This window comes from Zoogloea sp. JDB1 (assembly GCF_056724025.1).
Genome location: NZ_CM161496.1, coordinates 3,011,226 through 3,066,680 on the forward strand (window position 1 = coordinate 3,011,226; position 55,455 = coordinate 3,066,680).

The window sequence follows — 55,455 nt, forward strand, 5'->3', positions numbered from 1 at the left end:
TCGACGATGCCGACCCCGGGATAGAGCAGTGTGGCGGTGAGGTTCGTCAGGTTCGGCGACGGCGGCAGCCAGGGCAGGCCGGTGTCGTCGTACCACATGTCGCGGCGGTAGCCCTGCATGGGGACGACTTGCAGTTGCACATCGACCTTGGCCTCGGCCTGGAACAGGCGGGCGAATTCGCCGAGGGTCAGGCCGTGGCGGACTGGTAGTGGCCAGTAGCCGGTGAAGCCCCGTCGATCCGCGTCGAGCAGCGGGCCCTGCACCCGGTCGGCGCGCAGCGGGTTGGGGCGGTCCAGCAGGATGACACGCAGGCCTTGGGTGGCCGCCGCTTCCATCAGGTAGGCGAGGGTGCTGGCGTAGGTGTAGAAGCGGGTGCCGGCGTCCTGCAGGTCCACCACGACGGCGTCGAGCCCGTCGAGCATGGCTGCTGTCGGCCGTCGGTCCTTGCCGTACAGGCTGCGTACCGGCAGGCCGCTGAGGCTGTCGCTGTCGTCGCCGATACGTCCCTCCTGGTTGGCAGCGAGCCCGTGCTCGGGGCTGAACAGGGTGACGAGCGTGACGCCCGGCGCATGGGCCAGCACGTCGATATCACGCCGGCCGGCTGCATCCACACCGCTGCGGTTGGTGAGCAGGCCGATGCGCAGGCCGCGCAGGGGGGCGAAGGCGTCCGCTTCCAGCACATCGATGCCTGTTTTTACCGTTTGTGGGACGGCTTTCGGTATGTAGGGCGCCACGCGTTCGGACAGCTCGGGGTAGGTCGCCGCGATGCGTTCGGCCGGCAGCGCCGGCAGGGCCGACGCGACGGCGTCGACGATGCGGGCCCGCAAGGGTGCGGCATCGCCACCGCCGTTGGGATGCAGGCGATTGCTGAGGATCACGATATAGACGCCGGACAGGGGATCGATCCACAGCCCGGTGCCGGTGTAGCCCAGGTGGTTGATGGCACCGAAAGGCGGCAGTGCCGCCCGATTGGCGGCGAGCGGCGCCTGTGGCTGCCAGCCCAGGCTGCGTGGCGGGGCGGCCGGATAGGTCTGGGGCAGGAAGATCTGGCGGATCGAGGCTGGCTTCAGCAGGGCGGGGTTGTTGTGGAGCACGGCGCGGGCAAAGCGCGCCAGATCGTCGGTGTTGCCGAACAGCCCGGCATTGCCGGCCACGCCACCGAGGCGGGCTGCGAGGGGGTCGTGTACGACGCCGCGGCGCGGGCCGCCGCCGTTCCAGGTGGTCGGTGCGATGCGCGGCAGCTGTGCGGCCGGTGGCAGGAAGCCGGTGTCCTGCATGTCCAGCGGTTGGAACAGCCGGCGCCGGCTGTATTCGTCGAGGGGCAGGCCGGACACCCGCCGGACGAGTTCGCCGAGCACGATGAAATTGAGGTCGCTGTACAGCGGGTCGCCGCCGGCGCGCCGCTGAGGCTTGATAGACGCGATGCGGCGCAGCACTTCGCCGGGTGGGGTGCCCGGGCGCACGTCCATGCCGGCCGGCAGCCCTGAGGTGTGGGCCAGTAGCTGGCGGACCGTGATCGCGTCTTTGCCCTGGGCGGCGAAGGGGGGCCAATAGCGGGCCACCGGCGTGTCGAGGGCAAGCAGTCCTTGTTCTACGAGTTGCAGAACGGCCGGGGTGGTGGCAACGGCCTTGGTCAGCGAGGCCAGGTCGAAGATTGTGTCGACGGTCATCGGTTCGGGCGCCGGCACCAAGGCACGTTGTCCAAAGGCGCGCCGGTAGACGACTGCATCGCCTTCACCAATCAGTACGACCGCGCCTGGGACATGTCCGGCAGCGATTTCCGCCTCGACGATGGGGGCGATGGCGACGTCGAGACGAGTGTTGTCGAGTTGGCCAGCGACGCCATGGAATGACAGGAGCAGGACGAGCAGCAGCCACAGCCGTCCGAGGTCGTCGCCTCTTTGCGGGCATTGCCGGTTCCGTTGGGCGTCGGGATGCAGGTCGGCGTTCATTTCTTGCCGAGTCCATCCGCCGTGTAGGCGTTGCGCGGGTTCCACAGCATCCAGCCGTTGGTGCCGATCTTCTCGGCGGCTTCGATCTGGCTGCGGATCTCCGGGCCGCCGAAGGCGCGGTGGTCGAAGGCGTAGTCGCGGAAACCCTGGATCCACGGGCGCAGGCGCAGCGGTGAGATGCCGCTGCGCTCCAAGCCATGTTTGAGGGTGAGGAAGACGATCTCGTTCGGGTTGGCCACCGGGTTGGTATAGCCCGGAATGCCGAATTTGAAGCCGGAGGGGTAGAGCATGGGAGCAAGGTAGTCGAGGCGGTTTGCCAGCACGTCGAGCTTCTGGCCGATGAAGGTGTCGTTGGTGTTCCAGAACACGTAGCCGAAGATATCGGCGCTGAGGAAGACGTTGTACGGGAGCAGGCGGCTGCGCGCCGTTGTCAGGAAGTTGGAGATCGCGGCGACGCGGTTTTCCTCGGTGTTGGCGACGGAGAAGGCGAGGCCTGGCGAATCGGGGAAGCGCACGTAATCGAACTGGATCTCGTCGAAGCCGAGTCGTGCCGCTTCCACGGCCAGGTCGAGACTGTAATTCCATGCCTCCTGTCGGGAGGGATCGATCCACGCTAGCGCCTCCCGGTCATGGAAGAGGGCTCCGGCGGTCGTTTTGACGGCCCATTCGGGGTGGGCATTGGCCAGTGGGGCATCCTTGAAGACCACGATGCGGGCGATCAGGTAGATGTTCTTCGCCTTCAGCCGGGCAATCAGCTTGCCCATGTCTCCAACTGTGGTGATCTTCCGTGCGCCGATACTCTCTGCCATGGCGACAGTCGTGGGATAGGGCACGCCGCCCAGGTCGCCTTTCACGTCGATGACCAGTGCGTTGAGTTCGGTGTGTTCGATGAGTTCGAGCGCGGCTTCGCGCAGGCCCTGATGGCCGATGCCCCAGAAGGACAGGTACAGCGCCTTCGGGCGGATGGCCGTCAGACGCATCGTCGGTGCAGACTCTCCGTCGGGGGGCATGACCGCCGCGCGGCGGTAGCCGATGGCACGGGCGGCAACGGTCGCACAGCTGCCGGGAAAGGCGTAGTGGCCATCGGCGCCGGTGGTCAGCACGTCCTTCCCGCGGGTGACCAGTGCGCCGGCCAGAGAGGTGCCGCTGACCGCATCGACGATCTGGCCCGTGCAGCCCTGGACTGCCGTGGCGACGAGCAGCAGCGCAAGGAAGACCAGTGCGTACTTGGCGAATGGCGTCATGGCTTCGCTCCTGTGGCAGGCAATTCCCCCGCCTGCAGGCTGTGGATCAGGCCGCTGACGCCTCGCTCGTCGACGATCAGGTAACGGGGCAGAGCGAAGGGGGAATCGCGGGGCGTGGCGTGACGTTCGCCGAGGGCGAAGGCCGCACGATAGCCGACGGTTTTCGCGGCCGCCTCCAGTTCGGTGTCGTGAATGCCGAAGGGCCAGGCGAGGTAGTCGGCGTCGACGCCGAGCCGGCGCCGCAGCACCTGACGGGGCTTTTCGAGCTGGTTGCGGACGAACTGCCGGTAGGCGCCGGTGTCCAGGCGTCGCCGCTCGATGCGGAAGTCCGGGTGCCAGTATGTGTGCGACTGGATGCTTACGCTTCCGGTGGCAAGCAGTTCCTGTAGCTGGGCCCAGTTCATCGCGTAGCTGGCATTGGAGATGGCCGATGGGTAGATGAACAGAGTCACCGGCAGGTGCTCGCGGCGGATGATCGGCAGCAGGTCGCTGTAAACCGTGCGGTGTCCGTCGTCGACGGTGATGGCGACCGCCCCGGCTGGCAGGGGCACACGGCCGGCGAGGCCATCAACAACGGTGGTGAGGGGGACGATGGTGTAGCCGGCGCGATGAAGTTCCGCCAACTGGGCTACGAAGACTTCAGTGCGGGTCGTCATGCTGTCGGCCACCTGCGGGCCGAAGCGGTGATAGACGAGGATGGCCGCGGATGGTGTGGCCTGACTGAGGCTGGAGGTGATGAGGGCGAGCATCACGCCTATCGCCTGAACTATCAGGCGGATGATCGGGAAAGACGTGCTTGCGCGACCAGCCATCTCACGCATCGCAGCTTCCTTCGGCGCTGCCGTGATGCTTCGGTTTCCTAAGGTGGATGGACGGCGGCGATCCGACTGGCGGTGGCCACCGTCCGCTTCGATTCATGCGCTGCGACGCATGCCTCCTGTTTCACCATAGCCCTTGCGGGGCGCGGGGCACAGGAGGATTACCGCCGCCGTGACGAACGGCACGGACTAGACGATCAGCACACCCGCCGTCTTCAGAGCGATGAACAGCACGGCGCCGATCAGCAGGTTCTTGAAGCTCACGTAGCAGATCATGTCCATCGCCGTCGCACGGCGGTACAGGCGGCCCCACCAGGGGCCTTCCTTCACGTAGGGCTTGGCGTCGAGGCGGACCAGTACCTCGAAGACGCTCCAGCCGAACCACCAGCCGATGATGGCGCCGGCCTCCAGGCGGCCGAGGGCGGCCATCACCCAGGCCAGCGTGGCGGCGATGGCCAGCGCAAAGCCAGCGCCCTGGATCGCCTTGCGGGCCGGCTGGCCCTTGCCGGCCCACGGCCACAGGTGGTCGCGGATTTCGGCGACGAGCCAGGCGAGGCCGTGGGCTTCGCCGTAGGCGGGCTGGCGCAGTTCGTTGCGGTCGGCGATGGTCATGCCGCGGCTCCTTCCTTCTTTGGTTCGACCGGCACTTGATGGATGGGGATGAAGTAGCCCTTACCGTTGATCGGCGTGAGTGGCTGGCCGGCCTTGGTGCGGCGTTTGCGTTCCTGGGCCAGCGGCGGGCAGGCGTGGTCGTCGTAGTAGAGCACCATGCAGTCCAGGCACAGCATGCATTCACGCTGGTCGATGTTGCCCTTGGCGTCGATGGCCTGGGAGCCGCAACCCTTGGCGCAGGCCTTGCAGGAGGAGCACTCGTCCTTGCGCTTGAGGCCGAACCAGCGGAAGGTAGTCGGCATGGCCAGGGAGGCGCCGAGGGGGCACAGGTACTTGCAGAACGGCCGCTCGATGAAGATCGACAGGCCCAGCAGGCCGGCCGCGAACAGGCTGTAGGGCCAGCTGCGGTTGGTGATGCCGACCAGGAAGGTGGTCTTGAAGGGCTCCACCTCGGCGAGCTTTTCAGCCAGACCCATGCTGAAGAAGGACACTGCCAACAGGCCGAAGAAGACCACGTACTTCACCCACTTGAGCTTGTCGTGCAGCGGCTTGGGCAGCTGGAACTGGAAGCGCTTGAGGCCGACCAGCCGGCCGAGGCGGAACAGCAGTTCCGACAGGGAGCCGAAGGGGCACAGCCAGCCGCAGAAGAAGCCGCGTCCCCAGATGAAGGTGGTGGCGATGATGAAGACCCAGAACACGAAGATCAGCGGGTCGGACAGGAACAGCTCCCACTTCCACTGGAACAGCAGGCTGTGGAACCAGGTGAGCACTTGCGTGATGGACGGTTGGGCCATCGCCGAGAAGCCGACGAAGCCGATGGAGATCACCCAGCCGGTGTACTTGAAGGCATTGACCGGCCAGCGGCGCTGGCGGTTGGCACGCCGCACCAGCTTGTCGCGGCTGGCGTAGGCAGCGGAGATGGCAAGCAGGAAGACGACGAAGCCGGCGATCTCGGCGGCACGTTCCTTCCACACCTTCAGCCAGGTCGGGTCGGGTTTGACCACCACTGGGCGGCCGCCTTCCAGATACTTGTCGGCCAGCCAGTATTCCTTGTCGAAGTTGGCAAAGGTCTTGGCGGCGGTCTCCTTGTCGATCTTGTTGCCGAGGAAAACGAGTTTCCACGGGTAGGCAGCGGAGAAACCTTTGCCACGGATGATGAAGATCGCCGATTCGCTGAAGGCCGGCGCGCCGGCGGCGGCGACGCTCCACAGGTTGACGTAATCGAGGTCGCGGAAGGTGAAGCTGTCCTTGTCCTGACGTACCTGCACGCGGTCGTAGATGCCGCCGCGCACGAAGCCGGAGCCCTTGAAGGAGTCCATGCCCGCCGGCTTGATGATGAATATGGCGTGCTCGCCTTCCTTCAGGCGGCTCATCAGGCTGGCGTAGCCGTCCTTGCCGAGGATGGCCTGGCCGAGGGTGGGTTGGTTGAGGTAGCCGAACCATAGGTCCATGTAGGGGCCATCGCCCTTCAAGCCGACCTCCTCGGGTTTGACGGTAAGGCGCTGGACGCTGCCATCCTCGACGAGTTCCGCCCAGCTCGGGATCGTCGTGGCAGGCGGAAACTTGGCCTGCGGGCGGATCACGGGCTTGAGGATGCCGACCTGTTTGGCGACCGTGGTGCCGGAGGTCATCATTACCTGGTTCTGCGAGATGACGGTGACGGTGGCGCCGGTGATCGCATCCAGCCCGATGATGTTCTCGTCGGGGCGCGACTTGCCGATCTCGATGTTGTCGCCGACGAACTTGCCCAGATACTGGTTGTTGAACTTGATCAGCGAGGATTCGGGAATGCCGAGCAGCAGGATCGGCTCGGAGTGCTTGAGGATTTTCACGCCGACAAACTTGCCGGTGGTGTCCATGCCGATCAGCGTCACCACCGGCTTGCCGGAGTAAGCCGGGGTGTCGGTGATGTCGGTGGACAGCATCACGTAGCCGAGGAGCTTCTTCTGGCCGCCGTCGTCCTTGTAGGCTTCGACGAAGGGTGGTTGGCCTTTGCGTTCCGAGAAGCTGGTGGCGCCGGGCATGACCTCCGAGCACGGTGCGTAGTCGCACATCTTCGGCGACGTGCCCAGTTCGGGGGGGAGCTTGACCTCGTAGGTGTTGGCATGGGCCGCGCTGGCGACGACGAGTCCGGCCAGGGCGGGGAGAAAGCGGCGCAGGGCGCGCAGGGCGAACATCGGTGACTCCGATCGATCAGGATGTCGGCAAATTGTGAGGATCTGTGGCGGGAGGCGCCTTAAGCTGGGTCAATTTGCCGCAGAGCCTTGTCCGGCGCGACCTTGCATGCCGATTGCAGGAGCAAAAAAAAGGGAGACGCGGACGTCTCCCCAAATTACTTCTTCGATAAGGAACGGTTTGCCGGCGGGCTTACTTCTCCACGATCATCCGGCTACGCATTTCGAGGTGCAAAGCGTGGCAGAAGTTCGTGCAATAGCACCAATAGACGCCCGGCTTGTCGGCCTTGAAGGTGACGGACTTGGTTTCCTGCGGGTTCACGATGAAGTTGATGTCGTACTTCGGAATCGCAAAGCCGTGGGTCAAGTCTTCGACCTTGTCCAGGTTGGTGAGGATGATGGTGACTTCGTCGCCTTTCTTGACGGTAAATTCCGGCAGGCTGAACGCTGGCGCCTGGGACACCATCTTGACGGTGACCTTGTTCCCCTTGCGCTCGACGCCGGACTCCTTCGGGTCCTTGATTGAGTTGGGGAAGTCGTCCAGGTTGTAGACCTGACGGGTCTTGATCAGCTCGCGCTTGACGATGATGGAGTCATGGGGCTCGGAATACACGGCATGGTCGGCCACCACCTTCATCTTGTCGCCGCTGATGTCGATGAGCTGGGCAGTTTCCGGGTGCAGCGGGCCGACCGGCAGGAAGCGGTCCTTGGAGAACTTGTTGTCGGACAGGAAGTACTTGCCGTCCGGCGCCTTGGTCTCGCCCATCGAGGTGAAGCCGTGGCCGGGCTGGTATTGCACGTCCACGCGGTCGAGCACGACCTTGGCATTCTTGTCGCCCTTGAAGGACTGGATGGCCGCTTCCACGTTCCACTTCACGATCTGGCTGTCGAGGAACAGGGTGGTGTAGGCGTTGCCCTTGTTGTCGAAGCCGGTGTGCAGGGGGCCGAGGCCGATTTCCGGTTCGCCGACGACGGAGTCGCGCGGGTCCTTCAGGTCGCCGTCGAACCACTTCAGCACCAGATCCAGTTGGATGACGCTGGCGGTGGGGGACAGCTTGCCGGAGCACACGAAGTACTTGCCGTCCGGGCTGGCATTGACGCCATGGGGGTTCTTCGGGATCGGCACGTAGCAGGTGAGGGCGGTCTTCGGATCCTGGTTGGCGGCCTTGGTGCCGTCCACCACGGGCACCTTGGAACTGCCGTAGGTCTTGGTCTTACCGGCCTTGACGGCTTCCTCGATGCGGGCGACGTTGAAGAACAGGCAGGCGTCGCGCTCGGAGGACATCATGTCCTGGTAGTGGGCGCCCATCTCGGTGTTGTACTGGTTGGTGGCGGCCAGCTTGCCATCGTAGGAGGTGGCGACCAGGTCGCAGTTGCCGTCGATCAGCACCTGCCAGCGCACTTCCATCGATTCCGAATCCACACAGGTGAACAGCGAGTGGTACTTGGTCGGATCGGTCATGTCGTTGCCGTCATTGGGCAACGGAATGGAGAACTCGGAGCCGCAGAACACGCGGGTGGTGTGGTTGATCTTTTCGTCCACCGGGTCGCGCTTGTCCGGGAAGGTGCCGTGGAAGCCCTGGACGTTCGGCAGCTCGGTGATCTTGTCCGTCTCCATCGTATCCATGCGGATACGTGCCAGGCGGCCGTGGATCTTGTCGTTCACGAACATGTACTTGCCGTCGTACATACCATCCACGTAAGACTGGTGTACGTGGTGGGTGTCGCCGGTGTGGTACTTGAGGCTGCCATCCGGCTTGGTGCCGATGATGGCCTTGGACTCGTTGGTGATGCCCCAGCCGACCAGGCAGTCCATGTTGAAGACCGGGATGCGCTTGAACAGGCGGCCGGACGGCATGCCGTAGATACGCACTTCGCCGGAATGGCCGCCGCTGGAGAAGGAATAGTATTCGTCGAGTTGGCCGGGGGGCACTTCATACTTGCCGTATTCACCGGCGCCGTGGGCGGCCGGTGCAGCAGCCGGCGCACCGGCGGCAGGGGCGGCGGCTTCCTGCTTGCAGGCGGACAAGCCGACAGACAGGCCGGCCCCGGCCAGGCCTGCGAGGGCGGCAGAGTTCAGAAACCTGCGGCGAGCCGGAACGGGGCTGGCGTCGTCGTGCTTGATGTCTTCGATACTCATTGTAGATGGTCTCCGTATGTCCCTAAGCTGAGTGCGAGCGGGCCGCGCAATGCGGGCTGCATTTCCAGACCAGGCGGGGAGGGGCGCCGGTCATGGCGCTCTGCCCCTGCGGCAATCTGTCGCAGCGCACTGTAGGGGGGCGGACACGGAAAAAAATTGACGGCGGGCAAGAATCGCCGAATAGCTTTGAAGAAAGCGGCGAAAACCCCGGAATCTACTTAAGCGTATTAGAACTTACTGAAATAAAAGCGGATTTTCCGGGGGATTGCGTGGCCTGGAAGCGCCGGACGAGGCGTCAGCTGCGCGTGGCGCTTCCGGCTTGCAGCAGTACCAGCAGCGCACCGTCGCCACCGTCATGGGGGCGGGCCTGACAGAAGGCAAGGATGTCTTCGCGCTGGGCCAGCCAGCCACGGGACAGGTGCTTGAGGACCGGGATGCGGCCCGGCGAACCGTGGCCCTTGCCGTGGATTACCCGCAGGCAGCGGCGGCCCTGCAGCACGGCTTGGGCGATGAAATGGGAGAGGGCTGCGCGAGCTTCGTCGCGGGTCAGGCCGTGCAGGTCGAGTTCGCCCTGTACCACCCAGCGCCCGCGGCGCAGGTCGGTGAGGACCCGGCGCGGCATCCCGACGCGCAGATAGGCGGCTTCGTCGCCCATGTCGAGGCGGTCTTCGAAGCTCAACGGGGTTTCCAGCGCTTCGCGCAGGACTTCCCGCTCATCCTCTTCGCGCTTGCGCGGCAGGGGCGCGGGTGTTGGCTTGGCCACCGCAGCCAGGTTCTTGTCCTTCAGGGGTGCGACCTTGCCGGCGACGTGGCGGAACAGTTCTGCGGGGTCGTGCAGTGTGCGCTCGTCGACGGCGGCTGCGGGGGCTTCCCAGCCCTCAAGCGCGCGGACCTGGGGATTGGCCTGCTGGCGCTGGCCGCTCAGGTCGACGCGGTTGAAGTCCTTGATCGGGGCGATGTCGCCGAGAGCCGCGCGGAACACTGCGGAGGGATCGTTTTCGTCGATGCGCCGGGGCCTGCACGGTCTTTCCGGCTCCGGCTCGATGATCTGCGGGCGGGGCTTTGGGACAGGCTTGGGCTTGTTGATCTCGGCCCGGTCCTGGCCGCGTACGGCTTGCAGCACGCCGACCTGTTTGCGGAAGAAGGTCGCGTCGTCTTCGGGGGGCAGCTCCATTGCCGTCGGGCGTGCCGGCGCTGCCACGGGACGGGCGATGATCGTCTTCAGCGTGCTGTTCGGTACCTGGTGCCGGATCGCCTTGAGGGCGTCGAGTCCGGCGGGGCGCTTGTCCTTGGCCATGGTGGTGAAATGCGGAGATCCAAATGGAAACGGACCGGGTTACCCCGGTCCGTTAGGGGGCATGCGGGCCGTTCTAGCCAGCCAGGCCCAGGCCGTCCAGGTAGCGCTCGGCGTCGAGCGCGGCCATGCAGCCGGTGCCGGCGCTGGTGACCGCCTGGCGGTAGATGTGGTCCTGCACGTCGCCGGCGGCGAACACGCCCGGCACGCTGGTGGCGGTGGCGTTGCCCTCACGGCCACCCTTGGTGACAATGTAGCCGTTCTCCATCTCCAGCTGGCCTTCGAAGATGTCGGTATTGGGCTTGTGGCCGATGGCGATGAATACGCCCTTCAGCTCGATGTCGCGGGTTTCACCGGTTTTCACGCTCTTGATGCGCATGCCGGTGACGCCGGTCTTGTCGCCGAGCACTTCGTCCAGCGTGGAGTCAAGGGCAAGCTCGATCTTGCCGGCGGCGACCTTCTCATGGACCTTGTCCACGAGGATGCGTTCGGCCTTGAACTTGTCGCGGCGATGCACGAGGGTGACCTTGCTGGCAATGTTGGCCAGGTATAGGGCTTCCTCGACGGCGGTGTTGCCGCCACCGACAACGGCGACTTCCTGATTGCGGTAGAAGAAGCCATCACAGGTGGCGCAGGCCGACACGCCCTTGCCGGAGAAGGCTTCCTCGGACGGCAGGCCCAGGTACTGGGCGCTGGCGCCGGTGGCGATGATCAGCGCGTCGCAGGTGTACTCGCCCGCATCGCCGACCAGGCGGATCGGTTTTTCCGCCAGGTGGGTAGTGTGGATGTGGTCGAAGATCATTTCCGTGTTGAAACGCAGTGCGTGCTTCTCGAAGCGGGCCATCAGTTCCGGGCCCTGCACCCCATCTGCATCGGCGGGCCAGTTGTCCACTTCAGTGGTGGTCATCAGCTGGCCGCCTTGGGCGATGCCGGTGATCAGCACGGGGTTCAGGTTGGCGCGGGCGGCATAGACGGCGGCACTGTAGCCGGCGGGGCCGGAGCCGAGGATCAGGAGCTTGATGTGTCGGGTAGCCATCTTCGTGGGTCTTTCTTGTCCGTAAGGCGAGGAAGACCGATTATAAGGCCCGAGGTTCCCGCCCGCTTTGGGATTTGTGGGGCGAAGCACCGCTTGGCATCACCGCCGAGGGTGATATGACGTCAGTTTGATTTATACTTAATCTCAGAAGTTGAACGACAATTTTGTCACGTCGCCGAGAAATTAATATCAGTGTCCCGCCGAGGAGAGGCCTTATGACCGTCACCAGCTCAGTGTCTACCATTGCCCTGAGGACCTTCCCGATCTTCCAGGGCCTGAGCGACGAGCGGCTGGCTACCGTGGCACGCGTGGCGATGATGCGCCGCGTAGCGCGGGGGGCTGCCGTCGTTCATGAAGGCGACCGTACCGATTTCGTGTATTTCGTGCTGACCGGCAACCTGAAGGTGATGGTCAGCGACGAGGATGGCCGCGAAGTGATCCTGACAATCCTGGGGCAAGGGGAAATGTTCGGTGAAATGGGCGTGCTGGATGACAGCCCTCGTTCCGCGTCGGTGGTGGCGGTGGCTCCGTCCGATCTGGTCACGATCGCCAAGTCCGACTTCAAGCGCCTGATGCAGGAGAATTTCGAGCTTTCCTGGCACGTCATGTGCAATCTCACCCGCCGTCTGCGCGACGCGGACCGCAAGATCGAGAGTCTGGCGCTGATGGACGTCTATGGCCGGGTGGCGCGCCTGCTCCTCGAGATGTCGGAGGAGATCGATGGTGTGAAGGTGGTGAAGAAGAAAATCTCCAAGCAGGACATCGCCAAGATGATCGGAGCTTCCCGCGAGATGGTCAGCCGGGTCATGAAGGACCTGGGGCTGCGCGGCCTGATCGAGGAAACCGACGGCGGTGTGATCCTGAGAGAAAAGATCTACGACTTGTGACTGGTCAGGAAATCCTTCCTTACGTATTCTCAAACGGAAGGGGAAGGGACGACCAGAGACCCTGGTTTATAATCGAAGCGCGGCGACGAGCCGCGCTTTTGCTTTTTTGGTATCGCTTCCGTAGTGCCCGACCCTCGCCGAACCATGTCAGAACTTCCCTCCACCCGCCCGCTTCCGCTGCCCGAAAAGATCGCCAGCCTGTTGCAGGAAGCCCGCTGGCTGTTCCTCGGCGTACTGGCCCTGTATTTCTCGATGATCCTGTTCGGCTATTCCAAGGCCGATCCCGGCTGGTCCCACGCCGTGCAGGTGGAGCGCGTCAGCAATCCGGGCGGTCGTTTCGGCGCGTGGCTGTCGGATCTGCTGCTCTACCTGTTCGGCGTGTCGGCCTGGTGGTGGGTGGCGTTCCTTGGCTTCGGCCTGGCTATCGGCTTCCGGCGCTTGAAGCTGGTGTTCGGGGCCGACCGGCGCTCCCTGCTCATCGTCGTCGTCGGATTCCTGATGGTGTTGATCGCCAGCAGCGGGCTGGAAGCGATGCGCTTCCACTCAATCAAGGCAGCGCTGCCTCTCGATCCCGGTGGCGTGATTGGCATCGAACTCGGCAATCTGGTACTGCAATACCTGGGCTTCACTGGTGGAACGCTGTTGTTGCTCGGTACGATCGCGGGTGGCCTGAGCCTGTTCTCAGGGGTGAGCTGGGTCGAGGCATCCGAACTGCTCGGCACCGGCCTGGAGCGGCTGTGGATCTTTGCCACCAACGGCTTCCAGACCTGGGAGGACCGTCGTGTCGGTCGCGAGGTGGCGCAGAAGCGCGAGGAGGTGGTAGAAACCAAGCGCAAAAAGGAGGAGGTCGAGCCTCCGCCCCCGGTCCGCATCGAGCCTGCGGTGGTGAAGGTCGAGAAGTCGGAGCGGGTCGAGAAGGAGCGGCAGCCGCATCTCTTTACCGAACTGCCCGGTGGTACGTTGCCGCCGCTGTCTTTGCTCGATGAGCCGTCCCACGACGTGGAGCCACCTTCCGTCGAGACGCTGGAATTCACGTCCCGCCTGATTGAGCGCAAACTGGCCGATTTCGGCGTTGAGGTGAAAGTGCTGGCGGCCTATCCGGGCCCGGTGATTACCCGTTTCGAGATCGAACCGGCGGTCGGCGTGAAGGGTAGCCAGGTCGTCAATCTGGCCAAGGATCTGGCGCGGGCGCTGTCGCTGGTCAGCATCCGGGTCGTCGAGACGGTGCCGGGCAAGGCTTGCATGGCGCTGGAACTGCCCAATTCCAAGCGCCAGACCGTGCGCCTGTCGGAGATCCTCGGCTCCCGCGCTTACCACGACATGACCTCGCCGCTGACCGTGGCGCTGGGCAAGGACATCGGCGGCCAGCCGCTGGTGGCGGACATCGCCAAGACGCCGCACCTGCTGGTGGCGGGTACCACCGGTTCGGGCAAGTCGGTGGGTATCAATGCGATGATCCTGTCTCTGCTCTACAAGTCCGAGCCGGCCGACGTACGCCTGATCCTGGTCGATCCGAAGATGCTCGAACTGTCCATCTACGAGGGCATTCCGCACCTGCTGGCGCCGGTCGTCACCGACATGAAGCACGCCGCCAACGCGCTCAACTGGTGCGTGGCGGAGATGGAGAAGCGCTACAAGCTGATGTCGGCGGTCGGCGTGCGCAACCTGGCCGGCTACAACAAGGCGGTGGCCGAAGCTGTCAAGGCTGGTGCGCCTCTGAAGAACCCGTTCTCGATCACCCCTGACAGTCCCGAACCCCTCGACAAGCTGCCCTACATCGTTGTGGTCATCGACGAACTGGCCGATCTGATGATGGTCGTCGGCAAGAAAATCGAGGAGCTCATCGCACGCCTGGCACAAAAGGCCCGTGCCGCCGGCATCCACCTGATCCTCGCCACCCAGCGCCCCAGCGTGGATGTCATCACCGGCCTCATCAAGGCCAACATCCCGACCCGCATGGCCTTCCAGGTTTCCAGCAAGATCGACTCCCGTACCATTCTCGACCAGATGGGCGCGGAGAGCCTGCTGGGCATGGGTGACATGCTCTACCTGGCGCCGGGCACCGGCCTGCCGACCCGCGCCCACGGCGCTTTCGTGGCGGACGATGAGGTCCACAAGGTGGTCGAGTTCCTCAAGTCCACCGGCGAGCCGGACTACATCGAAGGCGTGCTGACGCCATCCGAAGAAGAGGGCGGCGATCTGCTAGGCGGTGGCGAAGGTGGGGAGGGCAGCGAGGCCGACCCGCTCTACGACCAGGCCGTGGAGATCGTCGTCAAGACCCGCCGGCCGTCGATTTCCCTGGTCCAGCGCCATCTGCGCATCGGTTACAACCGTGCAGCACGCCTGATCGAACAGATGGAGCGCTCCGGCTTGGTCACGCCGATGGGCTCCAATGGCAACCGGGAAGTGGTTGCTCCAGCCCGCGAAGGAGAATGATGATCCGCCGTACCCACACCCTGCGCGCCCTCGGGCTCGCGTTGCTGCTTGCAGCCGGTTCGGCCCGTGCCGATGCGCTGGGCCAACTCAAGCAGTTCATGGAAGGCACCCGCAGCGCCAAGGGTAGTTTCACTCAGCAGGTTATGTCCAAATCGGGCCGCAAGCCCCAGCAGGCCGCCGGTACCTTTGCCTTTGCGCGTCCCGGCAAGTTCCGGTGGACCTACGAGAAGCCCTACGCCCAGTTGCTGGTGGGCGACGGCAGCAAGCTGTGGGCCTACGACCAGGAGCTCAACCAGGTCACCACCAAGAAGCTCGGCCAGGCCCTCGGCACGACTCCGGCGGCGATCCTGGCCGGTGACAACTCCCTCGACAAGAACTTCGTGTTGAAGGATGCCGGCAGCGCCGACGGCCTGGAATGGGTTGAGGCGACGCCGAAGGCCAGTGACAGCAGCTTCGAGCGCATTCGCATGGGCTTTGCCGGAGGGCAGCTGAAAGCGATGATCCTCAACGACAACTTTGGCCAAACCACGTCGCTGAACTTCGGCCACATGGAGCGCAATCCGGCGCTGGATGCCGGGCTGTTCCGCTTCGTGCCGCCGAAGGGCGCCGACCTGGTCGGCGAGTGAGCCCGCAAATCCTTCATGGCTGATCTTTTCGACGCCCTCGACCCGCCGCGCATGCCGCTGGCGGAGGCCATGCGGCCCAAGACGATCACCGAGGTCATTGGCCAGAAGCACCTGCTCGGGCCGGGCAAGCCGCTGGCGCTGGCTTTCCAGTCTGGCAAGCCGCACTCGATGATCCTGTGGGGCCCGCCGGGCGTCGGCAAGACGACGCTGGCGCGCCTGATGGCGAAATCCTTCGACGCGGAATTCACGGCGCTGTCGGCGGTGTTCTCGGGCGTCAAAGACATCCGCGAGGCGATCGCCCAGGCCGAGGTGGCGCGCACCCGCGGGCGCCACACGATCCTCTTCGTCGACGAGGTGCATCGCTTCAACAAGGCCCAGCAGGACGCCTTCCTGCCCTACGTGGAGCAGGGCTTGGTCACGCTGGTCGGGGCGACCACCGAGAATCCGTCCTTCGAGGTGAATTCGGCGCTGCTGTCGCGGGCCGCGGTCTATGTGCTAGAGCCCTTGAATGCCGAGGAGCTGGGCGAGCTCTTCGAGCGGGCCCGCGTCTTTGCATGTCCAGAACTGGTTTTCGAGGACGATGCCCGCGATCGCCTGACTGGTTTTGCCGACGGCGACGCCCGGCGCATGCTCAACCTGCTTGAGCAGGTGCAGACGGCCGCGACGACGGCCGGCGTCAATCCGGTTACGCCGGCCTTCATCGACGAGGCGCTATCGCGCAACCTGCGCCGTTTCGACAAGGGCGGCGAAGCCTTCTACGACCAGATCTCGGCGCTGCACAAATCGGTGCGCGGCTCTGATCCGGACGCCGCGCTGTACTGGCTGTGCCGCATGCTCGACGGTGGCGCCGAGCCGCTTTACATGGGGCGGCGCCTGGTGCGTATGGCGATCGAGGACATCGGCCTGGCTGATCCGCGGGCGCTGGAAATCTGCCTGAACGCCTGCTCCACGTATGAGCGGCTCGGCTCTCCGGAAGGCGAGCTGGCGCTGGCCCAAGCGGTGGTCTTCCTGGCCTGCGCGGCCAAATCGAACGCGGTATACAAGGCGTATAATGCGGCGCGAAAATTTGTAGCTGAGGATGTGTCGCGTCCGGTGCCTATCCACCTGCGCAATGCGCCCACCAAGCTCATGAAGGAACTGGGTTACGGCAAGGCCTACCGTTACGCCCACGACGAGCCGGGCGCCTATGCGGCGGGGGAGAACTACTTTCCGGAGGGGATGGCGAAGCCGGGCTGGTACGTACCGGCCGACCGGGGCATGGAAGCGAAGATTGCCGAAAAACTGGCCCGCCTGCGCGAACTGGATCGGGACTATGAGGTCCGCGCAGGCGACGGTAGTGCTTAGTGCGAGATCGGATGGTTGGCGATGAAGCGGTCGCGGGCTGCGCGGAAACGCTGCGCCCGGCTGCGATCGCCGCTTTCCTCCGCTTCGTCCACCAACTCGCGCATGAATTGGGTCAACATCAGCGTTCCCTCACGGGTCTGGACCAGCCCGCAGGCAATCTGGGCGGCCGCCACTTCGGGAATGTCATGGTGTTCGGCGATGATGGCAACGTCTTCGTCGGTCAGGTCGCAGTAATCCAGGCAGTCGCGGATGGACAACATTGGTGTGTCTCCTTCAATGGATTTGGTCTCAGAAAAACAGCGCCGTCTGCGGACGCCTTTTCTTTAATTGTGACCGGTGAGTTCGTTAAATCAAGAAGACTTTGACTCGGAGCGAGCTATTAACTTCTTGATTTCTATTGTGTCTGGTATCTCGGGCAGTGCAGAAGATGTTGCGCTGCAATATAACTGAAAACCGGAGGTCGTGTTCGGCATTTTCCGAAATCGGCTTCCAGATCTGCTAGATTCTGATTTGAATAGGGATTCCCATGCTTGATGTGCAATTGCTGCGTACCCGCCTGGACTTTGTTGCAGAGCGTTTGGCAACGCGTGGAATGACGCTCGACGTGGCCGCCTTCCAGGCCCTCGAGGATGAGCGCAAGGAGCGACAGACGCGTACCCAGGAACTCCAGGCTCGTCGCAACACCCTGTCCAAGCAGGTCGGTCAGCTGAAGGGGAAGGGCGAGGACGCCTCCGCGGTGCTGGCTGAGGTGGCAGGCATCGGCGACGAGCTGAAGGCCAACGAGGCGGCCCTCGCTGAGTTGCTGGAGCGCTTCAATGCCTTTCTTGCGGGCCTGCCCAACCTGCCCCACGAAAGCGTGCCGGTCGGCCGTTCCGAAGAGGACAACGTTGAGGTGAGCCGCTGGGGTACAGTGCCGAGCTTCGATTTCGAAGTGCGCGACCACGTGGACATCGGCGCTCGCCTGGGTGGGCTGGATTTCGAGACCGCGGTGAAGATTTCTGGGGCCCGCTTCACGCTGATGAAGGGCGGTCTGGCCCGTCTGCACCGTGCCCTGGCCCAGTTCATGGTGGACACTCACTCCGGTGAGCATGGCTACACTGAGCTCTACGCGCCGTACCTGGTCAACGCCGACAGCATGTACGGCACCGGCCAGCTGCCCAAGTTCGAGGAAGACCTGTTCGCGGTGCCGAAGGCCGACGGCAGCAAGTTCTACCTGATCCCGACCGCCGAAGTGCCGGTGACCAACATCGTTCGCGACGAGATCGTGCCGGCCGATGCGCTGCCGATGAAGTTCGTCTGCCATACGCCGTGCTTCCGCTCCGAAGCCGGCAGCTATGGTCGGGATACTCGCGGGATGATCCGCCAGCACCAGTTCGACAAGGTCGAGCTCGTGCGTATCGAAAAGCCCGAAAACGCCTGGGTGGCGCTGGAAGAACTGACCGGCCACGCCGAGGCCATTCTGCAGAAGCTCGAACTGCCGTACCGCAAGATCGTCCTGTGCACCGGCGACATGGGCTTCGGCTCCGCCAAGACCTACGATCTGGAAGTATGGTTGCCGGCCCAGAACACTTATCGCGAGATCTCGTCCTGCTCCTGTTTCGAGAGCTTCCAGGCCCGCCGCATGCAGGCCCGCTTCAAGAACGCCCAGGGCAAGAATGAAACGCTGGCGACCCTCAATGGCTCTGGTCTGGCGGTTGGTCGTACCTTGGTGGCAATCCTCGAGAATTACCAGCAGGCCGATGGTTCGGTGCGTATTCCGACTGCGCTGCAGCCCTACATGGGCGGGCTGACTGTGCTTCAGGCTGCGCAGTAATGAAAAAAAGCCGGGCGGGCATGCGTCTGCCCGGTTTTCAGAGCTGGGCTCATCCTATATATTAGAACTTGTTAATGTACTAATTGTTGGAGGCCCTCCATGAGCAGCAAATCTTTCACTCAAATTACCGGTGATCTTTCCAAGGGGCTCGCCACGCTGCGAGCCGACATCCCGGAAACCATGAGTGCCTTCAACACACTGGCCAAGGAGTCGATGAAGGCGGGGGCATTGACTGCGCTGCAGAAGGAGCTCATTGCGCTGGCGATCGGGGTGGCTGCCCGATGCGATGGCTGCATCGGTTTCCACGTCAAGGCCTTGATCCGGCTAGGCGTGACTCGGGAACAGTTGATGGAGACTCTGGCCATCTGTACCTACATGGGAGGAGGGCCGAACCTGATGTATGCGGCAGAGGCCGTACGGGCTTACGAGGAATTTACCGCAGCACAAACAAAAATCGCCGAATAGCTGGCTTTTTCTGATAAGTGCTATATAATGGCGCCCTTCGAGCGGAAAGGTGGCAGAGTGGTCGAATGCGCCGGACTCGAAATCCGGTATACGGTTCTCCGTATCGAGGGTTCGAATCCCTCCCTTTCCGCCATTGTTTGAACGAAAAGCCCTGATTTTTCAGGGCTTTTTTGTTTTTATATCGTTCGCTGGTATGCCATGGCAGGCGGGCTTCGGTTGATCGTCGTTGGACAGGGCTGGATAAAGTTCTGACTCCTGCGCTCATACCCACTTAGGGCGCGGACGCGCTCCGGTGTAATCTGGCGGCCTGACCTCGCGAAGCAGTGGGTTCGGTGTCCCGGCTCGGTCGGCACGGGCCTGCTCTTCGTGAAGACCAAAGACAGCAACGGAGAGGACCGCATCGCCTACTACCACCATGACCACCTGGGCACACCGCTGCAGGCGACGGACGTGATCCGATTGGGTTGGCGGGTGGCATCAATACCTATGCCTATGTCGGGGGGAACCCGCTGCGATACACAGACCCCTTTGGGTTGAGTGCCCTTGGTACGAGCCTTGGCTTAGTTGGGGCGTGGAGCGGCCGAATTGGCGCTACCTTCGTCGGAGAAGCGATATTTCCTGCAGGTGGTGGCGTCCCCGGTGCCTTCATTGGCGGCAAGCTGGGCAATGCTGCCGGCGTGGTCGCGGGCGATTGGCTCGATTCGGTCCTGTTTAGCAAGGCCAAGGACGACGAAGTCGGCGGCACTTGTCCGATAAAAAGGGGTGGTGGCAACGGTGGAATGCCCGGCAATAACAGGGCCCCAAACAAGTAGGCCAGGCAAGCCGCTGCACAGGCTGGACTCAATGACCAGCAGCAACGGATATGCCACGATGCCATCTCTGGTCAGGGCTACGGTTGGCAAGACATTCTGGACATCGAAAGGCAAATTAAGGCGGGGCAGTGGTGAGTGCTGAAACAGGTGGGCTGTCGGTGCCGCCTATTCGTGGCAAGCGGGGGCGACCGCTCTCCAAGCCCCACATCATCCAGGCCGACCGCGGCTACGATCACGACAAGTACCATCGGCCCCTGCACGCCCAAGGCATCAAGACCGAGATCGCACGGCGTAATACCCCGCACGGCAGTGGGCTGGGTAAAACCCGCTGGGTCGTCGAGCAGACCATCGGTTGGCTCCACAATTACCGACGCCTGCGGTTCGATCGGAGCGATTGGCGCTCATTCACGAAGCCTTTATCAAGATCGCCTGCAGCCTCATTTGCTGGCGAAAATTGAAATCCGCGGAAGGCTAATTTTGTTAGAGCTTCTTATGCAGCTCTCACTTCATTGAGCAAATCCGGATGATGATCCAACAGCTTAAGCAGCTTCACCAGGGCCAGCGGCGGTTTGGTCTTCCCGTTTTCATAGCGCGAAAACGCGTTAACACCACCGCCAAAAATCTCGCCGGCCTCGCGCTGGCCAAGATCGAGTTTTTTGCGCACGCTGACGATAAAGCCCGGATCGACGATGGCTGCGTTCACTTGCCGGTTGAACGCCTGCATTTCGCGCATGACACGCTCCGTTTCTGCCGCGTCTGTAATGGACTCATCGCACGCCGGGCAAAAATCGGCAGTCACCGCAGGAATCACGGTGGCCTCGCCTTTGTATACGTAGGGCAGGTCGCGGGTATCGTGGATCAGCTCTGCCGCGCCACAAACGGGACATCTCATGATCACAACTCCTTGAAAGACACGATCAACACATCATCAACAACCGTCAGCTTTAGATACACATCACCCACTTGCGTACTTGGACGGTACACGTCTTGCCAGACCGTGTGATCGGCATGCGTCGTCATGCTCTTGTAAAAATCCGCTGGCGTCAGCGCCATCACGACATCCAGCATGCCGCCATAGTTCAGGCCCAACGCCGTAGCGCCCAGCCGGGCAGAATTCGTTGTACGAACCTTGCCGGCTTCAACGAAGGCCTTCACATCGGCCAGCTTGCAATGTGGGGTCTGTTTCTCCATAGATCAATATTAACCTTGTAGGTTAATATTGGCTAGTTGGTTAATTTATTTTCGACCTCGAACTTCCCGAGGACCGCATCGCCTACTACCACCATGACCACCTGGGCACGCCGCTGCAGGCGACGGACAAGGCCGGGCGCATCGTCTGGGCGGCCCGCTACGAAGCCTTCGGCCGGGCGACGCTGACCACGCCCGCGGCGACGGCGGAGGCGCCGGTCATCGCCTCCCGGTTGCGGTTGCCGGGGCAGTACGAGGATGAGGAGAGTGGGCTGTATTACAACTTCCGGCGGTACTATGATCCGGAGACGGGGCGGTATGTGACGCGGGATCCGATTGGACTGGAGGGTGGGGTGAATGGCTATGCCTATGTGAATGCCAATCCTTTGACGCAGATTGATCCGATTGGTTTGCGTCCACTCTCCGACAATGAAACATCATTTCTTAAGCAGCACTTCGGGACGTGCCTCGATAAAATTCCGCCGACATTCGACGTCAACGTCCGTAAGTGGGGTGATACTAGCCGCGCTATCTCGCTCAACGGAGGTTTCATGTCCTTCCCTAAGGACTATTTCACAGGTGGTAACCCGGATGGTCCGTTGAATTTGGCTGACACTAGCGTTGCCAGTATCTTGGGACACGAATCTCTGCACCAATTGCAGCGTAGTAATGGGGTTTATGTGACGGTACGCAGTATTGGTTTACAGATAGGCTATTCACTGGATTTGTCTGACCCTTACAATTACAGTCCATCGCCAGATCCCACTGCCATGCTGAACATGTTCAAGGAGGCAAACCCGGAGCAGCAGGGGCAGATGTTTCAGGATTACCTGAAAAGTGCACTCACTGGGAAAGATGTGAGCAATTTTGTTCAAATTGCTGATTTTGTAAAGAACAACTGTGGGTGCGGAAAATGAAGCAGTTGTTCAGCCGGTTTCTGCTGGTGGTCTTGATTCTCTCGAGCCTATTGCTGTCAGCATGTATAAAAAAATGGGGTCTAAGTATTGTCGGTGCAAGCGACATGGGACCGGTCTTCTGCCTCTCATCAGGCCACCACTGTGATGAGAAGGGTGTGCAATTTAGCTCTATCGATATTGTTGAAGTCGACAAGAAGGGCAACGTAGTGAGTGTAGTGTGGGCGCTTCAAGGCTGGTCAAACACATCAACCGACTACACGTTGAGTCGGTTGGAATATGGCAAGCTACCGCGAGGATGGAGAGAAACGACTCCCGTTCGACCGATTAAGAGTAACACCTACTATGACGTGAACGGCGAATACTTTTTCATGCGTGACGACAAGGGGCAGTATCACCTTGAGACTCGGAAGGAGTTCTTCGAAAGGGCGTATGCGTTGCAGTGATTGCCGCTGCTTCGCGGCACGGGCTACCAGTATGGTCTGAAATGGATGGTGCATGGTGCCGGCCTTCGTCCCTGCAACGGAAAAAGGGTTGGTTGCGCTATACAGAGCCGGCTCTTGCCGTAAGTACAACGCCTGACCCGGGTCCCCCCGCGTCAGAATAGTTGTCGCCTCGATAGAATCCTAAATTCGGGGGCGATGATGAGAGAACGACGTGGCGCGATACGGACAGGAATTCAAGGATAGGGCGGTGGCGAGATTGTTGCCGCCGGAGAGCGCGACGGTGGAGGCCGTTGCGCGTGAGATCGGCGTGGGCGTAGCGACGCTGGAGCGTTGGCGCAGTGATGCGCTGTCCAGGCCCGCTCGCGAGCGGGCCTGGACAGCGGCGGCCCGGTTCGAGGCGGTGCTCACCACCGCGGCCCTCGATGAGACGGCCCGGAATGCCTGGTGCCGGGAGCACGGGGTTTATCCGCAGGATCTAGCCCAATGGCGTCAGGCAGCCACGCAAGCCTTGGCAACACCCGAGGAGGCCCGTGCCAGTCCCTTGCAGACCAAGCAGGATCGGCGTCGCATCAAGGAGCTCGAGCGGGAATTGCGCCGCAAGGAGAAGGCCCTGGCGGAGGCGGCAGCCCTGCTGGTGCTTTCAAAAAAGCTCGAGGCGATCTTTCCGAAGGACAGGGACGAGGACGCATGATCGGCCTGGAAGATCGCCGGATGAAGGTCCGGAACATTGAAGCCGCCCAGCACGCCGGGGCGCGTCTTGACGCGGCCTGCAAGGTGGCGGGCATCACGCTGCGTACGCTGCAGCGCTGGAAACGTGAGGACGGCCTCGTGCGCGGGGACCTCAGACCGGCAACGCTGCGCCCCCGGCCTGCCCACGCCCTCACCGAGGCGGAGCGGCATGCGCTCTTGCAGGTAGCCAACGACGCCCGCTTTGCCGACCTGCCGCCAGCGCGCATCGTTCCGATGCTGGCCGACGAAGGCGTCTATCTGGCCAGCGAATCGACCTTCCACCGCCTCCTGCGCGAAGCGGGCCAGACGACGCATCGGGGGCGTGCCAAAGCCCCCGCAGCCTCTCGCCCACCGAGCACCCACATCGCCACCGCACCGCGCCAGGTGTGGTGCTGGGACATGACCTATCTGCCGGCCACGGTAGCCGGGCGCTGGTTCCATCTGTATCTGATCCTGGATCTCTACAGCCGCAAGATCGTCGGCTGGGAAGTGCACGGCACCGACGCCGCCGAACATGCCGCCCATCTGGTGCGTCGCACGGCGCTGGCTGAAGGGATCGCCGCCCTGGCGGACAAGCCCATCCTGCACGGCGACAACGGCGCGACGCTCAAGGCCACCACGGTGCTGGCGATGCTCCACTGGCTGGGTATCAAGCCTTCCTACTCGCGGCCCCGGGTCAGCGATGACAATGCTTACGCCGAAGCGCTGTTCCGCACGGCCAAGTACCGACCCGAGTTTCCGGCAAGGGGATTCGAGGATCTGGAAGCCGCCCGATCCTGGGCCAGCGGTTTCGTGCAGTGGTACAACGTCGAGCATCGCCACAGCGGCATCCGCTACGTGAGCCCGGCCCAGCGCCATGCGGGCGAGGATCACGCGATCCTGGCGGCGCGTCACGCACTCTATGCCCAGGCCCGAGCGCGCCATCCTGCGCGCTGGACGGGCAACACCCGGGACTGGTCACCCATCACCGTGGTGACTCTCAATCCCGAGCGAGACGTAGTTGTTGCCATGGGGAATAAACAGCAAAGAGCTGCATGAATCAGGCGACAACTAGCTTGACGCGCGCCGGGGTCGACAGCGACATGGGAGGGCTCTTCGGGGGCGACACCGAAACCTTCAGCCTCGACGCCGTCGCCAACAGTACCGCCCACAGTCCGGCAATTCACGGGTGTTCCTGCTTGAGTTGTGTAAAGAGGCCACGTGCAACATCAAAGCCGATTGCTGGTCAGGTCAATACAACGTCTCGATTTGCCCCGAGGAGGGCGGCGTATTACTTTACACGGCCGAGCGGATCGAGGAGTCCCGGATCAAGCCAGAACCTGATCCCTACCGGGGTGCCAAACCTTCGTTTGGTGGTCCATTGCCCAGTGTGTTGCGTTTCCTGCTGCCCTGATCTGGCCTTGATTTTTACTATAGGGACTCAATCGTGATTTACTCGGCCTGTGTCGCATCAGCCCTTTTCCGGTGGTTCGAGAGCTATCCAGAGTATGCAAAAGTCTTGATCAAAGCTGGCTTCGACGATTTCCTGATCGACGAGCGCCACATTGAATCATTTGCCGAAACCGAGGCGGAGGTGGCGTTGCACCGCCGGATGGAGACGGAATTCGCGCGGCAGTCATTTTATGATGAATGCCTTCTGAGTGGCCCGGATGTTTTTGGCTATGATGGCTTGGCTCCCTACGAGGGTAATTGGCTGGATAAGCTGTATGACGAGACCGTAGCCGAATTGTGTGCTCACGGCGAGATGAAAGGCGCGGAGGAGCTGACGCGCCCGCATCTGGACCCCTGCTATGTTCGAGAGAGAGCGTGGTGGATGGAGAGCTTTCAGAATTGGCGCTACAGGAGTATCGCACTGGTGGATCAGCGCTTGCAGCGTCGTGATGAGATTGCCGCCTCGGGTGCAGTAACCGTTCCGCCGGTGGAGGACGAGCCGGAGGCTGTGAAGGATTTTGTTGCGGCCTGCATGCTCACTGAATTGCGCGATTCGGGATGGAAACGCATCAAACGGGGTGACAAGAAACGCGTCATTCTGGCCAAACGCCTGAATGGCGACCAGGAATTGCGGTTCGAGTTGGAGGATCTATATGGTTTGTGGAGCTTCAGTCAGTTCCATCCGAGATGGATCGGCCCCGACAAAGAGTGCTACTTCCCCCCAAATTTTGTTGATCCTTCGCTGGGCTTGCATGTGCGCTCGCTAGCAGGTCGTTTTTCGGATAGAGCGAAGGTCAAGATTCCCTTTTTCTACCTCGTTGAACGGCCGCGGGGTGTCTACCGCAATCCCGCTCACTTGGCCGTGGCGATTGGGGCCTGGATAGCGCTCTACCGGACGGTGGCGGCCGATGTTGAGGCAGCCTGTGTTGCTTGCCGTGCGCAATGTGGATAAGCGATCCGCGGGCACCTAAAAAATTCGCTTTGGTGGTGCCGTTGCGCTGGCGTCTATCGCTACGACGCCCGCGGGAACCTCACCCAGTTCATCGACGCCCTGGGCAATACCACCCGCTTCGAGTACGACCGCGCCGATCGGCTCGTCCAGGAAACCCTCCCGCTGGGCCAGCGCACGCGCTACCGCTGGAGCGCCGCCGGCAAACTGCTCGAGAAGACCGACCCCAACGGCAACCAGAGCACCTTCACCTACGACGCCGCCCAGCGCCTGATCCAGGTCGACCGCAAGGCCGGCGACGGCAGCCTGCGCCAGCGCAGCACCTACAGCTGGGATGCCGAAGACCATCTCACCGCCTGGACGGACAGCGACGCCCTGCGCCAGCAGAGCACGCGTGCGGTGCTCAGCTACGATGACGCCGGCCGCAAGACCGGCGAGACCGTCACCTACCCGGCAGGAAATACGCTCAGTTACGGATATGCCTACAGTGCCGCAGGGAAAAAGACCCAGCTCACCTGGCCGGACGGCACCGCCATCACCTACGGCTACAGCGCCCACGGCGAACTGCAAAGTATCGCGATTCCCGGCGAAGGCACCCTCAGCATCACCGCCTACACCGGGAGCGCCCCCCAGACCCTGCTACTGCCGGGCGGCAGCACCCAGACGCGGCGCGTGGACGGCCTCCTCAAGCTGGAGAACCTCAGCGTCAAGACCGCCGGCCAGCAGAGCACGCTCAGCCTGGACAACCAGTACGACAGCCGGCAGGCCCTCACCCAGCGCACCCGCACCGACACCGCCGGCGGCAGCAGCACGCGCAGCGAGCGCTTCACGCACGACGTCGAACAACGCCTGACCCGGGTCGACAGCGATACGGGCGGTCTCTTCGGGAGCGACACCGAAACCTTCAGCCTCGACGCCGTGGCCAACCGCACGGCCCACAGCGCAGTCAGCGGCCCGCTGCACTACGACGCCAACAACCGCCTCACCCAACGGGGCAGTGGTGGCAGCGCCACGACCTACCGCTACGACGACGCAGGCAACCTCACCGAGAAGAACGAAGCGGGCACCCGGCTCACCCGCTACCGTTACGACGCGCAACACCGCCTCACCGAAATCGGGTTGAGCCTCGATGGCGGGGCCGAGCAGCTCATCGCCCGCTACGGCTACGACCCCCTCAACCGGCGGATCTGGAAGGAGCAGTACCGGGACCGGAGCGGGCAGACCCTGCAAGCCAGGCGCACCCTCTACCTGTACGCCGACGAAGGGCTGATCGGGGAAGCCGAACAGCCTCTCAGCCTGACCCCCGACGGCAGCGTCAGCGCCCAAACCGGCCCGCAGATCACCACCCAATACGGCCCCCGGCCGGGGGCCCCGTTCGGTACGGGCCTGCTCTTCGTGAAGACCAAAGACAGCAACGGGGAGGACCGCGTCGCCTACTACCACCCTGATCACCTGGGCACGCCGCTGCAGGCGACGGACAAACAAGGCCGCATCGTCTGGGCGGCCCGCTACGAAGCCTTCGGCCGGGCGACGCTGACCACGCCCGCGGCGACGGCGGAGGCCCCGGTCATCGCCTCCCGGTTGCGGTTGCCGGGGCAGTACCAGGGCAATCGCACCTACTTTGCATAGTGAAACGCCCCTCTTAAAACGCAACAAATTCGTGACGTGACTGTTCACCGCGGCCCAAATTGTGTAGTTTCCTGCCTTTTTGGGCATCCGATGAAAATGGGAAACGTCATGCCGCTGACGCAGGTATTCGTCTCGATCTCCGACCCGCGCAGTGCGCGCCATACCCGCCATGACCTGGCCGAATTGCTGACGGTGGCGGTCTGTGCGGTGCTCTCGGGCGTGGACGACTTCGTCGACATCGAGTTGTGGGCCGAAGCCAAGCTCGACTGGTTGCGCGGGTTCATCGCGCTTGAGCACGGCATCCCGTCTCACGACACGATGGGGCGCGTGTTCGGCATGATTGCCCCCGACGAGTTCGAATCCGCCTTCCGACGCTGGGTCGGCATGGTGGTGCCCGCATTGGCCGAAGAGACGGTTGTCGCCATCGACGGCAAGACCAGCCGGCGCACGGGCAGCAAGACGAAAGCCGAGGCCGCTCCGCTGCATCTGGTCAGCGCGTTCGCCGCCGGCATGGGCGTTGTATTGGGCCAGATGGCCACCGACGAGAAGTCCAACGAGATCACCGCCATTCCGGAACTGCTCGCCAGGCTGGCACTCGAGGGCTGCGTGGTGACGATCGATGCGATGGGAACGCAGACAAAGATCGCGCGCACGATTCGCGAACGGGGCGCCCACTACGTGCTGTGCGTGAAGGAGAACCATCCGAATCTGTACGATTCGATCCTGTTCGCCGGCCTCGATCCCCGAGCCCCCCTAAGGCCCCATTCCACACACGAAACCACGACCCAGGATCACGGGCGCATCGAAGTACGCCGATGCCGGGCTTATGAGGGCGTCGGCCGGCTCTACCAGAGCGACGCCTGGCAGGATCTGGCCAGCTTTGCGGTGCTCGAACGCGAGCGCACGGTCGGTGGCCACACCAGCACCGAGCGCCTCTTCTACATCAGCAGTCTGCCCGCCGATGCCGAGCGCATTGCACGGGCCGTGCGCAGTCACTGGGAGGTGGAGAATCGGCTTCACTGGTGTTTGGATGTGCAGTTCAACGAGGATCAGTCACGCGTACGCAGCGGCTACGCCGCCAACAACCTGGCCATCGTCCGCCACATCGTCATGAACCTGCTGCGACTCGATACGACGCGCAAGGCCAGCATCAAGTCCAAGCGCATGCTCGCAGCCACTGTCGATGCGTTTCGCGCCCAGCTGCTGGGGGTATGACGTTAAGGTGCGATTGCCCTGGGGGCAGTACGAGGATGAGGAGAGTGGGCTGCATTACAACTTCCGGCGGTACTACGATCCGGAGACGGGGCGGTATATCACGAATGATCCGATTGGGCTGGCGGGGGGAGAGAATCTATACACATATGCCATTGGCAGCCCAGTTGACAATATCGATCCAAGTGGGTTGGAAGTCTCTGGTTTCTTTGAGAAAAGTACAGGCCACCTTTTCCTATACGATCATGACTCCAAACAAATGATCTCAGGAACATTCGAGTCGGGTGGGAAGCCCTATGGAGACCCAGCGCCGGATGGTGTCTATACGATCTACGGTACACCTCGCGACGATTTTTTTCGCCTGGATCCGCAGGATAGTAAGCCCAATGATGACTTTAATCAGGCGAATGGTCGTTGGGGGATTCGGCTCCACAAGCCTGGGCGAACGATAGGGTGTATTGCCTCTACAGACAAAAATGAATGGGAGAACATTAAAAATTTCCTTCTCGCAACAAAGACTAAAAACGGAATTCCAGGTAGTTCGCTAAAAACGGTCCCGCTGTTAAATCGTTTTGGTATTAACGTTATTTACGGAAGCTCTCCTGATACCTTAAAAAGATTTGGGTCAATCTATGTCGTACCATAAGGCCAATAATAGAATGGCTCATAGGGTAGTCCTTGTGGTTACATGGTTTTTATACATCTATCTTGGCGTCGCGGCATTTCTTTCTGGCTTATCAAGTTGTGGTAGTTCGTACTTTGAAACGCAATTTTTAGGGCTGTCTATCGTTATCTCTCTAGGGTCTGTAGTGTTTTTGTTTTTGCGACTTCATGCTGACAAGGCATGGAGATGGTTTGGTGCTGTGCTTCTTATGGTTGTGTTGATGGTGATCATTGTGATGCTCAGTGCTGGAGGATGGGTCTTCTATATGAGTCCACATTCTCTTGATGATGCGATATATGAATTCCTGCAAGCTGTTCGGGGGCAGCGCTGCTGACCGAAACGAAGTACCCGACCTTCACCGAGCGCCTGCGCTTCGATGAGCAGGAGCGCCCGACCAGCCAGACCCTGCTCAACCCGACCCAGCGGGGCCGTCAGGACCTGGCCCAGGGCCTCGCCTACGACCGGCGGGGCCAGATCCTCCGCGAAACCCGGGGCGATTCAGAATTGCAGCAGGGTGATGATGAAGACAACACCGAATGAGCACTGGTCGGTCGAGTTGATCCGGATTGGAAACTCGGCGGTGCGGGAGGCTCAGCGACGCAACCGCCAACTGGGCATCCCGAACTGGTATTCGCTGAATGGCGTGCTGGTCAGCGATGCCCCACGGGAGGTGAAGGCTGCTGCCCGTCTTCCGATTCCCGCGGCGGTGACTTGGCTGGGTTCCCCCCGCAGTGGAACATCATCCCCTCCGGTTTGAACCTGTGCAGCCCGAAGATGAAGGTCTGCCGTCGGGGTTTGAATCCGCTTCCCCCGGATCTGAACCCTCGCATTTCCGATTTGAACCCGCTGCCCGCGGATTTGAACGATTGATGCAGCGACATGAACGGGTTCGTTCCGGAATGGGGGAAGTGCCCATCCGGAATGAACCGGTTCAACGAAAATCAAGACCTGTACTGTCTCGAGCCCGAGAGGTTCAAGTCCGGGGCCCGTGCGTTCATCTGTGGGCCAGGATGATCAAGCCGGGACGGCGCCCGGTTCATCGCGACGCCGGCCTTGTCCCTTGAAACGCACCGATGCCTGAGCACGGAGCTCATCCAGTGCCGCGCCTTTGCCGGCGAGTTTGGCAAAGCGGTAGGCCTCCAGCGCTGCGCTGTAGAGGTCGCTGCCCAATGCCATCTCGGTGTCCTCCCCGCGCTGGGCCAGTGCGGTCAGCCGGGCCAGCAGCGGACGCAGGTGGTCCAGCGCCTGGATGTCCTCGGCAAAGGCCTTGAGATCGAAGGCGCCCGGCAGGATCTCCGGAGACTGGGTCATCACGTCATGCGCCTTGCGCACAAAGGTCTCGGACTTCGGACCCATCTTGCGCAACTCGCGGCGCTGATCCACGGACAGGGAAATCAGCCCCGACAACTGCTTTTCCAGCTCATCCAGGGCCTTTTGAACCTGATCGATCTGCTGGCTGGACAGCGTCAGGGAAATCACGTTCTGGGTCATTCTCTCGCTCCTCCTCGGTTTTCCGAATAATGACATTGGCACGAATCCGTGCGCCGGGGATTCTGCGAGAAGGGGTCCGTGAATGTCAAATGAATGATTCTGGCGCTCGCCCGGATCGATCCGCTGGAACGCCGGATCGGCAGGTCGATTGCCCTCGGGCTGCCAGTGCGTGCGGGGGCGGCAGCTATTGATATCATCCATCCCGGCAAGATTCGAGGCTCATCGCGAGTCAGCCCCGAGCGCTCGGCCGGCGCCCTTCCGGCGTGGGCAGATCGTCGTCGAAGCCTTGCCGAATCTCCTCGTTCCCATTGTCAGTCCCTGTCCGATGCAAGCACTACTCGATACCATTTCCCGAATTTCCATGCCGACCGAAGCAGGCCGTGTCTTTCATGGGCGCGGCGGTCTGTTTCCCGGCTGCGAGCACTGGACGCTGGATGTCTATCCGCCGGTGTGGGTGCTGACCAGCTTTCTGCCCGCCACCGAGGCGGACCTGGAGGCCGTCCATGCGGCCTTGTCCCGCCGTTGGGCCGAGGTGCATCCGGACTTGCCGCTGAACTGGGTCTACCAGTACCGCTTCGAGGCACGGGCCGAGACCCGCTTGATGGCTGGCAGCGTGCCGGACCCTCATGTGGTGGAAGAGCAGGGCGCACGCTTCCGTGTCCACCTCCTCAAGGGGCTCAACCATGGCTTCTTCCTGGATATGGCCGAGGGGCGGCGGTGGGTGCGCGAGCATGTGGCAGCGCGGCCGGGGATCAAGGTGCTCAACCTGTTCGCCTACACCTGTGCCTTCTCGGTCGTGGCCTTGCAGGCCGGAGCGCGGGAAGTGACCAATATGGACATGAGCGACGGCGCCCTGGCGATCGGCAAGCGCAACCACCTGCTCAACGGGCTCACGGAAGGCGCACGCTTCCTGCCCCATGACATCTTCAGTTCGTGGGGCAAGATTACCCGTGGTGGGCCGTACGATCTGATTGTCCTGGACCCGCCCAGCTACCAGAAAGGCAGCTTTGTTGCGGAGAAGGACTACGCGCGGCTGATGCGGCGCCTGCCGGATCTGCTCGCGCCAGGCGGGCATGCGCTGCTGTGCCTGAACTCACCGAAGCTCGGCGTGGCTTTTCTCCAGGAGGGGATGCAGGCGCTTGCGCCCGGCTTGTGCTTCGAAGGTCGGGTGGCCAATCCTGCCTCGTTCGCGGATGTTTCGGAGGAGCGTGCGTTGAAGGTGCTGGTTTACCGCTCACCGGACTGACTTCATGGTTGTGGGGGCGATAGGGCTGTGCCCAGCCGCAACCGTCTTCATCGCGGGGCGATGACTGCGGGTGGAGCCCGGGTCCTGGTTGATGGAATCGTGTTCTTCAGGGGCGCAGATTCTGGTCGATGGCCCACACGGCGGCCTCGAGGCGGGAGCGGAATTTCAGTTTTTTCAACAGGTTCTTGATATGTACCTTGACGGTGCCTTCGGCGATGTTCAAGTCGCGGGCGATGAGCTTGTTGGACAGCCCGCTGGCCAGGCAGCCGAGGATGTCCTTCTCGCGCTCGGTCAGCGGTGCGACGCTGCGTTCGGCGGCCTGGGCTTCCTCGCGTAGCGAGCGGGCGAGCAGGCCGTTGAGGCTGGGGCTGATGACGATGCGGCCGCGCTGGGCCTCGACGATCTGGGTAAGGAGCTCCTCCGGTTCCATGTCCTTCAGCAGGTAACCATCGGCGCCGGCGCGTATCGCAGCAACCAGGTCGTCGGCGGCGTCGGAGACGGTGAGAATCAGGATGCGGGCGGCCAGATCGGCATCCCGCAGGGCCTTGAGGGTCTCGATCCCATTCATGCCCTTCATGTTGAGGTCGAGCAGGATCAGGTCGGGCTCGAGGGCTTTGGCCAGTTCGAGGCCTTCCTCGCCGCTGGAGGCTTCGCCGATCAAGTGCAGTTCGTTGTTGAGGGCGATCAGTTGGGAGACGCCTTTGCGGAACAGAGGATGGTCGTCGATGATGATGACGGAGCTGAGGGAAGGGGCTGTCATGGCTGTTTTCCTTGGCTGGACACCGGGTTTTCGTTGGCGGGGAAGCTCAGTGCGACGCGGGTTCCGCCGCCTGCACGGTGGGCGATAGTGAGTTCCCCGCCCAGGCTCTGGGCGCGGTCGCGCATGATCACCAGGCCGTAGCGATGCAGGGGCAGGGCCTGCGGGTCGAAGCCGACGCCGTCATCGTCGATGCTGACGCGCAGGAGGCCGTCGTCCGCGTGTTCCAGGCGGATGTGGACATGCGTGGCGCGGGCATGGCGTTCGATGTTCGAGAGGGCCTCGCGGATGATCTGCAGCACGTGGATCTCCCGGCTCGGTGGCAGGGCAATGCCACCTAGGTGGTTGTCGAGCAAGGGCGTGAGACCGGTACGCCGGTGGAAGTCGCGCACCGCGTCGTCGATAGCTGCCGGCAGGCCACGGCCATCGATTCGCAGGCGGAAAGTGGTGAGCAGCTCGCGCAGCTGCCGGTAGGCCTCGCTGAGGCCGTCACGCAGTTCGCGCACCACGTCATGAACGGGGTCCGGGGTTGGAGCACGGCCGAGCATGGTCTGCAGGCGTGTGACCTGGATCTTCAGGTAGGACAGGGATTGGGCGAGGGAGTCGTGCAGCTCGCGGGCGATCACCGAGCGTTCGTCCAGTAACGCCAGGCGATGCTGCTCCTCGTTACGCTGACTGGTGGCGAGGGCGGCACCCACGTGGCGGCCAACTGTCTCCAGCAGCTCTATCTGCCACGGCGCGAGAGTCTGGCCGGCCGGCTGGGCCAGCAGCATGGCGCCGTGACTTAGGGTGCCGTCGAAGAGGGGGACGGAGATCAGCGGTGCATGCCCCGCGACGTCGTCGTGGGTGCGGACCTGCCCATCAGTCTCGCTTCCCGCGGCCTGGATCAGGGCTTCCAGCATGGCCGGGGCCGTTGTGCCGTCCATCGGTACGATGTCCGTGTAGTCGGCCTTCTTCAGGCACAGGGCCACGGCCCGGATGCCGATGACTTCATCGACTTCCTGGAGCACCTGCAGCAGGGCTTCCCGGGTTGCGGTCTTCTCCGACAGGGCGCGGGTTGTACGGTACAGCAGACGCAGGGACTGGTTGCTGAGGGCCAGCTCCTCGGTTTTCTCCTGTACGCGGCTTTCGAGTTGCGCATAGAGCTGGGAGAGGTCTGCCACCATGTAGTTGAAGGCTTCGCCGAGCTGGCCCAGTTCATCCGGTTCGCGGGGCGGGATTCGCACGCCGAAGTCACCGCGGCGGACGATGCGTGCCGACGTGAGCAGATGTTCCAGGGGGCGTAGGACGTGCCGCTTCAACTGGAACACCGTGCTGGCCCCGACGATCAGCAGGAGGATCAGGGAAATGCCCTGGGCGATGCGCAAGAGCTGGAGCTTGGCTTCCAGACCCTCCTCCACCAGGGCGACGAGGTGGTCGATCTGTCCGACGATGTCTTCGGTGGCGGAGCGAACTTCACTATCGTTGGAGTGGCCGTCGATGGAACGTTCGACTACTGGGCGGAAACGCAGCTGCCAGGTCTCGCCGACTTTGGCGTAGGCCTGGCGCACGGGGTCATCCGGCCGGGATGGGATCACCCGGATCAAGTCGGCGTTGTGGTAGCGGGTGTCGAACTCGGCGAGGGTGGCGGCCAGGCGTGTCGGATCGTCGCTGCGACCGGCTGCCGCGCCGATGACGTAAGACTGCATGCGCAGCGACCCCGCCAGGTTGATCGCCCGGGCTTCACCGGACGACAGTTCGGCCACGGTGATCGAGGCAAGGATCGATACGGCGGCAAGACTGGCGATGGCGGCGATCCAGACGCCCAGGCGACGGACGACCGATGGGGTGCCCACCGGGCCGGGGCCTGCGACGGAACGGGCGAGACTCAAGACGATGACTCCTGAACGGATTGCAGCCGCGATTGTGCGTCGGCAGAGCCCTTCGGCGCGACTGGCGGCTTCGGGTTGGGTATGGAAAATGGTAGTAGGGAAGGGGGCGCACTCGCTTACTCCGAAAACCGGCCGCACTGCTCCCTGTGACGATCAAACTTCAAAAAAAACAATGGCGTGAAGGCTCGTTTTGTCTATCTTTGGACTACCTCTTTGGGGGTAATTTACGCGTTTGTACTGAGTTGGCGACTCTGATCTAAATCAAACTTTGGGCCGGATCGGGCTTCTAGACTGCACTCCATATCAACGGCGCGTGATCGTTTTTCAGCGCCCCCGACACACGATTTGAGAGGTGAGCGATGCATACCAGTTTTGACGATCTGAGCTTGGTACTGGGTGAGATTGCACTATTCCGCGGACTGCCTCCTGTCGTGGTGGGGGAGGTGGCACGTGCATCGCAGGTGCTCAGCTTGCCCAAGGGACGAGTAGTCTACGCTGCCGGTGACCGGCCCCGCGGCATCTACCATGTGATGTCCGGGCATCTGAAAACGGCGGTGTCCTCGCCGGACGGTGGCGAAAAGGTCATCGAGATCCTGTCGCCGCGCCAGGCTTTCGGCGTTGCGGAACTGTTTGCAGATGCGGCCTGCGTGTCGACGGTGGAAACTGTGACGCCGGTAGTCTTGCTCGCGGTCGGACGGGAAGGCATCTTCCGCGCGATGGAGCAGGAGCCTGAAGTCGCCCGCCGCATGCTGAGTGCGATGGCTGAGCGGCAGTCGTCCATCGAGCGGGATATCGCCGCGGACTGTTTCCAGAGCGGCACGGCGAAGGTCGTGGTTTACCTGGCCCGACTGGCAGCGGAAAGCGGTTGTGGCGCCGGCCAGGTCGCTCTGGAACTGGAGATTCCGAAGCACGTGCTGGCCGCGCGGCTGGGCTTCACGCCGGAGACGTTGTCGCGCATCTTCCGGGAGCTCTCGGACGCCGGAATGATCCACGTGCATGGCAAGCAGGTGACGCTGCTGGAGGCCTTTTCGCGCCAGCATCGGCCCTGTCCGGTGCCCCGCCAAGGGGCCGCCGGGGTTGCGCGGCGAACGGGGCTGCCGGCCGGGAATTGGTTCGAACGAGCGGCGGGCTACAGCGAGGGCAGAATGGTGGCTTGGGGTTGATCCCATCGATTTGATGGACCGGGTGGGGGCGTGCTGTTCGGCCCCGCCCATGGAGTATCCTTGCCGCCTTGTCCATGTATGAGGTGAGTGGAATGCTGGTCGAGGATTCCGATTTCAACAGCCCGGTACCGGGACTCCCCCTCAGTCGCCAGGTCTTCGTCAACGATGTACTGGCGGCTGACTATGCACTGGCCGTTCGTCCGCGCAGCGGGCAGTGTGTGATCCAGACTTCTTCCGATGGTCTGGTGGCCGGCGATATCCACATCCGCGGCATCGACAAGACGGCGATGCGTGCGTACTGGGTGCAGCCGGCGGGCAAGGGGCCGTTTCCGACGGTGCTGGTGGTGCAGGAAATCTTCGGCATCCACGAATACATCCGTGATACCTGCCGGCGTCTGGCCCGCCAGGGTTACCAGGCGATCGCGCCCAATCTGTTCCAGCGCTACGGTGACCCGATGGGCGTGCCGAACGTGCAGGAAATCATGTCCGACATCGTTGCCGATGTGCCCGACGCCCAGGTCCTGAGTGATCTGGATGTGTGCGCGGAGTGGGCGGCCTCGAATGGTGGAGACCCGCAGCGCCTGGGCCTGACCGGCTTTTGCTGGGGAGGGCGGATCGCCTGGCTTTATGCCGCACACAACCCGGAACTGAAGGCGGCTGTCGCCTGGTACGGCCGTCTGACTGGAAAATCCACCCCGATGACGCCACGTCATCCGACGGATGTGGTCCGCGGTCTGCATGCGCCGGTGCTGGGCCTGTACGGTGGCAAGGACGCCACCATTCCGCTCGAGGACGTGGAGACGATGCGCGAAGCGCTTGCAACGGCTGGCAAGCGGGCCGACATTGTCGTCTATCCTGAAGGCGGCCACGCCTTCCATGCCGACTACCGCCAGAGCTTCCGGGCCGCGGATGCGGCGAATGGTTGGGGGCGCATGCTGGAGTGGTTCCGCGCCAACGGTCTGTGAACGTCGGCGCAGTTGCGGGGCTCAGCCGCGCAGGCTGATCACCGGCCAGCAGAGCATGTCGGCATGCTTGCGTAGTGTGTCGTCCGGATCGACGGCCACCGGGTCGGTGACCTTGCCGAGCAGCGGCAGGTCGTTGTGGGAATCGCTGTAGAACCAGCTGCGCTGGAAGCTGCCCCAGCACAGGCCGATGCTTTCCAGCCAGGCCTCCACGCGTTCGATCTTGCCGCCCTTGAAGGCAGGCGTGCCGCGCGGCTTGCCGGTGAAGGCGCCGTTCTCCTGGGCCGGAATGGTGGCGACCAGGTGCGGAATGCCGAAGGCGCGGGCGATCGGGCCGGTCACGAAACTGTTGGTGGCGGTCACGATGGCGACGATGGCGCCGGCGTTCAGGTGCTTGTTCACCAGCGCCACCGACTTGGCAGTCATCATCGGCCGGATGTGCGCGTCCATGAACTCCCGGTGCCAGGCGTCCAGCTGTTCGCGGCTGTGGCGGGCCAGCGGCTTCAGCTGGAAGTCGAGGAATTCGAAGATGTCCAGCGTGCCGGCCTTGTACTGGTCGAAGAACTCCTGGTTGCGGGCTTCATAGACTTCCTTGTCGAGCACGCCGCGGGAGATCAGGTATTGGGCCCACTCGAAATCCGAGTCGCCGGCGAGCAGGGTATTGTCCAGGTCGAAAAGTGCGAGTTCCATCAGGGGCTCTGTTCAGGAAGGTTTTCTTATAGGGTGCTGTCCCGCTGCAGGATTTCCCGCAGCAGGGGGAGGGTGATCGGGCGTTTGCGCTCCAGCGAGGCCGCATCTAGGGCGTCGAGGGTACGCAGCAGGCTGGCCAGGTCGCGGCGACCGTGGCGCAACAGGTATTGCACGATTTCCGGCTCGAGGCGCAGACCGCGGGTGGCTGCCTGGGCGTCGAGGATCGCGTGGCGGTCCTCGTCGGTGAGGGCCTTGACCTCGAAGATCAGGCACTGGCCGATGCGCGTGCGCAAGTCTTCGCGCACATGCAGGTGCAGCGGGGCCGCGCAGCCGCTGGTGATCAGCGTCATGCGCAGGCCGCGGGAGGCGTTGAAGGCACGGAACAGGGCGATCTGCGCTTCCGGGCCGAGGGACTCGACGTCGTCGATGGCCAGCAGCAGGCCCGGCGCTTCCGGCAGGTAGTTGTCCACGTCGCCGGCGCGCAGGTAGCAGGCCGGGCGGCCAGCCTGGGCCGCGGCGCTGACGACATTGCGCAGCAGGTGGCTGCGCCCGCTGCCGGGGTCGCCCCACAGGAACAGGTGCTGGGGCACATCCGACACGGGGACCGCCTCGTAGAGGGAGGCGAGCAGGTCGGCATTGGCCGCGGCGGCGTAGTTCTCCAGCAGCGGGGGGGTGTCGGAGTGCAGATCGAGAGTGAGTTGCTTCACGGGGCGCTCTCGCGGGAACGCACCTGGAAGGGGCGGTCGGGCGACATTTCGGCTAAAATTCGGGTTTATTTGCGTGCGCCGGGCGGGTTGAACCAGTCTTTTGCGCCGCAAGGCCTGTAATGTAGCCGGTCGCGGCGGGGCGCTCAACCTGAAGAGCGTATTCCTTCCGTGCCGGATGCCGCCGGGCCACCCCGCAATTTTCTTGAAAGAAGATCACAGAACCCATGAGCTCCCTTACTTATCGCGATGCCGGTGTGGATATCGATGCCGGCGATGCCCTGGTCGACCGTATCAAGCCCTTTGCCAAGCGCACCATGCGCCCGGAGGTGCTGGGCGGCATCGGCGGTTTCGGCGCCCTGTTCGAGATCTCCAAGAAGTTCAAAGAGCCGGTGCTGGTGTCCGGTACCGACGGCGTCGGCACCAAGCTCAAACTGGCCTTCCAGCTCAACAAGCATGACACCGTCGGCCAGGATCTGGTCGCGATGAGCGTCAATGACATCCTCGTGCAGGGTGCCGAGCCGCTGTTCTTCCTCGACTACTTCGCCTGCGGCAAGCTGCATGTGGACACCGCGGCCACCGTCGTCGAGGGCATTGCCCGCGGCTGCGAGCTGTCCGGCTGTGCGCTGATCGGCGGCGAAACCGCCGAGATGCCCAGCATGTACCCGGACGGCGAGTACGACCTGGCCGGCTTCGCGGTCGGCGCCGTCGACAAGTCCAAGATCATCGACGGTTCCACCATCCGTCCGGGCGACGTGGTGCTGGGTCTTGCTTCCAGCGGCGCCCACTCCAACGGCTACTCCCTGATCCGCAAGATCATCGAAGTCAGCAAGCCCGACCTGGAAGCCGACTTCCACGGCCGCAAGCTGAAGGACGTGATCATGGAGCCGACCCGGCTCTACGTGAAGTCCCTGCTGGCGCTGATGGAGCAGCGCGACGGCCTGGTCAAGGGCCTGGCCCACATCACCGGCGGCGGCCTGCTCGACAACGTGCCCCGCGTGCTGGCCGACAACCTGACCGCCGTCCTCAAAAAGGACGCCTGGACCCTGCCGCCGCTATTCCAGTGGCTGCAGCAGGCCGGCAACGTGGACGCCCAGGAGATGTACCGGGTCTTCAACTGCGGCATCGGCATGGTCGTCATCGTTGCCAAGGAAGACGCCGCTGCCGCCGCCGAACAGCTGCGTGCCACCGGCGAAACGGTGTACGAGCTGGGCACGATCGAAGCCCGCGCCGAAGGCCAGGCCCAGACCGTGGTGGTCTGATCCTGCGGGGCCGCGGCCCCAGGAATATGCGTTCGATCAAAGCGGGCCCTTGTGGCCCGCTTTACATTTGCGGGGTGAAATCCACTCTCGGTGCGCCGCCTTAACGCAGCTTTACGGTGGGCTAACCGCGGCTTACCCGCAGAAAGGCAATGATCGGCTGGTCGCTGCGCGGAGCATGCAGCCCTTCCGTTCCCTTTATGTCTATCGAATCCCTACGCCGCTTGCCGGCGCTGCTGCCCTGCCTGCTGGCCGCCTGTGCCAGCGTCGGCCCGGACTACCGGGCACCCCGGCCCGATGTGCCGACCTCATGGCAGTCCGTACCCGTCGAGGGGACACGGCAGGCCGACCCGCAAGCCCTGGCCCGCTGGTGGACCCAGCTGGCCGACCCGCAACTGAGCGTGCTGATGGACGAGGCGCTGCAGGCCAATCCGGACCTGAAGAGCGCCCGTGCTGCGCTGCGTGCCGCCAGGGCCAGCCATGACCTGGCCTCGGCCAAGCGCTTCCCGACCCTCAGTGCGTCTGGAGGCGTGAGCCGCAGCACCACCTTCGGCGCCTCACAGAGTCTGTACCAGGCTGGCTTCGACGCCGCCTGGGAGCCTGACGTCTTCGGTGGTACCCGCCGTGCGCTGGAGGTCGCCGAGGCAGACCTGGACGCCGGCCTGGCCGATCTGCACGCCACGCAGGTGAGCCTGACCGCCGAGGTGGCCCTCAACTATGTCGAGTTGCGGGCCTTCCAGGCGCGCCTGGCGATTGCCCGCAACAACCTGGCCAGCCAGTCGGAAACCCTGCAGATCACCGACTGGCGCGCCCAGGCCGGGCTGGTCGGCAGCCTCGATGTGGAACAGGCGCGCAGCAACCGGGAAACCACCCGCGCAGCCATCCCTACCCTCGACACTGGCCGCGCCGAGGCCGAGCACCGCCTGGCGCTGCTCACCGGGCGTACGCCGGGCAGCCTGCACGAATGGCTGGCCGTGGCGGAGGGAGCCCGCAGCGGACTGCTGCCGCAACTGCCGGAGGCCACCGGGCTGCTGATCCCCGCCGAGGTGCTGCGCCAGCGCCCCGACGTGCGCGCCGCCGAGCGGCGCCTGGCAGCCGAGACGGCCCGCGTCGGGCAGGCGGAAGCGGCGCTGTATCCATCCTTCAGCCTGTCCGGCTCGATTGGCCTGCAGGCCCTCGGCCTGTCCACCTTCAGCGGCGGCGGGCAGGTGGCCCGCTCGCTGGCCGCCGCGGTCAGCGGGTCGCTGTTCGATGCCGGCCGCCTGCGCGCCCAGGTCGAGGTGCAGGACGCGGTGCGCGAGCAGCAACTGGCGACCTACGAGAAGACCGTGCTGACAGCGCTGGAGGATGTGCAGAACGCCCTCGTCGCACTGGCCAACAGCCGCCAGCGGCACGAGGCGCTGGCCTCTGCGGCCGATGCGGCCCGCAATGCGGCACTGCTGGCGCGCCACCAGTACGCATCGGGCCTGATCGACTTTCAGACCGTACTGACGACCGAGCGCAGCCTGCTCAGCATCGAGGATAGCCTGGCCTCGGCGGAGGCTGAGCGCGTGACGGCGCTGATCCAGCTCTACAAGGCCCTCGGCGGCGGCTGGTCCGCCGACCGCAGCGAGGCCGCTCCCCAATCCGGAAAAGACGCATGAACAAGCCCGAATCCCCGTCCGACGCGCTCCGCGAACTTGTCCTCTCCAGCGGCCAGGGCCGCTTCGGCAGCCGCCGGCGGTTGCTGATCGGCGGCGCCGTGGCCGTGCTGGCGCTTGCCGTCGGCCTCGTGCTGTTCGGTAACGGCGGCGACGAAGGGCCGCGCTACCGTACCCAGCTGGTCCGCAAGGGCGAACTGGTCATCAACGTGTCGGCCACCGGCAACCTGCAACCGACCAACTCGGTGGACGTGGGTAGTGAGCTGTCAGGCATCATCGAGACGGTGCTGGTGGATGTGAATGACCACGTGAAGAAGGGGCAGGTGATCGCCCGCCTCGACACTTCCAAGCTCAAGGACCAGGTGCGCCAGTCGAAGGCCGACCTGGCGGCGGCCGAGGCGAGGGTGCGCCAGGCGCAGGCGACGGTGGCCGAGACCGCGGCGAGCCTGGCCCGCCTCCGTGAGGTGGCACGCCTGTCCGGCGGTAAAGTGCCCTCGAAGGCCGAACTGGACAGTGGCGAGGCTGCCGCGCTGCGCGCCGTGGCCGACCAGAAGGCTGCCGAAGCCTCGGTCGCCTCGGCGCAGGCCCTGCTCAGCACCTACGAGATCAGCCTGTCGAAGGCCACCATCCATTCGCCGATCGACGGCATCGTGCTGACTCGCAAGGTGGCGCCGGGCCAGACCGTGGCGGCGGCGATGACCGCGCCGGTGCTGTACACGCTGGCCGAGGATCTGCGCCGCATGGAGCTGCAGGTGGATGTGGACGAGGCCGACGTGGGCAAGGTGAAGGAGGGGCAGGACGCACGCTTCCATGTGGACGCCTGGCCTGGGCAGAACTTCCCGGCGACCGTCACGCGGGTTGGCTGGGGCTCCCAGACCAAGGACCAGGTGGTGTCCTACCTGACGATCCTGTCCGTCAAGAACGACGAGCTGATGCTGCGCCCGGGCATGACCGCGACCGCCGAGATCACCACTGCCCGCCGCCAGGATGTGCTGCTGGTGCCCAATACGGCGCTGCGCTTCTCGCCGTCGGTGCAACAGGAGGCCCAGAAGCGCAGCCTGCTCGCCAGCCTGATGCCGCGTCCGCCCGCGCCACAACCCAAGGCTGTGTCGGACGCCGCTGCCAAGGACGGTACTCAGACCCTGTGGCTGCTGAAGGACGGGCAGCCGCTGGCTGTGAAGGTGAGTGTGCTGGGCACCAACGGCCAGGTGTCGGAGGTCCGTCCAGTGGATGGGGACGCGGCGCTGCCGCCCGGCGCTGAGGTGATCACCGAGGCGCTGGCGGCGAAGAAATGAGCGAAGCGCTGATCGTGCTGTCCGGCGTCACCCGCGGCTTCGGCAGCGGGGCGGCGGCCTTCCAGGCCCTGCGCGGCGTAGATCTGACCGTTGAGGAGGGTGATTTCGTCGCCATCATGGGCCCCAGCGGATCGGGCAAGTCTTCGCTGATGAACATCCTCGGTTGCCTCGACACACCCAGCGGCGGCAGTTACCGCTTCCGCGGGCTGGCGGTGGAAAGCCTCGGCCGCGACCAGCGGGCCATGCTGCGCCGCCATGCGCTGGGCTTCATCTTCCAGGGCTTCAACCTGCTGGCGCGTACGTCGGCCCAGGAGAACGTGGAGCTGCCGCTGCTCTATCGCGGCGAGCCGGCGGTCCGGCGCCATGAGCTGGCGCGTGCCGCGCTGGCGTCCGTCGGCCTGTCGGGCTGGGAGCACCATACGCCGGCCGAGCTTTCCGGCGGCCAGCAACAGCGCGTGGCGATCGCCCGCGCGCTGGTCACCGGGCCGTCGCTGCTGCTGGCCGACGAGCCCACCGGCAACCTCGACACCGAGCGCAGCCGGGAGATCATGGACCTGCTCGCCGGCCTCAACCGGGAACAGGGCATCACCGTGCTGATGGTCACCCACGAGCCGGACATGGCCGAGTACGCCCACCGCATCGTACGGCTGGTGGATGGGCGCATCGCCAGCGACACGCGCAAGGGTGTGTTGCAGGAAGCGGGAGGCGGGCGATGATCTGGAATGCGCTGCTGCTCGCGCTGCGGGAGATCCGCCGCAACCTGATGCGCTCCTTCCTGACCATCCTCGGCATCGTCATCGGCGTGTCGGCGGTGATTACCATGGTCACCCTCGGCAACGGGGCGACCCAGGCGGTGTCGGACCAGATCGCCAGTCTCGGCAGCAACCTGCTGATCATCCGCCCCGGCCAGCACCTCGGCCCGGGGCGGGATTCGGCTGGTGCCGCCCAGTTCAAGGTGGCCGACGCGGACGCGCTGCGCAACCAGGTGAGCGGGCTGGCGGCGGTGGTGCCGGTGAGCAGCAAGAGCGTCACCTTGGTGGCGATGTCGCGCAACTGGTCGTCCGGTGTCACCGGCACCAGCCACGACTGGTTCGCCACCGGCAAATGGCAGCTAGCCGGCGGGCGGATCTTCAACGAGGCGGAAGAACGGGCTGGTGCAGCGGTGTGCGTGATCGGCGACACCATCCGGCTGGAGCTGTTCGGCGGGCAGGACCCGGTCGGCCAGCAGATCCGCGTCAAGCAGTTTTCCTGCGAGGTGATCGGCCTGCTGGCGTCCAAGGGCCAGTCCACGATGGGCAACGATCAGGATGATGTGGTGGTGATGCCGTTGCGCACCGTACAGCGCCGCCTCACCGGCTCGGTGGACGTGGCGACGCTGATGGTGTCGGTGCGCGATGATGCGTCCATGGAGACCGCCAAGGACCAGGTGACCTGGCTGATGCGCGAGCGCCGCCACATCGGCCCTGGCGACAACGACGACTTCGCGGTGATGGACACCCGCCAGATCGCCGAAACGCTGTCCGGCGCCACTAAGGTGATGACCGGCTTGCTTGGCGCGGTGGCGGCAGTGAGCCTGCTGGTGGGCGGCATCGGCATCATGAACATCATGCTGGTGTCGGTCACCGAGCGGACCCGTGAGATCGGTATCCGTCTGGCCATCGGAGCGCTGGAGCGGGAGGTGCTGCTGCAGTTCCTGATCGAGGCGGTAGCGTTGGCTTCGCTCGGTGGCATCGTCGGCATCGTGCTGGCCACGCTGGCGTCCATCGGCGGCGCTGGGCTGATGCATGTGCCCTACCTGTTCGATCCGGCAATCAACCTCTTGTCCTTCGGCTTCTCGGCAGCCATTGGCGTGCTGTTCGGCTATGTGCCGGCTCGCCGGGCGGCACGCCTCGACCCCATCGAAGCCCTGCGCCACGAGTAGGTCGGGCCTCGCCGGTGGCCCCGACATGGAGCTTGTTGCCGTTTCGCAAAGCCCATTTCGGGGCGCTGAGGTCGGAACTTACCGCGCCGGGCTGCCTCTACGAAGAACGCCCCCCGCGCTCGTCCCTAATGGGATAAGCGCGGGGATTCATGATTCGCCGTTCTTCGACGATCCGCGCCTGGTGTTTGCGATTGGGTGTGCGCTCGTCCGGTAGGAGATTGCATGGCGCCCGATCTTTCTTTTCTTCCCGGTTGGATAGCCCCCCTCGATACCAGCTTCTGGCTGGCCATGCTGCTGGTGATTGCGCCATTGGCAGGCGAGGCGGTGTTCCGCCTGCTGGGCTGGCCGCGCATCGTTGGTTACACCCTGGTCGGCCTGTTTGCATCGAATCATCTCGACGCAGGCGGATTGGCCTTGTCGGAGGGCTTTCGCCACGGCCTCGAGGTGGCGATGGCCGTCCTCCTCTTCGAACTCGGCAGCCGGGTACATCTGCACTGGCTGCGTGACAACCCGTGGCTGATTGCCACCAGCCTCGCGGAAGCCGGCATGACTTTCGTGATGGTCTTCGGCATCGGCCATTACCTCGGGCTTGGTTTCGGCAGCGCGATTGCCGTGGGGGCCGTCTGCATGGTCAGTTCGCCGGCAGTGGTGATGCGCGTCGCCTCCGAGCTGAATGCCCGCGGCCAGGTGACCGAACGCCTGCTGATGCTGTCGGCCCTCAACACGATCTATGCGGTGCTCGCCGTGCAAGTGCTGCTGGCGCTGCTCGGGCAGGCCCATGGGCAGCAGGTGCTGCAGTCCCTGCAGGCGCCGCTGCGCTATCTGGTGAGTACCTTTGTGCTGGCGCTGTTGCTGGCGGCGGCGGTCGGCGTTGCGCGGCGGCGCCTCGACCTGGCCAACGAGAACAGTGTGCTGCTGCTTATCGGTCTCCTGTTCCTGGCGCTGGTGCTGGTCCGTCTCACCGGCGCATCGCCGATTCTGGTGCCGCTGCTGGCCGGCATGGTGCTGCGCAGCCGCGACCTGCGCCCGTGCCTGTGGCCGCGCCACTTCGGCACCGCGGGTGGCGCACTGGTGGTGCTGCTGTTCGTGGTGAACGGCATGGCGGCGGACTGGCGTCTGATCGTCGGCGGTGGCCTCGCCGGCGTGACGGTGGTGGTCCTGCGGGCGGCTGCGAAGGTGGGCGGCAGCGTGTTGTTCGGGCGGCTCTCGGGCCTGTCGATGGGGCAGTCGGTCGCGCTGGGCATTGCGCTGCTTCCCATGTCGGGCACGGCCTTCCTGCTGACCGCCAGCCTGTACCTGGCCTTCCCCGAACTGGGCCGGCATGTGGCGGCGGCGCTGGCTGGTGCTGCCGCGGTCATGGAGATCGCCGGTCCCATCGCGACCCAGTGGGCGCTGCGTCATTGCGGCGAGACCAATGCCGGAAAGGGGAATAATCATGCCGCTTGAAGCCTTTTCCACCTCCCGCGCGCTGACCATGGGCGTCGAGCTGGAGCTTCAGCTGGTGGGTACCCATGACTTCGACCTCGTGGCTGCAGCGCCGGATCTGCTGCGGGTGCTCGAGCAGCAGGGCTTCGTCGGTGACGTGAAGCCCGAGATCACGTCGAGCATGATCGAGATCGCCACCGGCATCTGCGAGGACTACGGTGACGTGCTGGCGCAGCTCACGGCCTTGCGCAATGGCCTGCTGGAAGGTGCCCGTCGCCTCGATATCGGCATCTGCGGCGGCGGCGCCCATCCCTTCCAGCTGTGGGGCGAGCGCCAGATCACCGACGGCGTCCGCTACAAGCACCTGAGCGACTTGTACGGTTACCTCGCCAAGCAGTTCACCGTGTTCGGGCAGCATGTGCACATCGGCTGCCCCGGCCCCGACGAAGCGCTGCGGCTGCTGCACGGTATGTCGCGCTTCATCCCGCACCTGATCGCGCTGTCGGCGTCGTCGCCCTTCGTGCAGGGGCACGACACCGGCTTCGATTCGGCCCGGCTCAACTCGATCTTCGCTTTTCCGCTGTCCGGCCGGGCGCCTTTCGTGCTGACCTGGTCCGATTTCGAGGCCTACTTCGAGAAGATGGCGCGGACCGGCGTCGTGGAGAGCATGAAGGACTTCTACTGGGACATCCGCCCGAAGCCGGAGTACGGCACGATCGAAGTCCGCGTGCTGGATACGCCGCTGTGCGTGGAGCGGGCGGCGCGCCTGGCCGCGCTGATCCAGACCATCGCCCGCTGGCTGATGGTGGACAAACCCTTTATGCCGGCCGAGGACGACTACCTCGTGTATGCCTTCAACCGTTTCCAAGCCTGCCGCTTCGGCTACGAAGGGGTGTGGGTCGACCCTGAAAGCGGCGAACGCCATGTGCTTGGCGACGCAATCGTCGCGCTGGTGAACCGCGTCGGACCGCATGCCGCGGTGCTGGGCACGCAGGCGGCCTGCGCTGCGCTGGCCCACGATGCGGCGACGCGCACGAACGACGCAGCGTGGCTGCGGGAGCACTATGGCGCCGATCCACTGTTGCCCGAGCTTGTGCGCCGCCAGTGCCTGCGCTGGGCCGAGTGACGAAGCCCCCCGCGAGCCCGGCTTCAGCCCTGGTGGCCGCGGTCGGCCACCCACTCCTCGCTGCGCCGCCACAGTTCGGCGGCCAGGCGGAAGTCGCGGGCTCGGTCGGTCGGCGCGGCCACCGCGGATTGGGCGTAGTACAGCCCGCTCTCACTGGCTGGGGCGTGCACCGCGCAGTGCAGCGTGGTGAGGGCGCCTTCTTCCGGTGTGAGCAGGCCGCGCAGTTTCAGGAGCGGTCGTAGTAGCTGTGGCACGGAGCGCCACACCTCCGTATCCACGACACCCGGATGCAGCGCATAGGTGCTGACGCCGCTGCCATCGAGCCGGCGGGCCAGCTCGGCACTGAACAGCACGTTGGCGAGCTTGGACACCGCATATTCGCGCACGCCGGTCAGGGAGCGGGTCGGCTTCTGCACGGCGCTCCAGTCAATGGGCGGGGCGCGGCGGTGGGCGCGGCTGGCGACGGTGACGATGCGCGCCGGCGCGGAAGCCTTGAGACGCTCGAGCAGCAGGTCGGTGAGAAGGAAATGGCCCAGATGATTGACGCCGAAGGCCATCTCGAAGCCGTCGCGGGTCAGGCCGCGGGCGCCGGCCAGGCCGGCGTTGTTCACCAGCAGGTGGAGCGGCTGGCCGGTATCCAGGAAGCGGCTGGCGCAGGCGCGGATCGAGCGGGTGTCGGCGAGGTCCAGCTCCAGCCATTCGGCGGCGGCGCGGCCGGTGAGGCGCTGGATCTCGTCGATGACTGGGCGGGTGCGGGCTTCGGAACGGCAGGCCAGATAGACGTGGGCGCCTTGAAGGGCGAGTTCCCGGGCGGTGACGCGGCCGATACCGGTGCTGGCGCCCGTGACGAGGGCAGTGCGGCCCTCTAGGGGCTGGGACGAGCTTGGATGCATGGGGCCCGATGGTGGGCCCGGCGGATTACCGCTTCATTGCATCGGGCAAGAGCTTCAGCTTGTGGCGCGCTTGCGCACCGCTTCCACGTAGGCGCGGCCATCCAGCGGAGCCTTGTCGCGCTGGGCTTTCCAGATGGTTTCGCCAAGGCATTCGAGCACGTCGTGCAGCGCAGCGTGGCGGTCGCCGTGGCGGGCTTGGCACTGCTCGAAGGCTTCGCGGATGCCCGGTGGCTGGTTGATCGACAGCTGCTCTTCAATGGCCAGATGCAGGGACAGGTGCAGGAAGGGATTGACCTGTCCGTCTTCGGGGCTGAAGTCCTTCATCACCGCGTCCGGATCTTCCAGCAGCGCGTGGTATTCCGGGTGGTGGGCCACCAAGTCGGCGGCGATGATCTCGAGCTGGGTCAGGACTTCGCGGTTCTTGTGCTTGCTCCAGGCGCTGACGAAGAACTGGCGGGCCTGGTCACGGGAGGGATCGAACATGATTGTTGGGGGGAGATGAGGTTTTATTGGAGGTGTCGTTGCGGCCGCGGCCGGGACGGCGGCCGGTGCTGTGTTCAGTCCGTCTTGTCGCGGTACAGGCACAGGTCGCGGATGATGCATTCGCCGCACTTGGGTTTGCGCGCGACGCACACGTAGCGGCCGTGGAGGATCAGCCAGTGGTGGGCGTCGCGCATGTATTCCTTGGGGATGCGGCGCAGCAGGCGCTTCTCCACTTCCAGCACGTCCTTGCCGGGGGCCAGGCCAGTGCGGTTGGCGAGGCGGAAGATATGGGTGTCCACGGCCATCGTCGGTTCGCCGAAGATGGTGTTGAGGACTACGTTGGCTGTCTTGCGGCCGACGCCGGGCAGGGCTTCCAGGGCCTCGCGGTCGTTGGGCACTTCGCCGGCGTGGCGCTCCAGCAGCTGGCGGGACAGGGCCAGGGTGTTCTTGGCCTTGTTGCGGAACAGGCCGATGGTCTTGATCTGCTCGGCGATGCCTTCCTCGCCCAGATCGGCCATGGCTTCCGGCGTCGGGGCCAGCGCGAAGAGCTTGCGGGTGGCGATGTTGACGCCCTTGTCGGTGGCCTGGGCGGACAGCACCACGGCCACCAGCAGCTGGTAGGGCGTCGCGTATTCGAGCTCGGTAGTTGGGTTCGGGTTGGCTTCGCGCAGGCGGCGGAAGGCTTCGGCCACGGCGGCCAAGCGCATGTCGGGCATCAGGCGGGCTCGGCGGAGGTGGGTTCGGGGGCCTGCGGGGCCGGCGGATTGCTGCGTGCCCGGGCCTGGCGGCGGGCTTCCAGCCAGTTGCGGCCGGCGATCAGGCAGCCCAGCGCGAAGAAGGCGCCGGGCGGGAGGATGAAGGTCAGAAAGCCGGGGTAGTCGCCACCGAAGACCTCGATCTCATGGGCACCGGGGATGACCATCTCGATGCCTGAGAAGAGGGTGCCGTTGCCGATCAGCTCGCGCATAGCGCCGAGCACGGTGAGCACCATCGTCGCGCCGAGGCCCATCGCGGCGCCGTCCAGTGTGGAGGCCAGAGGCTCGTTCTTGGCGGCGAAGGCTTCGATACGGGCCAGCACGATGCAGTTGGTGACGATCAGCGGGATGAAGATGCCGAGCACCAGGTAAAGGGAGTGCAGGTAGGCGTTCATCGCCAGATCCACCACGGTGGTCAGCGCGGCGATGATCAGGATGAACACCGGGATGCGGATCTCGTAGGGGATGAAGTTGCGCAGCAGCGAGGAGGCCAGATTGGACATGGCCATCACCAGCACGGTGGCAAGGCCCAGGCTGACGGCGTTGACGATGCTGGTGGTGATGGCCAGCGTCGGGCACATGCCGAGGATCTGCACGACGCCGGGGTTTTGTTTCCACCAGCCGTTCCAGGCGATGTCGCGATAGGCACGCAAGTCCATGGTTGTCGCTCCTTGTCAGAGGGATGCGCCGGTGGCCGCGCTGAACAGGCGGTCACGGTTGGCGGCGGCATAGCGGGCGGCGCGGGCGACGGCGTTGGTCACCGCGCGGGCGCTGATGGTGGCGCCGGCATGGCTGTTGATCTGGCCACCGTCCTTCTTCACCTTCCAGGCATCGAGGGGCTGCGCAGCGGGACTCAGGCCGGCGAACTGGTCGATCCACGGGTTTTTCTTGTCCTTGTCCTTCTTCGGGTCAATGTAGTCGCCGAGGCCGGGGGTTTCCCGGTGGGCTACGACGCGCACGCCATTGATGGTGCCGTCCGGGCGGATCGCGACGATCAGGTCGATGTTGCCGCTGTAGCCGTCGGGTGCAGTGGCTTCGAGCAGTAGCCCGGCGGGCGCGCCGGCCTTACGGGCGCGATAGACGCGGCCGCCGTGGTCGAGTCCCAGTTCGCGGACCGGGCCGAGCTGCACGTAGTCGTCCAGCAGCGTGTTGTCGTAGGCGTCGGAGGCCAGCACTTCGGTAACGAGCTTCATCTTCTCGTCGTTGGAGGAGGCGGCGATCTGCTCGTGGGTGGCTTCGTAGGTGAAGGCCATCAGTGCCGTGAAGGCAGCGGTGAAGGCCATCATTGCGCCGGCGGTCCGGGTGGACAGGCCCAGGATGGTCGATTGGCTCATGCTCAATCCTTCTTGTGGCCGAAGACCGGGGCCTGGGTGTTCATGTCGATCAGCGGCACGCACAGGTTCATCAGCAGCGTGGCGAAGGCGACTCCGTCCGGGTAGGCGCCGAAGGCGCGGATCACGAAGGTCAGTACGCCAGCGCCGGCAGCGAACAGCAGCTTGCCGCGGGGTGTGGTGGCGCCGGACACCGGGTCGGTGAGGATAAAGAAGGCGCCCAGCATGGCGCCGCCGGAGGCCAGGTGGAAGACTGGCGAGGCGAAGCCCTCGGGGCGGACTGCCCACAGCAGGCCGGCCGAGGCGGCCAGCGCCAGGCAGAAGGCGCCGGGTATGTGCCAGGTGATGATGCGCCGCTGCAGCAGCCACAGGCCACCGAGCAGGAAGCCGAGGGCCACCCATTCGCCGCCCTTGCCGCCGAGCATGCCGTAGGCAGGGCCGTCCATCAGCTGGGAAGCGCGCAGGCCGTGGAGCTGGGAGTCCGGATTGGCGGCGGCGCGCAGCGCGGTACGCAGCGCGTCGAGGGGCGTCGCGCCGGTGATTGCGTCCACCTGGCGTGCGCCGCCGAAGATCAGCTGCAACTGGGTGTTGAAATCCAGCTGGCCGGCAGCCGGCCACTGGGACATCAGCGCCGGGTAGGCGACGATCATCAGGCAGAAGGCTGCCATCGCCGGGTTGAAGGGGTTCTGGCCGAGGCCGCCGTAGAGTTGCTTGACGACTACGATGGCCAGCAGCGTGGCGGTGACGGTGAGCCACCAGGGCACGATGGGCGGGAAGGTGAGGGCGATCAGCCAGGCGGTGACGATGGCCGACAAGTCGCTGAGGAACAGGGCCTTGGGCTTGCCGCGGATCGCCAGCATGGCGGCTTCGCCGGCCAGCGCAGCGGCTGAGGCGAGGGCGATCTGCACGAGGATGCCGGCGCCGAAGAACCACACGTAGGCGGCGATGCCGGGCACGAGGGCCAGCAGCACCTGCAGCATGACTTGCTGGACGCTGGCCGGTTTGCGGACGAAGGGGGAATTGATCATCGGTGTGGGTGGCCTGGGTCAGGCGTCCGGAGTCGGGGGCGTGGCGGCGGCCCGGCGGGCTTCGATGGCGTCGATGTCGGCCCGGGTTTCGGCGCTGAGCTGTTCGGTGTTCTTCGGTGCGACCTGGGCCTTTTGCTGGCGGGCTTTCTCCATCGCGGCGGCGATCAGCGCGCGCTTGGTGTCTTCGGCTGATGGGGCGGCCGGCTTGGCTGTCTCGGACGCCTCAGCAGCAGGGCTGGCCGCGCCGGCCGGGCCTTCGGCGGCGATCTTCTCGCGGGTCGCGGCGGCCTTGGCGGCGAGCTTTTCGGCTTTCTCCTGCTTTTCCCGTTCCTGGCGGAAGTTCTTGAACTCGAAGCGGTCGCGGGCGGCGTCGGAGGCTTCCTTGTCGCGCTCGCGGGCCCAGATCTCGCTCTTCGAGAAGCGGAAGTAGTCCACCAGCGGAATGTGGGACGGGCAGACGAAGCTGCAGCAGCCGCATTCGATGCAGTCGAAGAGGTGGTATTCCTGGGCCTTGCCGAAGTTCTTCGAGCGTGAGAACCAGTACATCTCGAAGGGGGCGAGGTCGGCCGGGCAGGCCTTGGCGCATTCGCCGCAGCGGATGCACGGCATCTCCGCTGGCGGGGGCGGGAACAGGGCAGGGCTGCCGACCAGGATACAGTTGGTGGCCTTGACCACTGGCACGTTGAACGCTGGCATCCGAACGCCCATCATCGGACCGCCCATGATGTAGCGGTCGCTGTCGGGGCGGGCGCCGGACTGGCGCACCACGTGGTCCATCGGCGTGCCGATGAGGACCTCGTAGTTGCGTGGCCGGTCCACGTTGCCGGCCACGGTGACGACGCGGGAGATCAGCGGGCGGCCGAGCTCCAAGGCTTCGTAGATGCTGTAGGCGGTGCCGACGTTGAAGCACTGCACGCCGAAATCAGTGGAGCGGCGGCCGTGGGGCACCTCGATGCCAGTCAGCACGCGGATCAGCTGCTTGGCGCCACCGGCTGGGTAGCGGGTGGGGATGGCGACGGCCTCGATACCCGACTGACCGCTGGCGGCGATGGCGGCCTGCACCGCGGCGACGGCTTCTGGCTTGTTGTCCTCGATGCCGATCAGCACCTCCTCGGCCTGCAGCATGTGACGCATGGCGACGATGCCCTTCAGCATGTCGGCGGCGCGTTCGCGCATCAGGAGATCGTCGCAGGTGATGAAGGGCTCGCACTCGGCGCCGTTGATGACCAGGGTCTTGAGGCGGCCTTCCTTGCCGGGCTTGAGCTTGGCGTAGCTCGGGAAGACCGCGCCGCCGAGGCCCACGACGCCGGCGTCACGCAGGAAGTCGCGCAGTTCGTCGGGAGGCGTCGTGCGGTAATTGACCTTGTCCAGTTCGCCCCAGCGGTCCTCGCCGTCCGGCTCGATAAGCACCGACAGCGTGGTGAGGCCGGAGGTGTGCGGCATCAGCGCGGGCACCACGTCGCGCACGATGCCGGAGGTGGAGGCATGCACGGCCGACGACAGGCTGCCGTCGGCACCGCCGATGCGCTGGCCCTTGAAGACCTTGTCGCCGGGCGCCACCAGCGGGCGCGGATGGCCGCCGACCGCCTGGTGCAGCGGTATCACCAATCGATCGGGCAGCGGCACCTGCGCGATCGGCTGGGTGGTGGATTCGGTCTTGTTGGTTTGCGGCTTGACGCCGCCGTGGAACTTGAAGAGTTTGCGCAGCATCAGGCGGCCTGCTTGATCTGGATGACCGGGTAGCGCCATTTCCAGGTATCGATGTTCTCGACGATGGGCTCCATGGCGATGCAATCCACCGGGCACGGGGCGATGCACAGCTCGCAGCCGGTGCATTCGCCGGCGACGACGGTGTGCAACTGCTTGGCTGCGCCGACGATGGCGTCCACCGGGCAAGCCTGGATGCACAAGGTGCAGCCGATGCAGGTGTTCTCGTCGATCACCGCGACGGACTTGGGTTTCTCGACGCCGTGTTCTTCGGACAGGGCCTTGAACTCGCGGCCGAGCAGGTCGGCGAGCTTGCGGATGCCTTCCTCGCCGCCCGGCGGGCACTGGTTGATCTCCGCTTCACCGGAGGCGATGGCGGTGGCGTAGGGGCGGCAGCCGGGAAAGCCGCACTGCCCGCACTGGGTCTGCGGCAGGATGGCGTCGATCTTTTCGACCAGCGGGTCGCCCTCGACCTTGAACTTGAGCGAGGCGTAGCCGAGCAGGGCCCCGAGCACCAGGGCGACGGCGGTCATCACGAGAAGGGCGGTGAGCATGGCGAGGCGGAGAGCGGAAAAGGTCAGCGGTACTTGTCGAGGCCGGCGAAGCCCATGAAGGCCAGGCTCATCAGACCGCCGGTGATCATCGCGATGGCCGTGCCCTTGAAGGGGGCGGGCACGTCGGCACCATCCAGGCGTTCGCGGATGCCGGCGAACAGCACCAGCGCCAGCGAGAAGCCGACTGAGCTGCCGAAGCCGAACAGCAGGGACTCGACCAGATCGTGGCGCAGGGACACGTTGAGCAGCGGCACGCCGAGCACCGCGCAGTTGGTGGTGATCAGTGGCAGGTAGATGCCCAGCACCTGGTACATGACCGGGCTGGTTTTCTGGATGACCAGTTCGGTGACCTGCACGATGGCTGCGATGATGACGATGAAGGCCAGCGTGCGCAGGTATTCGACGCCGGTCGGGATCAGCACGTAGTGGTCGATGAGGTAGCTGGTGCCACAGCCGAGGGTCAGCACGAAGGTGGTGGCGGCGCCCATGCCCATCGCCGCATCCAGCTTCTTGGACACGCCCATGAATGGGCACAGGCCGAGGATGCGGACGAGGACGACGTTATTCACCAGAACCGCGCCGAGGATCACGAAAAGGTAGCTGCTCATGGCTGTCGGTGTCGGAGTGACGATAAGTTGGGATTATCCCGCGCCGGCCGCGCCGTACTCAAGCCCGCGATGAGCGGTATTGCGGCCGGCGCGCGGCTTCAGGCGAAGTCCTTGGTTTCCTCTACGGCTTCGCGTACGAGGGCCGGGCCGCGGTAGATCAGGCCGCTGTAGATCTGCACCAGCTTGGCGCCAGCCTCCAGCTTGGCGCGGGCCTGACGGCCATCGAAGACGCCGCCGGCAGCGATGATCGGGACTTCATCCTGCAGCGCCTTGGCGAGGGCCGCGACGACGACGGTGGATGCCTCGAACAGCGGCGCGCCTGACAGGCCGCCCTGCTGGTCACCGTAGCGGATGCCCTGCACCTTGTCGCGGGCCAGCGTGGTGTTGGTGGCGATCACCGCGTCGATACGGTGGCGGCGCAGCGCGTCGGCGATGTTGGTGATCTGGCTGTCGTCCAGGTCCGGTGCGATCTTGAGGGTGATCGGCACGTAGCGGCCATGCTTGTCGGCCAGTTGGGCCTGGCGTGCCTTGAGCTGGCCGAGCAGCGCGTCGAGCTCCGACTCGCCCTGCAGCTGGCGCAGGTTCTTGGTGTTGGGCGACGAGATGTTGACGGTGATGTAGCTGGCCAGCGGATAGGCTTTGTTGAGGCCGATCAGGTAGTCGTCGGCGGCCCGCTCGATCGGCGTGTCGGCGTTCTTGCCGATGTTGATGCCGAGGATGCCTTTGTATTTGGCGGCCTCCACGTTTCCGATCAGCGCATCGATACCGTGGTTGTTGAAGCCCATTCGGTTGATGATGCCCTTCACTTCGGGCAGGCGGAACATGCGCGGCTTGGGGTTGCCGGGCTGGGCGCGCGGGGTGATGGTGCCGATTTCGATGAAACCGAAACCCATGCGGGCCAGGCCGTCGATGATCTCGCCGTTCTTGTCGAGGCCGGCGGCCATGCCGATGCGGTTCGGAAATTGCAGGCCCATGACCTCTACCGGCTTGGCGGGGAGCGGCTTCCCGGCCGGCAGGAGGCGACCGGCGAGGTTCAGGCCGGCGAGGGCGGTTTCGTGGGCGGTCTCCGCGTCGAGGGAGAAGAAAATGGGGCGTGCGAGTTCGTAGAGCATCCCGCATTCTACCGCAGCGCGGCAAAGTGCTGTTTCTAAACCCTGTTTCGGGTTTCAGTCGAGGGCGAGGCGAAATTGCAGACCGAGGTAGCCGCTGTAGCCGGGCAGGTTGGGCAAGGCGACGAGGTTGGCGCCCACGCGGCCGAATTCTGCGGAGACGGTTGGGATAACCAGTACCGGCGACGGGTAGCCGGTGCCGACCAAGCCGAAGGCGCCGAAGCGGAACGGGCCGGCCTGCAGGGGCATCCAGCGGGCGCCGGCGTAAAAGGTGTTTCGGTCGTAGCTGTTGCGGAAGTAGCCGGCGGTGGCAACCCATGGGGTGCCTGTGAAGGCGCGTTCGAAGCCCGCGCCCGGATTGAATTCGCGCCAGTCGCGGCGGTCGGGTTGAAAGTGATGGGATACGCCCGAGACGGTGAGCCAGTCCTGATGAGGTGCGTTCTGGAAGTCGTCGAGGCTGGGCGTGGCTGTGGCAATACTGGCGCAGACTAGCAAGGGCGCGGCTGCTGCCATGCGTGGCAGAAAGTGCATCGGGAGGGTCTCAGTCGAGTTTGTCGAGATCGGCGTCAGCGAGGGTTTGCCACTGGCCGCCGATGCGTCCCTGGATCGGGCGGAAGCGCGC

General features: G+C 64.4%; 54 protein-coding genes, 1 tRNA gene and 2 pseudogenes (2 of these 57 running past the window's edge). 27 read left to right on the forward strand and 30 right to left on the reverse strand.

Annotation, left to right across the window (positions count from 1 at the left end; translation table 11 throughout):
• The 8 genes from AC1PPK_RS13465 to trxB form a co-directional block, all read right to left on the reverse strand.
• Positions 1-1,952, reverse strand: the 5' portion of a protein-coding gene (locus AC1PPK_RS13465) for an exo-beta-N-acetylmuramidase NamZ domain-containing protein (RefSeq protein WP_481113566.1). Its footprint begins 427 nt before the window's first position; 1,952 of the gene's 2,379 nt are visible here — the first part of the coding sequence; its start codon is at positions 1,950-1,952; the stop codon falls past the left edge of the window.
• A complete protein-coding gene (locus tag AC1PPK_RS13470; RefSeq protein WP_481113567.1) occupies positions 1,949-3,196 on the reverse strand; it encodes a putative glycoside hydrolase in 1,248 nt (415 codons plus the stop codon). Before AC1PPK_RS13470 ends, AC1PPK_RS13465 begins: the two co-directional genes overlap by 4 nt.
• Positions 3,193-3,945: a polysaccharide deacetylase family protein gene (locus tag AC1PPK_RS13475; protein WP_481113568.1), complete on the reverse strand. Its 753-nt coding sequence runs from the start codon at positions 3,943-3,945 to the stop codon at positions 3,193-3,195. Before AC1PPK_RS13475 ends, AC1PPK_RS13470 begins: the two co-directional genes overlap by 4 nt.
• A gap of 258 nt (positions 3,946-4,203) precedes the next feature.
• Positions 4,204-4,626, reverse strand: a complete 423-nt coding sequence (locus tag AC1PPK_RS13480) for a transcription regulator (RefSeq protein WP_481113569.1) — start codon at positions 4,624-4,626, stop codon at positions 4,204-4,206.
• Positions 4,623-6,803, reverse strand: coding sequence for a 4Fe-4S binding protein (locus tag AC1PPK_RS13485; protein WP_481113570.1), 2,181 nt, complete (start codon positions 6,801-6,803; stop codon positions 4,623-4,625). Before AC1PPK_RS13485 ends, AC1PPK_RS13480 begins: the two co-directional genes overlap by 4 nt.
• 190 nt (positions 6,804-6,993) lie before the next feature.
• Positions 6,994-8,940 (reverse strand): TAT-dependent nitrous-oxide reductase, encoded by a 1,947-nt coding sequence (gene nosZ, locus AC1PPK_RS13490; protein WP_481113571.1) that lies wholly within the window; start codon positions 8,938-8,940, stop codon positions 6,994-6,996.
• A gap of 295 nt (positions 8,941-9,235) precedes the next feature.
• Positions 9,236-10,237: a Smr/MutS family protein gene (locus AC1PPK_RS13495; protein ID WP_481113572.1), complete on the reverse strand. Its 1,002-nt coding sequence runs from the start codon at positions 10,235-10,237 to the stop codon at positions 9,236-9,238.
• 73 nt (positions 10,238-10,310) lie between these two features.
• A complete protein-coding gene (gene trxB, locus AC1PPK_RS13500) occupies positions 10,311-11,270 on the reverse strand; it encodes a thioredoxin-disulfide reductase (RefSeq protein WP_481113573.1) in 960 nt (319 codons plus the stop codon).
• Between the two features lie 215 nt (positions 11,271-11,485).
• On the opposite strand from trxB, the gene AC1PPK_RS13505 reads away from it, so the two are divergent.
• The 4 genes from AC1PPK_RS13505 to AC1PPK_RS13520 all read left to right on the forward strand — a co-directional run bounded on the left by AC1PPK_RS13505 (position 11,486) and on the right by AC1PPK_RS13520 (position 16,563).
• Entirely contained in the window at positions 11,486-12,157 is a 672-nt protein-coding gene (locus AC1PPK_RS13505) for a Crp/Fnr family transcriptional regulator (protein WP_481113574.1), read from the forward strand.
• 144 nt (positions 12,158-12,301) lie between these two features.
• Entirely contained in the window at positions 12,302-14,593 is a 2,292-nt protein-coding gene (locus AC1PPK_RS13510; protein WP_481113575.1) for a DNA translocase FtsK, read from the forward strand.
• Positions 14,590-15,219: an outer membrane lipoprotein chaperone LolA gene (gene lolA / locus AC1PPK_RS13515; protein WP_481113576.1), complete on the forward strand. Its 630-nt coding sequence runs from the start codon at positions 14,590-14,592 to the stop codon at positions 15,217-15,219. Before AC1PPK_RS13510 ends, lolA begins: the two co-directional genes overlap by 4 nt.
• Before the next feature lie 15 nt (positions 15,220-15,234).
• Positions 15,235-16,563, forward strand: coding sequence for a replication-associated recombination protein A (locus AC1PPK_RS13520; RefSeq protein ID WP_481113577.1), 1,329 nt, complete (start codon positions 15,235-15,237; stop codon positions 16,561-16,563).
• On the opposite strand, the gene AC1PPK_RS13525 is transcribed toward AC1PPK_RS13520, so the two are convergent.
• Complete coding sequence (locus AC1PPK_RS13525) at positions 16,560-16,823, reverse strand: hypothetical protein (protein ID WP_481113578.1); 264 nt, start codon at positions 16,821-16,823, stop codon at positions 16,560-16,562. The genes AC1PPK_RS13520 and AC1PPK_RS13525 overlap by 4 nt on opposite strands.
• Before the next feature lie 266 nt (positions 16,824-17,089).
• Between AC1PPK_RS13525 and serS the strand changes: the two genes are divergently transcribed.
• From serS to AC1PPK_RS13545, 4 genes and pseudogenes are all read left to right on the forward strand, one after another.
• Complete coding sequence (serS, locus tag AC1PPK_RS13530; protein WP_481113579.1) at positions 17,090-18,376, forward strand: serine--tRNA ligase; 1,287 nt, start codon at positions 17,090-17,092, stop codon at positions 18,374-18,376.
• Between the two features lie 99 nt (positions 18,377-18,475).
• Complete coding sequence (locus AC1PPK_RS13535) at positions 18,476-18,841, forward strand: carboxymuconolactone decarboxylase family protein (RefSeq protein ID WP_481113580.1); 366 nt, start codon at positions 18,476-18,478, stop codon at positions 18,839-18,841.
• 43 nt (positions 18,842-18,884) lie between these two features.
• A tRNA-Ser gene (locus AC1PPK_RS13540) sits at positions 18,885-18,974 on the forward strand.
• Between the two features lie 325 nt (positions 18,975-19,299).
• Positions 19,300-19,365 (forward strand): annotated as a pseudogene (locus tag AC1PPK_RS13545) (hypothetical protein); the annotation flags it as partial.
• A gap of 36 nt (positions 19,366-19,401) precedes the next feature.
• Here the strand turns inward: AC1PPK_RS13545 and AC1PPK_RS13550 are convergent.
• A complete protein-coding gene (locus AC1PPK_RS13550) occupies positions 19,402-19,710 on the reverse strand; it encodes a hypothetical protein (RefSeq protein ID WP_481113581.1) in 309 nt (102 codons plus the stop codon).
• Between the two features lie 98 nt (positions 19,711-19,808).
• Between AC1PPK_RS13550 and AC1PPK_RS13555 the strand changes: the two are divergent.
• Positions 19,809-20,128: pseudogene (locus tag AC1PPK_RS13555) on the forward strand (transposase); the annotation flags it as partial.
• 15 nt (positions 20,129-20,143) lie between these two features.
• Here AC1PPK_RS13555 and AC1PPK_RS13560 read toward each other — a convergent pair.
• Positions 20,144-20,545 carry a type II toxin-antitoxin system MqsA family antitoxin gene (locus tag AC1PPK_RS13560; RefSeq protein ID WP_481113582.1) on the reverse strand — a complete coding sequence of 134 codons (402 nt, stop codon included), beginning with the start codon at positions 20,543-20,545 and terminating at the stop codon, positions 20,144-20,146.
• A 2-nt stretch (positions 20,546-20,547) separates the two neighbouring features.
• Positions 20,548-20,844 (reverse strand): type II toxin-antitoxin system MqsR family toxin, encoded by a 297-nt coding sequence (locus AC1PPK_RS13565; protein WP_481113583.1) that lies wholly within the window; start codon positions 20,842-20,844, stop codon positions 20,548-20,550.
• 77 nt (positions 20,845-20,921) lie between these two features.
• On the opposite strand from AC1PPK_RS13565, the gene AC1PPK_RS13570 reads away from it, so the two are divergent.
• From AC1PPK_RS13570 to AC1PPK_RS13585, 4 genes are all read left to right on the forward strand, one after another.
• Positions 20,922-21,758 (forward strand): RHS repeat domain-containing protein, encoded by an 837-nt coding sequence (locus AC1PPK_RS13570; protein WP_481118216.1) that lies wholly within the window; start codon positions 20,922-20,924, stop codon positions 21,756-21,758.
• Positions 21,755-22,201 carry a hypothetical protein gene (locus AC1PPK_RS13575; protein ID WP_481113584.1) on the forward strand — a complete coding sequence of 149 codons (447 nt, stop codon included), beginning with the start codon at positions 21,755-21,757 and terminating at the stop codon, positions 22,199-22,201. The genes AC1PPK_RS13570 and AC1PPK_RS13575 overlap by 4 nt, the downstream gene beginning before the upstream one ends.
• A 211-nt stretch (positions 22,202-22,412) precedes the next feature.
• Positions 22,413-23,968, forward strand: a protein-coding gene (locus AC1PPK_RS13580) for an IS3 family transposase (RefSeq protein ID WP_481113585.1) whose coding sequence is annotated in 2 segments (ribosomal slippage) — positions 22,413-22,842 and positions 22,842-23,968 — 1,557 coding nt in all. Because the reading frame shifts where the segments join, the coding sequence is not laid out codon by codon here.
• Positions 23,969-24,356: 388 nt separating this feature from the next.
• Positions 24,357-25,313 carry a hypothetical protein gene (locus tag AC1PPK_RS13585; RefSeq protein WP_481113586.1) on the forward strand — a complete coding sequence of 319 codons (957 nt, stop codon included), beginning with the start codon at positions 24,357-24,359 and terminating at the stop codon, positions 25,311-25,313.
• Positions 25,314-25,328: 15 nt separating this feature from the next.
• Here AC1PPK_RS13585 and AC1PPK_RS13590 read toward each other — a convergent pair whose 3' ends face one another.
• Positions 25,329-25,658 (reverse strand): hypothetical protein, encoded by a 330-nt coding sequence (locus AC1PPK_RS13590; RefSeq protein ID WP_481113587.1) that lies wholly within the window; start codon positions 25,656-25,658, stop codon positions 25,329-25,331.
• Positions 25,659-25,709: 51 nt separating this feature from the next.
• On the opposite strand from AC1PPK_RS13590, the gene AC1PPK_RS13595 reads away from it, so the two are divergent.
• From AC1PPK_RS13595 to AC1PPK_RS13610, 4 genes are all read left to right on the forward strand, one after another.
• Entirely contained in the window at positions 25,710-26,939 is a 1,230-nt protein-coding gene (locus AC1PPK_RS13595) for an RHS domain-containing protein (RefSeq protein WP_481113588.1), read from the forward strand.
• Between the two features lie 90 nt (positions 26,940-27,029).
• Positions 27,030-28,154 carry an ISAs1 family transposase gene (locus tag AC1PPK_RS13600; protein ID WP_481113589.1) on the forward strand — a complete coding sequence of 375 codons (1,125 nt, stop codon included), beginning with the start codon at positions 27,030-27,032 and terminating at the stop codon, positions 28,152-28,154.
• The gene (locus AC1PPK_RS13605; RefSeq protein ID WP_481113590.1) at positions 28,123-28,797 is read left to right on the forward strand and encodes an RHS repeat-associated core domain-containing protein; all 675 of its coding nucleotides are present in this window, start codon (positions 28,123-28,125) and stop codon (positions 28,795-28,797) included. The genes AC1PPK_RS13600 and AC1PPK_RS13605 overlap by 32 nt, the downstream gene beginning before the upstream one ends.
• A gap of 535 nt (positions 28,798-29,332) precedes the next feature.
• Positions 29,333-29,572, forward strand: a complete 240-nt coding sequence (locus AC1PPK_RS13610; RefSeq protein ID WP_481113591.1) for a hypothetical protein — start codon at positions 29,333-29,335, stop codon at positions 29,570-29,572.
• Between the two features lie 257 nt (positions 29,573-29,829).
• On the opposite strand, the gene AC1PPK_RS13615 is transcribed toward AC1PPK_RS13610, so the two are convergent.
• Positions 29,830-30,306, reverse strand: coding sequence for a hypothetical protein (locus AC1PPK_RS13615; protein WP_481113592.1), 477 nt, complete (start codon positions 30,304-30,306; stop codon positions 29,830-29,832).
• A gap of 361 nt (positions 30,307-30,667) precedes the next feature.
• On the opposite strand from AC1PPK_RS13615, the gene AC1PPK_RS13620 reads away from it, so the two are divergent.
• Positions 30,668-31,552 (forward strand): class I SAM-dependent methyltransferase, encoded by an 885-nt coding sequence (locus AC1PPK_RS13620; protein ID WP_481113593.1) that lies wholly within the window; start codon positions 30,668-30,670, stop codon positions 31,550-31,552.
• Between the two features lie 106 nt (positions 31,553-31,658).
• Here the strand turns inward: AC1PPK_RS13620 and narL are convergent, their stop codons facing one another.
• Both narL and AC1PPK_RS13630 read right to left on the reverse strand, forming a co-directional pair.
• Positions 31,659-32,312 carry a two-component system response regulator NarL gene (gene narL, locus AC1PPK_RS13625; RefSeq protein WP_481113594.1) on the reverse strand — a complete coding sequence of 218 codons (654 nt, stop codon included), beginning with the start codon at positions 32,310-32,312 and terminating at the stop codon, positions 31,659-31,661.
• Complete coding sequence (locus AC1PPK_RS13630; RefSeq protein WP_481113595.1) at positions 32,309-34,180, reverse strand: ATP-binding protein; 1,872 nt, start codon at positions 34,178-34,180, stop codon at positions 32,309-32,311. Before AC1PPK_RS13630 ends, narL begins: the two co-directional genes overlap by 4 nt.
• Positions 34,181-34,539: 359 nt before the next feature.
• On the opposite strand from AC1PPK_RS13630, the gene AC1PPK_RS13635 reads away from it, so the two are divergent.
• Positions 34,540-35,343, forward strand: coding sequence for a Crp/Fnr family transcriptional regulator (locus tag AC1PPK_RS13635; RefSeq protein ID WP_481113596.1), 804 nt, complete (start codon positions 34,540-34,542; stop codon positions 35,341-35,343).
• Positions 35,344-35,435: 92 nt separating this feature from the next.
• The gene (locus AC1PPK_RS13640) at positions 35,436-36,308 is read left to right on the forward strand and encodes a dienelactone hydrolase family protein (protein WP_481113597.1); all 873 of its coding nucleotides are present in this window, start codon (positions 35,436-35,438) and stop codon (positions 36,306-36,308) included.
• Between the two features lie 21 nt (positions 36,309-36,329).
• Here AC1PPK_RS13640 and AC1PPK_RS13645 read toward each other — a convergent pair whose 3' ends face one another.
• Together AC1PPK_RS13645 and hda are read right to left on the reverse strand one after the other, a co-directional pair.
• A complete protein-coding gene (locus AC1PPK_RS13645) occupies positions 36,330-36,995 on the reverse strand; it encodes a histidinol-phosphatase (RefSeq protein WP_481113598.1) in 666 nt (221 codons plus the stop codon).
• Positions 36,996-37,021: 26 nt separating this feature from the next.
• Positions 37,022-37,702: a DnaA regulatory inactivator Hda gene (gene hda / locus AC1PPK_RS13650; RefSeq protein WP_481113599.1), complete on the reverse strand. Its 681-nt coding sequence runs from the start codon at positions 37,700-37,702 to the stop codon at positions 37,022-37,024.
• A gap of 224 nt (positions 37,703-37,926) precedes the next feature.
• Here hda and purM point away from each other — a divergent pair, with 224 nt between their 5' ends.
• The 7 genes from purM to AC1PPK_RS13685 all read left to right on the forward strand — a co-directional run bounded on the left by purM (position 37,927) and on the right by AC1PPK_RS13685 (position 46,365).
• On the forward strand, positions 37,927-38,961 hold the full coding sequence (gene purM / locus AC1PPK_RS13655) for a phosphoribosylformylglycinamidine cyclo-ligase (RefSeq protein WP_481113600.1): 1,035 nt from the start codon (positions 37,927-37,929) through the stop codon (positions 38,959-38,961).
• Positions 38,962-39,158: 197 nt separating this feature from the next.
• Entirely contained in the window at positions 39,159-40,601 is a 1,443-nt protein-coding gene (locus AC1PPK_RS13660; protein WP_481113601.1) for an efflux transporter outer membrane subunit, read from the forward strand.
• Positions 40,598-41,893, forward strand: a complete 1,296-nt coding sequence (locus tag AC1PPK_RS13665; protein WP_481113602.1) for an efflux RND transporter periplasmic adaptor subunit — start codon at positions 40,598-40,600, stop codon at positions 41,891-41,893. Before AC1PPK_RS13660 ends, AC1PPK_RS13665 begins: the two co-directional genes overlap by 4 nt.
• Complete coding sequence (locus AC1PPK_RS13670) at positions 41,890-42,609, forward strand: ABC transporter ATP-binding protein (RefSeq protein ID WP_481113603.1); 720 nt, start codon at positions 41,890-41,892, stop codon at positions 42,607-42,609. Before AC1PPK_RS13665 ends, AC1PPK_RS13670 begins: the two co-directional genes overlap by 4 nt.
• Positions 42,606-43,814: an ABC transporter permease gene (locus AC1PPK_RS13675; RefSeq protein WP_481113604.1), complete on the forward strand. Its 1,209-nt coding sequence runs from the start codon at positions 42,606-42,608 to the stop codon at positions 43,812-43,814. Before AC1PPK_RS13670 ends, AC1PPK_RS13675 begins: the two co-directional genes overlap by 4 nt.
• Before the next feature lie 222 nt (positions 43,815-44,036).
• On the forward strand, positions 44,037-45,260 hold the full coding sequence (locus tag AC1PPK_RS13680) for a cation:proton antiporter (RefSeq protein ID WP_481113605.1): 1,224 nt from the start codon (positions 44,037-44,039) through the stop codon (positions 45,258-45,260).
• Positions 45,250-46,365: a YbdK family carboxylate-amine ligase gene (locus tag AC1PPK_RS13685; RefSeq protein WP_481113606.1), complete on the forward strand. Its 1,116-nt coding sequence runs from the start codon at positions 45,250-45,252 to the stop codon at positions 46,363-46,365. The genes AC1PPK_RS13680 and AC1PPK_RS13685 overlap by 11 nt, the downstream gene beginning before the upstream one ends.
• A 23-nt stretch (positions 46,366-46,388) precedes the next feature.
• Here AC1PPK_RS13685 and AC1PPK_RS13690 read toward each other — a convergent pair whose 3' ends face one another.
• From AC1PPK_RS13690 to AC1PPK_RS13745, 12 genes are all read right to left on the reverse strand, one after another.
• Positions 46,389-47,258, reverse strand: coding sequence for an SDR family oxidoreductase (locus AC1PPK_RS13690; protein WP_481113607.1), 870 nt, complete (start codon positions 47,256-47,258; stop codon positions 46,389-46,391).
• A 54-nt stretch (positions 47,259-47,312) separates the two neighbouring features.
• Positions 47,313-47,741, reverse strand: coding sequence for a DUF1841 family protein (locus AC1PPK_RS13695; protein WP_481113608.1), 429 nt, complete (start codon positions 47,739-47,741; stop codon positions 47,313-47,315).
• 74 nt (positions 47,742-47,815) lie between these two features.
• Complete coding sequence (gene nth, locus AC1PPK_RS13700; protein WP_481118217.1) at positions 47,816-48,448, reverse strand: endonuclease III; 633 nt, start codon at positions 48,446-48,448, stop codon at positions 47,816-47,818.
• An 8-nt stretch (positions 48,449-48,456) separates the two neighbouring features.
• Positions 48,457-49,155: an electron transport complex subunit E gene (locus tag AC1PPK_RS13705; RefSeq protein WP_481113609.1), complete on the reverse strand. Its 699-nt coding sequence runs from the start codon at positions 49,153-49,155 to the stop codon at positions 48,457-48,459.
• 15 nt (positions 49,156-49,170) lie between these two features.
• Positions 49,171-49,830 carry an electron transport complex subunit RsxG gene (rsxG, locus tag AC1PPK_RS13710; RefSeq protein WP_481113610.1) on the reverse strand — a complete coding sequence of 220 codons (660 nt, stop codon included), beginning with the start codon at positions 49,828-49,830 and terminating at the stop codon, positions 49,171-49,173.
• A 2-nt stretch (positions 49,831-49,832) separates the two neighbouring features.
• On the reverse strand, positions 49,833-50,855 hold the full coding sequence (locus tag AC1PPK_RS13715) for an RnfABCDGE type electron transport complex subunit D (RefSeq protein WP_481113611.1): 1,023 nt from the start codon (positions 50,853-50,855) through the stop codon (positions 49,833-49,835).
• An 18-nt stretch (positions 50,856-50,873) separates the two neighbouring features.
• Positions 50,874-52,565 (reverse strand): electron transport complex subunit RsxC, encoded by a 1,692-nt coding sequence (rsxC, locus tag AC1PPK_RS13720; protein ID WP_481113612.1) that lies wholly within the window; start codon positions 52,563-52,565, stop codon positions 50,874-50,876.
• Positions 52,565-53,116, reverse strand: coding sequence for an electron transport complex subunit RsxB (rsxB, locus tag AC1PPK_RS13725; RefSeq protein ID WP_481113613.1), 552 nt, complete (start codon positions 53,114-53,116; stop codon positions 52,565-52,567). The genes rsxC and rsxB overlap by 1 nt, the downstream gene beginning before the upstream one ends.
• Before the next feature lie 23 nt (positions 53,117-53,139).
• A complete protein-coding gene (gene rsxA / locus AC1PPK_RS13730) occupies positions 53,140-53,724 on the reverse strand; it encodes an electron transport complex subunit RsxA (protein ID WP_481113614.1) in 585 nt (194 codons plus the stop codon).
• Positions 53,725-53,822: 98 nt separating this feature from the next.
• Positions 53,823-54,836, reverse strand: coding sequence for a quinone-dependent dihydroorotate dehydrogenase (locus AC1PPK_RS13735; RefSeq protein WP_481113615.1), 1,014 nt, complete (start codon positions 54,834-54,836; stop codon positions 53,823-53,825).
• Positions 54,837-54,890: 54 nt separating this feature from the next.
• The gene (locus AC1PPK_RS13740) at positions 54,891-55,364 is read right to left on the reverse strand and encodes a hypothetical protein (RefSeq protein ID WP_481113616.1); all 474 of its coding nucleotides are present in this window, start codon (positions 55,362-55,364) and stop codon (positions 54,891-54,893) included.
• 10 nt (positions 55,365-55,374) lie between these two features.
• Positions 55,375-55,455 carry the 3' portion of an arginyltransferase gene (locus AC1PPK_RS13745; RefSeq protein WP_481113617.1) on the reverse strand. It continues 660 nt past the right edge of the window, so 81 of the gene's 741 nt are visible here — the last part of the coding sequence; its start codon lies off the right edge, out of view; the stop codon is at positions 55,375-55,377.

Bases quoted from the DNA above. Each gene is read 5' to 3' on its own strand.
- rsxG (WP_481113610.1), bottom strand. From the start codon at position 49,830: ATGAGCCAATCGACCATCCTGGGCCTGTCCACCCGGACCGCCGGCGCA.
- AC1PPK_RS13670 (WP_481113603.1), top strand. From the start codon at position 41,890: ATGAGCGAAGCGCTGATCGTGCTGTCCGGCGTCACCCGCGGCTTCGGC.
- AC1PPK_RS13505 (WP_481113574.1), top strand. From the start codon at position 11,486: ATGACCGTCACCAGCTCAGTGTCTACCATTGCCCTGAGGACCTTCCCG.
- AC1PPK_RS13525 (WP_481113578.1), bottom strand. From the start codon at position 16,823: ATGTTGTCCATCCGCGACTGCCTGGATTACTGCGACCTGACCGACGAA.
- trxB (WP_481113573.1), bottom strand. From the start codon at position 11,270: ATGGCTACCCGACACATCAAGCTCCTGATCCTCGGCTCCGGCCCCGCC.
- lolA (WP_481113576.1), top strand. From the start codon at position 14,590: ATGATGATCCGCCGTACCCACACCCTGCGCGCCCTCGGGCTCGCGTTG.
- AC1PPK_RS13615 (WP_481113592.1), bottom strand. From the start codon at position 30,306: ATGACCCAGAACGTGATTTCCCTGACGCTGTCCAGCCAGCAGATCGAT.
- AC1PPK_RS13485 (WP_481113570.1), bottom strand. From the start codon at position 6,803: ATGTTCGCCCTGCGCGCCCTGCGCCGCTTTCTCCCCGCCCTGGCCGGA.
- AC1PPK_RS13560 (WP_481113582.1), bottom strand. From the start codon at position 20,545: ATGAGATGTCCCGTTTGTGGCGCGGCAGAGCTGATCCACGATACCCGC.
- AC1PPK_RS13600 (WP_481113589.1), top strand. From the start codon at position 27,030: ATGAAAATGGGAAACGTCATGCCGCTGACGCAGGTATTCGTCTCGATC.
- AC1PPK_RS13665 (WP_481113602.1), top strand. From the start codon at position 40,598: ATGAACAAGCCCGAATCCCCGTCCGACGCGCTCCGCGAACTTGTCCTC.
- AC1PPK_RS13510 (WP_481113575.1), top strand. From the start codon at position 12,302: ATGTCAGAACTTCCCTCCACCCGCCCGCTTCCGCTGCCCGAAAAGATC.
- AC1PPK_RS13715 (WP_481113611.1), bottom strand. From the start codon at position 50,855: ATGATCAATTCCCCCTTCGTCCGCAAACCGGCCAGCGTCCAGCAAGTC.
- AC1PPK_RS13735 (WP_481113615.1), bottom strand. From the start codon at position 54,836: ATGCTCTACGAACTCGCACGCCCCATTTTCTTCTCCCTCGACGCGGAG.
- AC1PPK_RS13660 (WP_481113601.1), top strand. From the start codon at position 39,159: ATGTCTATCGAATCCCTACGCCGCTTGCCGGCGCTGCTGCCCTGCCTG.
- nth (WP_481118217.1), bottom strand. From the start codon at position 48,448: ATGCGCTTGGCCGCCGTGGCCGAAGCCTTCCGCCGCCTGCGCGAAGCC.
- AC1PPK_RS13520 (WP_481113577.1), top strand. From the start codon at position 15,235: ATGGCTGATCTTTTCGACGCCCTCGACCCGCCGCGCATGCCGCTGGCG.
- narL (WP_481113594.1), bottom strand. From the start codon at position 32,312: ATGACAGCCCCTTCCCTCAGCTCCGTCATCATCATCGACGACCATCCT.
- AC1PPK_RS13565 (WP_481113583.1), bottom strand. From the start codon at position 20,844: ATGGAGAAACAGACCCCACATTGCAAGCTGGCCGATGTGAAGGCCTTC.
- AC1PPK_RS13680 (WP_481113605.1), top strand. From the start codon at position 44,037: ATGGCGCCCGATCTTTCTTTTCTTCCCGGTTGGATAGCCCCCCTCGAT.
- rsxC (WP_481113612.1), bottom strand. From the start codon at position 52,565: ATGCTGCGCAAACTCTTCAAGTTCCACGGCGGCGTCAAGCCGCAAACC.
- AC1PPK_RS13690 (WP_481113607.1), bottom strand. From the start codon at position 47,258: ATGCATCCAAGCTCGTCCCAGCCCCTAGAGGGCCGCACTGCCCTCGTC.
- AC1PPK_RS13705 (WP_481113609.1), bottom strand. From the start codon at position 49,155: ATGGACTTGCGTGCCTATCGCGACATCGCCTGGAACGGCTGGTGGAAA.
- AC1PPK_RS13470 (WP_481113567.1), bottom strand. From the start codon at position 3,196: ATGACGCCATTCGCCAAGTACGCACTGGTCTTCCTTGCGCTGCTGCTC.
- nosZ (WP_481113571.1), bottom strand. From the start codon at position 8,940: ATGAGTATCGAAGACATCAAGCACGACGACGCCAGCCCCGTTCCGGCT.
- AC1PPK_RS13575 (WP_481113584.1), top strand. From the start codon at position 21,755: ATGAAGCAGTTGTTCAGCCGGTTTCTGCTGGTGGTCTTGATTCTCTCG.
- AC1PPK_RS13640 (WP_481113597.1), top strand. From the start codon at position 35,436: ATGCTGGTCGAGGATTCCGATTTCAACAGCCCGGTACCGGGACTCCCC.
- AC1PPK_RS13695 (WP_481113608.1), bottom strand. From the start codon at position 47,741: ATGTTCGATCCCTCCCGTGACCAGGCCCGCCAGTTCTTCGTCAGCGCC.
- AC1PPK_RS13620 (WP_481113593.1), top strand. From the start codon at position 30,668: ATGCCGACCGAAGCAGGCCGTGTCTTTCATGGGCGCGGCGGTCTGTTT.
- rsxA (WP_481113614.1), bottom strand. From the start codon at position 53,724: ATGAGCAGCTACCTTTTCGTGATCCTCGGCGCGGTTCTGGTGAATAAC.
- purM (WP_481113600.1), top strand. From the start codon at position 37,927: ATGAGCTCCCTTACTTATCGCGATGCCGGTGTGGATATCGATGCCGGC.
- AC1PPK_RS13535 (WP_481113580.1), top strand. From the start codon at position 18,476: ATGAGCAGCAAATCTTTCACTCAAATTACCGGTGATCTTTCCAAGGGG.
- serS (WP_481113579.1), top strand. From the start codon at position 17,090: ATGCTTGATGTGCAATTGCTGCGTACCCGCCTGGACTTTGTTGCAGAG.
- AC1PPK_RS13685 (WP_481113606.1), top strand. From the start codon at position 45,250: ATGCCGCTTGAAGCCTTTTCCACCTCCCGCGCGCTGACCATGGGCGTC.
- AC1PPK_RS13635 (WP_481113596.1), top strand. From the start codon at position 34,540: ATGCATACCAGTTTTGACGATCTGAGCTTGGTACTGGGTGAGATTGCA.
- AC1PPK_RS13645 (WP_481113598.1), bottom strand. From the start codon at position 36,995: ATGGAACTCGCACTTTTCGACCTGGACAATACCCTGCTCGCCGGCGAC.
- AC1PPK_RS13590 (WP_481113587.1), bottom strand. From the start codon at position 25,658: ATGGTCTTCGGCATCCCAGCTGTAGGTGCTGCGCTGGCGCAGGCTGCC.
- AC1PPK_RS13495 (WP_481113572.1), bottom strand. From the start codon at position 10,237: ATGGCCAAGGACAAGCGCCCCGCCGGACTCGACGCCCTCAAGGCGATC.
- AC1PPK_RS13675 (WP_481113604.1), top strand. From the start codon at position 42,606: ATGATCTGGAATGCGCTGCTGCTCGCGCTGCGGGAGATCCGCCGCAAC.
- AC1PPK_RS13480 (WP_481113569.1), bottom strand. From the start codon at position 4,626: ATGACCATCGCCGACCGCAACGAACTGCGCCAGCCCGCCTACGGCGAA.
- AC1PPK_RS13610 (WP_481113591.1), top strand. From the start codon at position 29,333: ATGATGAAGACAACACCGAATGAGCACTGGTCGGTCGAGTTGATCCGG.
- AC1PPK_RS13740 (WP_481113616.1), bottom strand. From the start codon at position 55,364: ATGCACTTTCTGCCACGCATGGCAGCAGCCGCGCCCTTGCTAGTCTGC.
- AC1PPK_RS13475 (WP_481113568.1), bottom strand. From the start codon at position 3,945: ATGCTCGCCCTCATCACCTCCAGCCTCAGTCAGGCCACACCATCCGCG.
- AC1PPK_RS13605 (WP_481113590.1), top strand. From the start codon at position 28,123: ATGCGTTTCGCGCCCAGCTGCTGGGGGTATGACGTTAAGGTGCGATTG.
- rsxB (WP_481113613.1), bottom strand. From the start codon at position 53,116: ATGCTCACCGCCCTTCTCGTGATGACCGCCGTCGCCCTGGTGCTCGGG.